The organism is Dyella jejuensis (genome assembly GCF_044904675.1).
Classification (GTDB): Bacteria; Pseudomonadota; Gammaproteobacteria; order Xanthomonadales; family Rhodanobacteraceae; genus Dyella_B; species Dyella_B jejuensis.
In genome coordinates this window covers 57672-100408 of the sequence record NZ_JADIKJ010000014.1, presented here as the reverse complement: position 1 = coordinate 100408, position 42737 = coordinate 57672, and the positions used below count along the sequence as shown (strand labels likewise).

Sequence of the window (42737 nt, the reverse complement as noted above, 5' to 3'; positions counted from 1 at the left end):
GGCGCGCCGGCCGCGTTGGGACCTAAGCCCACGCCCACGACAGGCTGGCCATCCGCACCGACCACGGTGTTGCGGATGGCTTGGGCGCTGATGTCGAGGGCGTGGCCGGCACTCATGCGGGCGCTGAGGCGGGCGCCGGGATCCAGGGTGAGGAAGGGCACGCTGCCGGCGGCAAGGGTGGCGTCGGTGACCGCCTGCTCGAACACACGGTCCGGATCGCCGTGCCAGCTGCCGCCAAAATCGCCGGATTTGTGTTTCATCGACACCGCTTTGGTCACCGTGGTCTGCACGGTGGCGGTGGGGGTGAAGGCGATGTTTTGCACGGTGTCGGTGCCGACGCTGCCCCCGCCCGCGTTGCCATCCTGGCCGTTGATGACCAGGTCGTTGCCGGCGGCGATCGTCGAGGTGTCGTTGAGCACCGAACCGTGGAGCGTGATGCTGCCACCGGCCAGCAGGCGGCTTTCGGCGCTGGCGGCGGTCAGGCGGGTGATGGCGGTGATGACGTCGGTGGTGGTGCGGTAGCCATCTGCTTGCAGCGGGTCGTTGTTGTTGAGGTCGCCGTTGTTGCGGCAGGCGCGTTGATGGGGAACATAGAGGCTGACGCAGTCGTTATAGAGGTCGGTGTCGGTGGCGCCGGTGATGGCGACGGTGGTGGTCTGGGTGTTGTGGGCTTGTTCCTCGGCGGTGAGGACGTGGGTTTCCGTATTCAGCACCCGCCGCTGGTTGGTGAACTGGTTCGTGGCGATGACGATATCGCCGCCGGCTTCGATGTCGCCGGAGCGGTTGGTGACCGAATCGCTGCGCGTACCCGCGGCATCGGCGGCGAGGGTGAGGTCGCCCAGGCTGTAGAGCAGGGCGTCGCGGTTGAGCAGGTCGCCGCTGACGTAGAGGTTGAGCTGGGTGACGGCGGCGATCAAGCCGCTTTGATAGGGGGGGTTGTCGGTGGCCGTGCCGAGGTCGGCGCCGTTGGTGAGGGTCCTCGCATGTACCGTGATGGCGTTGCCGATCACGGTGCCGGTGTTGGTGAGGTCGCCGGCGTTGAGCGTGACGGTGTCGCCCTCGATGCGGCCTTCGTTGCTTTGGGTGGCGGCGGTGAGGGTGGTGGTGGCGCTGTTGATCGCGGCGCCCGCCTGGTTGTCGAGGCGGTGGGCGGTGAGGGTCAGCGCACCCGCGCTTTGCAGGGTGGCGCCCGCGGCATTGGTGAAGGCGCCGCCGAGGGTGACAGTGAAGTCGCCATTGGCGAACAGGGTGTTGCCGGCCGGGTTAGTGTAGTCGCCTGCCAGGGCGATCGAGAGGTCGTTGCCGGCGCGTAACCGTCCCACGCCATCGAAGTGACCCAACTGCGCCGTGACGTCATGGTTGGACGCGAGATCGCCGCCGTCGTTGTGCACGGTGTCCAGGGTGAGGGTGAGATCGCCGCCCGCGCCGATCGAGCCGTGGGTGTTGTCCAGCGTGGCGGTGGCGGTGGTCCAGGTCAGGTGGCCGGCGCTGTAGAGCGTGCCGCTGTTATTGCTGAGCGCGTCGCTTTGCAGCGCGAAGCTGCCGCCGCNTTGGCGAACAGGGTGTTGCCGGCCGGGTTAATGTAGTCGCCCGCCAGGGCGAGCGAGAGGTCGTTGCCGGCGCGCAAACGGCCCACGCCATCGAAGTGACCCAACTGCGCGGCGACGTCATGGTTGGACGCGAGATCGCCGCCGTCGTTGTGCACGGTGTCCAGGGTGAGGGTGAGATCGCCGCCCGCGCCGATCGAGCCGTGGGTGTTGTCCAGCGTGGCGGTGGCGGTGGTCCAGATCAGGTGGCCGGCGCTGTAGAGCGTGCCGCCGTTATTGCTGAGCGCGTCGCTTTGCAACGCGAAGGCACCGCCGGACACCAGGGTGCCGCGGTTATTGGTGATCTGCGAGGCATCGAGCGTGACGTCGCCCTGGCCGCCGAGTGTGCCGCCGGTGTTGTCGAGCGTGCGGCTGGAGACGGTGGTCGTGCCGTTATCGGTATTGGCGATACGGCCGCCCTGGTTGCTGAGCGATGCGGCGTTGAGCGTCAGCGTGGCGTTGCCCTGGCCGGTGCCGGCTTCGAGCGCGCCGTTGTCATTGGCCAGCGCGCCGCCGAGGTGGGCGTTGAGGCTTCCCTGCGCGTGCATGGCCCCCGTGTTGCTCGCATCGCCTTGCGTGGTGAGGGTCAGGTCGCTGCCGGCATAGACCTGTCCGGCGTTGCTGAGCGTGCCGGCATGGAGATGGACAGCGGCGTTGCTGCCGAGGAAGCCGCCGATACCGTTGGTGAGCGCTTGCGTGACAGCAAGATCGAGGTTGCCGTCCAGCGCCTTGATCTGGCCGTTGCCGTTATCGAGCGTGTTGGCGATCAGTTGCGCCTGATGGGCTTGCAGCACACCGTTTGGATTGATGAGCGATCCGGTGAATTGCCCTTGCAGATGCTGGGCCACCACCGTGCCGCCGGTGTTGTCGAGATCACTGCCGGCAAGCGTCGCGTTGCCCGCCACGCTGAGCGTGCCGTCCTGGTTGCGGGCTGTTCGCGCGGTGAGGGCGAGGTCGCCCTGGCCGAGGATTTGCCCTTGATCGTTGGTGAGCGTGTCCGCATCGAGGCTGAGCATGCCCGCACCGGCCTGTTCGATCGCGCCCCCCGTGTTGTCGATGGCATGGGCGTTGATGGCGACGGTATCGGCATTCGCTATCCAGGTGCCGTGCGTGTTATCCAGCAGGCCGCCGATGCGCACGCTCATCGGGCCGCTGCCAGTTTGCATCACGCTGCCGTAGGCGTTGCGCCAATCGCCCACGGCTTGCGCATCGAGCTGGGCGGCTTGCAGCGTGCCGCCGCTGTTGTCGACGGTGCCGGCGCTGCGCACCGTGAGCGCACCGGCCGTGGCGAGGGTGGCCTTCGCGTGATCGATATCGCCCGCGGTGCTGACGAGGGCGACGTCACCGCCGGCGCGGGTTTGCGCGCCGGACAGGTCCAGCGCGCTGCCTTGCAGGGTGATCGCGCCGCTGGCGAGATGGCTGCCGGTGGACGACAGCGCACCGGTCGTGACGACGCTCAACGCCGCGTTGCCCTGCAGGGTGCCGTCGCGGGCGACACCGGCACCCAGCGTGCCGGTGGAGGCCAGTTGCTGCGCGCGCACGCTGGCGTCGTTGGCGGCGGCGATCACGCCGGCATGGCTCACCGCGCCGGCGCTTTGCATCGCAAGGTCGCCGCCGCTGTAGACGGTGCCGGTGTTGGATATATCACCCGTGCTTTGCACGGTCATGCTGCCGGCCGATTGCAGCGTACCGCTGTTGCTGAGCGAGGCTGCGTTGAGGGCGAGGTGGCCGGCCGAGGAGGTGGTGCCGGTCAATTGCAGCTGGCCGGCTTCATCGATGGTGAAGTCACCGCTTTGCGTGGCCAGTTCGCCGGCATTGCGCACGCCCAGGCCCGCTTCGGTGCCGATCAGGTGGATGGTGTTGGCGTACATGCCGCCCAGCGCGGCCACGTCGATGCTTACCGTTGGCGCCTCGCCGGTGCCCGCTATCGCCTGCGTGGACAGATCGCTATAGCCGACCTGGTTGGCGCCGGTGATGACGTTGAGGTGATGGGCCCACACCTTGCCGCTGACGCTGAGGCTGCGCGTGATCAGGTCAAGGCGATCGATGTGGGAGGCATTCAAGCCCTCGCCGTCGATGCGGATGTGGCCGCCACCGGTGCGCAGCCCGCTGAGCGATCCATCGGCGCCGAAGCTGGGCGTACCGGTGGTCAGCGTGGCGCGGTTCGTGTTGATGAAACCGCCGCCGTTGACCGAAATCCCGTTGGGATTGGCGATGATGACATCGGCCGACTGGCCGGCCACTTCCGTATAGCCGCGCAGGAAGGTGGGCTGGAGCGAGGTGACTTCGTTGACGATCACCTTTGCCGCCTGGCCGGCCCGGTAGTTGGGGTTGCCGACGATATAGCCGCCCAACTGCGTGGCCGAGACGCCGGCGGCGTTGTTGAGGATCAGGCCCTGTTTGTCGACGTTGAACTGCTGGTAGGGGTTATGCGACACGCCCGCCGCCGAGGGCGCCACGAGGTTCACCACCGGCACGCCGTTGCCGGCCGCGCCGATGCCGGGGCGGTGCGCGCCGGCGTTGGGATCGGCGACGACCTGCGCGCCAGCGAAGGCCGGCGCCCCGAGTAATGCGGACCACACCGCTGCGCTCAAGGCGCGACGCGATAATGACGGCAAGGAAGTCAGCGAACGACGGTGAGAAGCCATGATCAATCCTTGATGCGGGAAGTGAACGACGGATCGCCGGCGCTTCCATTTAAGGCATCAGGCATCAGGCATCTGGCTCGATGGTTCAGGGCCGCTCTCCATCGCCAACGATAGCGGCGGGTTCCCGCGCTTTTGCATGGACTACATAAAAAAGGAGATGGCCCACATGGGCTGCGTGGGTCGTGTCATCCTGATCGGCAGGCGTGTAGGTGATGCATCGGCGCTATTCAAAAGCGCGGAAGCATCGGACAGACCTTAACGCCAAAATGTTTTCGTAAGTTGAGCACCAGATTTTGACGAATTAACTTCCTGTGGTTCCAGAGAGTCGAGGGGTGGTGACAGAGTGGAACGAACAGAATGGCTCTCCAGCGGTTGGAAAGTGGCGGCGCTGGATTCGAAAGCATGCAGGGAGGAACTGTTTTCGATGCGCCCGGAGCGGGCATGATGCGCAACTAAGCACGCTATTGTGTCGCTGGAAGTCACATTGGCCAACGATTGGCTCGGAGGAAAGCGCTGAGCCATGGGCGGCCAGCTCGCCCGGCGCACGGCCGGCGCATCCATCCCGGACCCGGCAACAACGTCCGGACGCGCCGCGCTTCAAGGCTTTGCGCAATCAGCCGATATCCGTCCCTATGATCCCGGTGTCGCGCACAACTTTTCCACCCCATCTTCTCGGCGCGCTAGTCGCTTCCGTGACCCATGCCCACACGCTGGAGGCGCTGGCCCGGCCGCTGCTGGAACTCCTTCAGACCGCTACGGGAATGGAGTCGACGTACCTGACCAGGCTGGACGAGGAAGCGAACTTTTTATATGTGCTATATGCCCGCAATAGCCATCGGTTGACGGTTCCGGAGGGCCTGTCGACGCCCTGGGCGGGCAGCCTCAGCAAACGCGCGTTGGAAGAAGGCCGGTTCTATACGGACGACGTCGCCGGCTGCTGGGGAGACAGTGAGGTGGCCCGTTCGTTGGGGCTGGTCACTTATCTGGCCGCCCCGATCCGCGCAAGAAACGGCGAGCTTTTTGGAACGCTTTGCGCCGCGAGCGACGCACGCAGGCCCATCTCCGAAACGGTGACCCATCTCATGGGTCTTTTCGCCCATTTGATCAGCCAGCAAGTGGAGCGCGAGCAATTGCTCGCGCAGTTGCAGCAAGCCAATGCATCCGTGGCGACGGCGGCCTTGACCGATGCCGTCACGCAACTGCCCAACCGGCGTGCCTTGCTGGAAGAAATGCAGCGACGTCTCGCATCGTGCCAAGAACGTCAGGCGTTGATCGTTGCCCTGGTCGATATGGATAACTTCAAATCGATCAATGATCGGTTTGGACATGAAGTGGGTGACCAGCTCCTTCAGGCTGTCGCAAAACGACTCCGCCGCATGCTGCGTGACAACGATATGGCGGCGCGCATCGGCAGCGATGAATTCGTGGTGCTGGCGATAGAGCAACGGGAACGAGCGGATGAAGCCGCGGCTGCATTGTCCCGGCGATTGGAAAGTGCAACGCGGGGACGTTTCAAGTTCGATTCGGTGCTGATCGATTATGACGGCGCAAGCGTCGGTGCGATCGTGGCCGAAACAGGTTGCTTCAGTGCCCAACGACTTTTAAATCGAGCCGATACCGCGATGAACGCGGTCAAGCAATCGCGCAAGCACAATGCCGCATTCCCACTGCCAACCGTCTTGAGCATCGCTCGCTATGCGTGGCCGGTCATCGAATAAGGTGCGGAGCTTTCTCCGGCGGAGCCGCCGGCCGACGTGGGGCAAGAGGCCGGGGACACGCAATGTCGCCAAGCGATCTTCCTGCGATGCGTGGGGCGTGCGACGGGCCTTCGCATGATCGAAACCATCATGAATGCGCGCCGGGGGCTAATGGAGATTCTTCACGATTGGATTAAAGACGACCGCAATAACCCGCCGAGGTTGATAAGCAAGTATGCGTCTGCCATGAAGGGTGACGACGATGTTTGATCATTGTTGTCCGAGCATTTGCGGCAACATGAACGTTGGTGGTCCAGTTACCGCGCCGCGATCGACCTGCCATAGCCTTCGTGGTGTCGTGGAGTCTGATACATGGCATCCAACACGCAGCATCATGGCGAACATTCTGCATGAAGCCCGTATAAGAGCGGCTGCTTGCTTGCGCAATGCGACGACGAAGGAAACAACTGCAAGCCCGAGTCACCAGTTAGTACGCGGCGGCAAAAAAAATTCATTCGCTTTGATTTTCAAGATGCTGCGCCATTCGGCCTCGCGCTGTCCCGTCGTGCAAGCCGCTTCCCGGAGGCACGATGGGTTCCGGAAAGGAATGGATGGGAAAAACGGTTCCAGGGTGGGTTTTCGCAGGCATCACGAAACGACTGATGGGATCGATGGCGCGCAGTGCATGCTGACTTCATGGAAATTTTCCAGGCGTTAGTCCGAAGACGGCCAAATGTATTGGGCTCTATCCAAACGCCAGTCCTTTCCCGGTGAAAAAAAGTACTTACTTTTGATGCTTACCTATCAGGAGAGGTTCCATGAATCGTCTAACCGCCTTAACCACCCTCACCACTCTGAGCGTCAGTCTGCTTAGTATGTCCGTCTCCCCACGTGCCCAAGCACAGAACGTCATTGGTCCTGCATCTGCGGACGTCTATGCCTGTATTACCCTTGGCGGGGTCGTAACCTGGCAGACCACCGCCTGTCCCAACGATGGCCTCACCGTGCCAGCCCAAGCGGCTGGTTCAACCTGGACGGCAACCATTGCCGCAGACGGCACAATAACCAGTGGCAAGGACTGGATTAGCAGCGTGACCTACAATGGCGGCGTCTACACTGCTGCTTTTACTTCCAGCTTCCCCCAGACCCCTAACTGTGCCCTGACATACATAGGTACAGACTCCGCCAACACTGTTCCTTATCCATACGTCGATACACCGATTACCGCAACGGGGATTGAATACGGAAATATTTCCCAGAGATCTTTAGGCACCCCAGCGTTTATACAAGGCCCCGTTTTGATCTCCTGTTCGGAGGCCCAGTGAATACTCTCTCTTAGATGTGACATCAGACGCACCTATGAGGGACGAAGGTAGATTCAGAATCGGCGGCATATGCGTTTGAAAGCATGCCGCCGATTACCAAGGTGATTAAGCCGGACACGTCGTTTTAAAAAGTCGATAAGCCATATCGTGTCTGATGCCGCTGAATGTTCCAGCTATTGGTCGCATGATCACGCCGTAATATTGTGACGAATCGTGGTCGCAGCTTGTGTCCCGGGTAAAAAATCACTTTTAGATTGGCGATGCCGGACGATTCCGGGGAGCGATATGTCACAGTGACGACGCGGAGCAGGTCTGCTCTCATGCATTGCGGTTTCCGGACCCGGATGGATCGCTGTCTGAGGGCGGGGATGGCCAAACCTTTTGCCTTGCCGATGGCTTCGGCGGCTGAAGCATGTACGCAAGCGATAAACCTGTCTTCGGCGGCAGCGAGGGCGGCGCCGACACTGCGTCTTAAAGGTGCTATGTCCTATTGGTCGCCAGCACTGGATGACTGCTGGCGTGCCGGCCTGACGCAAGGCCGGCGGGTAATACCCCAGGCCACCGATCGGGCGATGGGGCAGTGCCTCGGTTTGACGTGCGCGTAGTGCTGGTAGCGCTTGCGTTGGTTGTGCGAGCAAACGGGCCATGCGCGTTGCAGCGTATGGCCCGTGGCGCTGCTCGAACAATTGCGTGAAGGTTATGCCAAGGGTGTCGCGGTGAAGCGCCCGCATTTCGGGCAGTGCGCGCGCATTATCCGGATCTGCCAGGACACACGTGATTGTGCGCATGGGCTTCTTCGGAGCGTGCACAATAAAAGGCCACCTTTGCAGGTGGCCCAGATCTTCGAATAAGTGGTGGGCGGTACAAGGATCGAACTTGTGACACCTGCCGTGTGAAGGCAGTGCTCTACCGCTGAGCTAACCGCCCGCCGGGAACGGGCAACTATACGGATTCGATCGGATGGGGTCAACCGTCGGCGGCTTGTGGCGTTGACCGGGATGGCCCCCGTGCAGGGTGGCTAAAATACGCTGTTCCCCTCGCCGAGTAGCCCTCCCCATGCAAGCCGTTTTCCCGCATATCCTGCAGTCGCTGGAGCATTTCCATGTCACGCCGTGGAAGCTCGTCGGTTACCTCGGCACCCTGATGTTTACCGGCCGCTGGTTCGTGCAGTTGTACTACACGCGCAAGTACAAGCGGGTGGTAATGCCGCTTTCGTTCTGGTGGATGTCGGTAACGGGCAGCGCCCTGTTGCTGGCGTATTTCGTGTTCGGCAAGAACGATTCGGTGGGCATCCTTTCGAATTTCTTCCCGGTATTCGTATCGGTGTACAACCTGGTGGTGCACTTGCGACACCACAAGAACGACGTAACCGGCGACCGGGTGGCGTAAGCGGCGCTGTTCGCAAGCTCGCCGAATCTGCTCAGGCGACGCTGACCCCGTCTCTTGAGCCGAGCGGGGCGCGCCTTATTCCGGATCGTAATCGAGGTTGGGCGCGAGCCAGCGTTCCGCTTGTTCGCGGGTCCAGCCTTTGCGCCTGGCGTAGTCTTCGACTTGTTCGCGCGTGATGCGGCCGACCACGAAGTACTGGCTGTCCGGGTGCGAGAAATACCAGCCGGAAACGGCGGCGGTGGGATACATCGCGAAGCTGTCGGTCAGCTCGATGCCGGTGTTGGCGGTGGCGTCCAGCAACTCGAATAGCGTGGCTTTTTCGGTGTGGTCGGGGCAGGCGGGATAGCCAGGGGCAGGGCGGATGCCGCGGTATTTCTCGTCGATCAGCGACTGGTTGTCCAGGGTTTCTTCCGGCTGGTAACCCCAGAACTCGCGCCGCACGCGCTCGTGCATGCGTTCGGCGAACGCTTCGGCCAGCCGGTCGGCCAGGGCCTTGAGCAGGATGGCGGAATAATCGTCGTGTGCGGCTTCGAAGCGCGCCACGTGCTGGTCGATGCCGATGCCTGCGGTCACCGCGAAGCCACCCAGCCAGTCCTGTTTGTTTGCTTCTTTCGGCGCGATGAAATCGGAGAGGCAGAAGTCGGGGCGTTCGGCGGGCTTTTCGGCCTGCTGGCGAAGGTGGTGGAGAATGTGGCCGGGCTGCTGCTTCGTTCCAGCCTTCTCCCCGGTGGGGAGAGGGAGCAATGCGATGTCGTCGCCGCTGCTATGCGCGGGCCAAAAACCAATCACCGCACGCGCCGTAAGCCAGCGCTCGGCGATGATCCTGTCGAGCATGGCCTGGGCATCGGCGAACAATTCGCTGGCCTGCGTGCCGACGATCTCGTCTTTCAGGATCGCCGGATAGCGTCCGGCCAGTTCCCACGCCTGGAAGAACGGCGTCCAGTCGATATAGGGACGCAGCTCGGCGAGATCGTAATGGTCGAAGACGGTGAGGCCGGGCTGCTTTGGCTGCGGCGGAGTGTAGCGGCTCCAGTCGCCGCTGAAGCGCTGGTTGCGTGCGTGTTCCAGCGGCACCAGGGGCTTGGCGGAGCCGCGGTTTTTGTGCCGTTCGCGGATATCCGCGTATTCGGCACGGATTTTCGCCATGAAGTTGTCGATCAGATCCTTGCTGACCAGCGACTGCGCCACGCCGACCGCGCGCGAGGCGTCTTTCACCCATACGGTAGGCGACTTGTAGTGTGGCTCGATCTTCAACGCCGTATGCGCGCGCGAGGTGGTGGCGCCGCCGATCAATAGCGGAATATGGAAATCCTGCCGCTGCATTTCGCGCGCCACCTGGCTCATTTCTTCCAGCGACGGAGTGATCAGGCCGGACAGGCCGATGATGTCGGCGTTGTGTTCGCGCGCGGTCTCCAGGATCTTCTGGGTCGGCACCATCACGCCGAGGTCGATCACTTCGAAGTTGTTGCAGCGGAGCACCACGCCGACGATGTTTTTGCCGATATCGTGCACATCGCCTTTCACCGTGGCCATCACGATGATGCCGTTGTTCCTGGCGGCGTCGCCGGTACGCAGCTTTTCCGCTTCGATATAAGGCAGCAGGTAAGCCACGGCTTTTTTCATGACGCGCGCCGACTTCACCACTTGCGGCAGGAACATCTTGCCGGCGCCGAACAGATCGCCGACTACGTTCATGCCGGCCATCAACGGTCCTTCGATCACATCGAGCGGACGGGTGGATTGCTGGCGGGCTTCCTCGGTGTCCTGGTCGACGAACTGGTCGATGCCGTGCACCAGCGCATGGGCCAGGCGCTCTCGCACCGGCTTCTCGCGCCAGGCGAGGTTTTCGACCACCGCCTCGCCTTTTTTCGCCTTGTAGCGTTCGGCAATCTCCAGCAGGCGTTCGGTGGCGTCGGGGCGGCGGTTGAGCACCACGTCCTCGACCCGTTCGCGCAGCTCTTCGGGCACGTCATCGTAGATGGTCAACGCGCCGGCGTTGACGATGCCCATGTCCATGCCCGCCTTGATCGCGTGGTACAGGAACACCGAATGGATCGCCTCGCGCACGGTGTTGTTGCCGCGGAACGAGAACGAGACGTTGGAAACGCCGCCGGACACGTGGCTGAGCGGGAAGCGTTGCTTGAGCTCGCGCGTGGCCTCGATGAAATCCACGGCGTAGTTGTTGTGTTCCTCGATGCCGGTGGCGATGGCGAAGATGTTGGGATCGAAGATGATGTCTTCCGGCGGGAAGTCCAGTGTTTCGGTAAGCAGCTTGTAGGCGCGCGAGCAGATTTCCACCTTGCGTTCGCAGGTGTCCGCCTGGCCTTGTTCGTCAAACGCCATCACCACCACGGCCGCGCCGTACTCAAGCACCTTGCGCGCATGCTCGAGGAACATGTCCTCGCCTTCCTTCATGGAAATGGAGTTGACCACGCCCTTGCCCTGCAGGCAGCGCAGGCCGGCTTCGATCACGCTCCACTTGGAGGAATCGACCATCACCGGCACGCGGGCAATATCGGGCTCGGCGGCGATCAGGTTGAGGAAGCGGGTCATGGCCGCTTCCGAATCGATCAAGCCCTCATCCATGTTCACGTCGATGATCTGCGCGCCGCTGGCCACCTGCTGGCGCGCGACCTCCACGGCTTCGTCGTAGCGATCTTCCTTGATCAGCTTCTTGAACTGCGCCGAGCCGGTGACATTGGTGCGCTCGCCGACATTGACGAACAGCAGGTCGGGCGTGATGACCAGCGGTTCGAGACCGGAAAGGCGGGTATGGCGGACGGTGTTATTCATCAACAGCGAAGACCTTGGTTCCCTGGTTGCAGTGACCATGCGCGGGGAAAAGAGTGGACGGGGAATGCGGCAGCGGTGAGTTTTTTGGCCAGCGAGGCCTCGCCGCGGTCCTTCTCCCGGAGAGGAGAGAAAACATTCGGTGTTATGCGGGATGGGTTCACGCGGCTTCCCTGCCGGCGTCGCTCACGATTCGCGGGGGATACTGGCCGACGGCCTCGGCGATCGCCTTGATATGCGCCGGTGTCGTACCGCAGCAGCCGCCGACCATGTTGAGCAAGCCATCGCGCGCGAAGCCGCCGATCACGGAGGCCATTTGCGCCGGTGTTTCGTCGTATTCGCCGAAGGCATTGGGCAAGCCGGCGTTCGGATGCGTGCTGATGAAGCATTCCGCGATGCTGGACAGTGTCTGTACGTGCGGCCGCAGGTCGGCGGCGCCCAGGGCGCAGTTCAAGCCGACCGACAGCGGACGGATGTGCTTGACCGAGTAATAGAACGCCTCGGCGGTCTGGCCCGAAAGCGTGCGGCCGGAGCGATCCGTGATGGTGCCGGAGATCATCACCGGCACGCGGCTGCCGCGCGCGCGGAACAGTTCGCTGAGGGCGAACAGTGCGGCCTTGGCGTTGAGGGTGTCGAAAATCGTCTCGACCATGACGATGTCGGCGCCGCCATCGATCAATCCGCTGGCCGATTCGGTGTAATTGATTACCAGTTCTTCAAACGTAACGTTGCGGAAACCTGGATCATTGACGTCCGGCGAGAGCGACGCCGTGCGGCTGGTCGGGCCGAGCACGCCGATCACGAAGCGCGGCTTGGCCGGATTCTTCGCGGTAAACGCATCGCAAGCCGCCCGCGCCAGTTTGGCGCCTTCGCGGTTCAGTTCGTAGGCGAGGTGTTCGAGGTGGTAATCGGCCTGGCTGATGCGCGTGGCGTTGAAGGTATTGGTTTCGATCAGGTCGGCGCCGGCCTCGAGGTAGGCTTCGTGCACGCCGCGGATGATCTGCGGCTTGGTCAGCGTAAGCAGGTCGTTGTTGCCTTTCAGGTCGCAGCCACCGGGATGATCGTGCGCATGCGTGTGCTCGTTGTCGTGGCCATGCACGAAGCGTTCGCCGCGGAAGCCGGCTTCGTCCAGCTGGTGGCCTTGCAGCATGGTGCCCATGCCGCCGTCGAGGATCAGGATGCGCTCGCGCAACGCCGCTTCGAGCGAGGCAACACCATCAGGGTGCAGCCACTTCAGTGCGCTCATGGCTGGACTCCTGGCGTTTTGCATGGCTCGACGCCATGCCGGCGCCGGCCGAGGCGCTTCGCCGCAGCGAAGCGAGCCGATGACCTGCAAGGCGCGACGGAACACGGAGGGTTTTGCATGGCAGTGCTCATGGTTTGCGCGCCAGCAGGCACATCACTTCGAAGTGCGGCGCCTTGCGTTCGCGGCTGAGACGGTTGCAGCTGATGACCGAAAGGCCGGCTTGGGTGGCCAATCCGGTAAGGTCGCTTTGATTGAAGCCGAGGTTGCGGTGGTCGAACGGTTCGACCACGGCGCGGTGATCGTGCTTGCCCAGCGTGACGGCCAACAATCGGCCGCCGGATCGCAGCACGCGCGCGGCTTCGGTAAGCGCCTTGCCCGGATGCTCGGAGTAGGTCAGGGCATGCAGCATCAGCACCAGGTCGACGCGCGCGTCATCCAGGGGCAGGGCATGCATGTCGCCCTGCCGCACCTGCACGTTGTCGAAGCCAGCCAGGCGCTTGGCGGCGGCTTCCACCACCCGTTCGCCGGCATCCACGCACGTGATCGAGCGTGCATGCGGCGCGAGCAGCTCGGCGGTAACGCCGTCGCCGGATGCGATATCCAGCACATCGCCGGTTTCCAGCAATTGCAGCAGCGAACGGGTCAGCGTTTCCCAGGTGCGGCCGGGCGAGTAGTGGCGTTCCATGTCGCCCGCCACGCTGTCGGCCCAGCCTGCTTCGCGCGCGCGCTGGGCCAGTACGCTGGGCAGGCGCGCGGCATCCTCGCGCAGCAATGCATCGTCGATGCTTTCGCGCAGCGAGCGGATCAATGCCTGGCGGTGTTCGTCGCCTTCGCCATTGGCGCGGTAGTAGGCCGATACACCGGCGCGGCGGTCGCGCACCAGTTCGGCTTCCTTGAGCTTGGCCAGGTGCGTGGACACGCGCGGTTGCGCCAGATGCAGTACCGCCGCCAGTTCGGCCACGGTCAATTCCTCGCGCTCGAGCAGGGCCAGCAGCCGCACGCGAGTGGGATCGGCCAGCAGGCGCAACACGCTGGAGGCCGTTGCCAGATCCATCGTGCATCCTTATATCGCGATAAAGAGATGGCTAGGGTAGGGCGGGGTGGGAAAAGCGTCAAGGGTGAAATGCCGGCACCAATGGAAATGCGGCCCGATGTATTCGCCGGCGAAGGCAGTGGAATGGGCGGCCATCCAGTTGCGACAGCCATTCCGGTGGTTCCTTGCTGCGGCCGCACAAAGCCCGGGCGCCGGCCCGGCTAAAATGGTCGGCTTCCCTACACGTTTTGCCCGGAGCCTTTCCCATGGATTTCCGTTTTACCGAAGACCAGCTTGCGATCCAGGACGTCGCTCGTGATTTCGCGCAGAAGCGCATCGCGCCGGTGGCGGCCGAATTCGATGCCAAGGGCGAGTTTCCGCTGGACAACATCCGCGAGATGGGCCAGCTGGGCCTGATGGGCATCGAGGTGCCGCATGAATATGGCGGCGCGGGGCTGGATCCGATCGGCTACGTGCTGGCGATGATCGAGATCGCGGCGGCGGACGCGGCCACCTCCACCATCATGTCGGTGAATAATTCGCTGTTCTGCAATGGCATCTTGAAGCACGGCACGGAAGAACAGAAACAGAAATATGTGCGCGCGATTGCGCAGGGCGAGGCAATCGGCGCCTATGCGCTGACCGAGCCGCAATCCGGCTCCGATGCCTCGGCCATGCATACCCGCGCCTCCAGGAACGCCAGCGGCGAATGGGTGATCAACGGCAAGAAGAGCTGGATTACTTCCGGGCCGGTAGCACGCTACATCGTGTTGTTCGCGATCACCACGCCGGGCATCGGCGCCAAGGGCGTGTCCGCCTTCATCGTCGATACGCAAAAGCCGGGCTTCCACGCCGGCAAGACCGAACCCAAGCTTGGCATCCGTGCTTCGGCTACCTGCGAGATCGAATTCAACGATTACGTATGCACGAAAGACGAACTGCTGGGCGAGGAAGGCAAGGGCTTCTCGATCGCGATGGGCGTGCTCGATGCCGGCCGCATCGGCATCGCTTCGCAGGCGGTGGGCATTGCGCGCGCCGCTTACGAGGCGACATTGCAATGGTCGCGCGACCGCAAGGCCTTTGGCCATCCGATCGGTACCTTCCAGATGACGCAGGCCAAGATCGCCGACATGAAATGCAAGCTCGATGCCGCCACGCTGTTGACGCTGCGCGCGGCGTGGACGAAAGGCGAGGCGGAAAAGAACGGCGGCCGTTTCGGTACCGAAGCCTCGGTGGCGAAGCTGGTGGCATCCGAAGCCGCCATGTGGATTACCCACCAGGCCGTGCAGATCCATGGCGGCATGGGTTATTCCAAGGAAATGCCGCTGGAGCGTTACTTCCGCGATGCGAAGATCACCGAGATCTACGAAGGCACCAGCGAGATCCAGCGGATGGTGATTGCGCGCGCGGAGACCGGCTTGCGCTGAGCTGTTTGCCGGCTCGTGCCATAAAAAAAGCCCCGGCATGTGTGCCGGGGCTTTTGTCTGGATCGAACCGCGTTTAGTGCGGAGCGTCGTGACGGGCCAGCTTGTGCGTGGGCTCGTCCAGCTTGTCGCCCAGTGCGCGTCGCACGGCGACGTAGAACACCGGGATCATCAGCAGGCCAAGGAAGGTGGCGAACAGCATGCCGCCGATCACGCCGGTACCGATCGAGTGACGGGAGTTGGCGCCCGCGCCGGTGGAGATGGCCAATGGGAACACGCCCAGGATAAAGGCCAGCGAAGTCATCAGGATCGGACGCAAGCGCAGGCGGGCGGCGGTCGTTACCGCTTCGAACAGCGTCTTGCCGGCGGCCTGTTGCTCCACCGCGAATTCCACGATCAGGATCGCGTTCTTGGCGGCCAGGCCGATCACCGTGATCATGCCGATCTTGAAGTACATGTCGTTGGGCATGCCGCGCAGCATGCAGAACAGCACGACGCCCAGCAGGCCGAGCGGGACCACCAGCAGTACCGAGATCGGGATCGACCAGCTTTCGTAGAGTGCGGACAGGCACAGGAACACGAACACGATCGACAGGATCATCAGCAGCGTGGCCGAGTTGCCCGCCAGCAATTCCTGGTAGGACTGGCCGGTCCAGTCGGCGCCGAAACCTTGCGGCAGATCGGAATCGACGATGTTCTGCAAGGTCGACATGGCCTGGCCGGTGGAATAGCCCTTGGCGGCGTCGCCCACGATTTCCACGGCGGCATAGCCGTTATAGCGGGTGAGCGAGGGCGAGCCCATGCCCCACGCCGAATGCACTACGCTCGACAGGGGAATCATGTTGTAGGGGCCGTTGGCCGGATTGGCCGGGGTGCTGCTGCCGTTCGTGGTCGTGCTGGTCAGCGTGCTCGGCGAATAGATGTGCTCGAGCGAACTGGTGTCCATGCGGAACGGCGCATCGGCCTGCACCATGACGCGCTTGACGCGGCCACCGTAGACAAAGTCGTTGATGTATACCGGCGCCAGCATCAGCTGGATGGCGGTGTACACATCGCTGACCGACAGGCCAAGTGCTTGCGCCTGCACGCGATCGACGCTGAGGTTGTACTGCGGGGCATCCGGCAGGATGTTTGGGCGGATGCCGAACAGCGTCGGGTTCTTGCTTGCCTTGCCCAGCAGCATGCCCATCGCCTGCGCCAGCTGGGCGCGCGACTGGCCGGCACGCGCCTGCAGGTACATGTCGATGCCACCGAACTGGCTCAGGCCGCGAATGGTGGGCAGGTTCACGACGAAGATCTGCGCATCGCGAACGCCGTGCAGCACGCCGTTGGCCTTGAGGATGAAGTCGTCCGCGGTGATCGACCGTTTGCTCCAGTCGGTCAGGCGGATGAACGCCATGCCGGTGCTTTCGCTCTGGCCGATGAAGCTGAAGCCACTGATCTGGAAAATGCCCTCGTAATCGTTCTTCAGCGGGCTCTTGGCCAGGGTATCGCGGATTTCCGCCATGACCTGCTGCGAACGCTGCAAGGTGGCGCCCGGCGGCAGGCCGACGATCGCCAGTGCGAAGCCCTGATCCTCGCTGGGCACGAAGCTGGTCGGAAGCCGCGTGTAAAGGAAGCCCGCCAGGATCGCGATCAGCGCGAACACGATCATCCAGCGCGGTGCGTGCCGCGTGGCGCTGCTGATATGCCCATGGTAGGTATGGGTGACTTTGTCGAAGGCGGTGTTGAACCAGCGGTAGAGGAAATTCTTCTTCTCTTCGTGGGTCGGCTTGAGGATCGTCGCGCACAGCGCCGGGGTGAAGGACAGGGCGAGGAACGCGGAGAAGCCCATCGATACGGCGATGGTCAGCGCGAACTGCTTGTAGATCACGCCGGTGGCGCCGGGCTGCAGCGCGGACGGCACGAACACGGCCGCCAGCACCACGGTGATCGCCACGATGGCGCCGGTGATCTGGCCCATCGCCTTGCGCGTGGCTTCCTTCGGCGACAGGTTTTCTTCCGTCATGATGCGCTCGACGTTCTCGATCACCACGATCGCGTCGTCCACCACGATACCGATCGCCAGCACCATGCCGAACAGGGTGAGCTGGTTAATGGTGAAACCCAGCGCCAGCAGGCCGATGAAGGTACCCAGCAAGGCCACCGGGATCACCAGCGTCGGGATGATGGTGGCGCGGAAGTTCTGCAGGAAGATCAGCATCACCAGGAACACGAGGATCATCGCCTCGACCAGGGTGTGCACCACTTCCTCGATCGAGATGGTGACGAACGGCGTGCTGTCATACGGTGCCAGCCAGGTGACTCCCGGCGGGAAGTCGGCGGCCAGCTCCTTCATCTTGGCGCGCACTGCCTCGGCTACGTTCAGCGCATTGGCGCCAGGCAGCAACTGCACGCCGAAGGCGCCGGCCGGCTGGCCGTTCCAGGTCGAGGTGAAGCCGTAGGTTTGCGGCCCGAACACGACGCGCGCCACATCGCCCAGCCTCACCACCGTGCCGTCGGTATTGGCGCGCAGGATGATGTTGCGGAACTCCTCCAGCGAAGAGAAACGTCCTTCCGCCGATACGGTGGCGGTGAAACTCTGGCCGTTGGTAGCCGGATCAGCGCCCAGCGAACCGGCCGCGAACTGCACGTTCTGCACCGAGATGGCGTTCTCGATGTCGGTCGCCGACAAGCCATAGCCCTGCATCTTGTCCGGATCGAGCCAGATGCGCACGGCGTATTCCGCGCCGATCTGCCGGGTATTGCCGACACCCGGGATACGGCCGATCTGGTCCAGCACCTGCGAGGAGACGATATCGTTCAACCGGTCGCCGTTGATCGCGGGATTGTTGGAGATCAGCGAGATGAACATCAGGAAGTCGGGGTTGCTCTTGGCGACCACGACGCCCTGCTGGGTAACCTCGGTGGGCAGGCGTGGCTGCGCGAGCGCCACCTTGTTCTGCACCTGCACCTGCGCAATGTCCGGGTTGGTGCCGGTGGCGAAGGTCAGCGTGATGGTGGAAGTGCCGTTCGAGTTGGACGTCGAGCTGAAGTACAACAGGTTGTCGACGCCGGTGAGCTGCTGCTCGATCACCTGCGTGACGGTGGTTTCCATGGTGTCGGCGCTGGCGCCGGGATAGGTTGCCGACACCGTCACCTGCGGCGGCGCGATGTTGGGATAGGACTCCACGCCCATGTTCAGCATCGCGATGACGCCGACCAGCGTGATGAGGATGGCTACCACCCAGGCGAAAATGGGGCGGTCAATGAAGAAACTCGGCATCTAGCGGTCTCCTTACTGCTTGCCGGCGGGCGGTTGGCCGCCCGCGGCAGCCTGATTCGGCTGGTAGGGCGTGGCCTTGGCCGGCGCGCCAGCTTTCACTTGCTGCAGGCCCGAGACGATCACCTGGTCGCCGGCGCTCAAGCCAGAGGTCACGATCCAGTCGTTGCCGGTCGAGGTGGTTGCCTCGACATCCTTGCGCACGACCTTTCCATCTGCGCCGACCACCATGGCATAGGCGCCGGTCGTATCGCGCAGGATGGCCGGCTGCGGGACCAGGAAGACGTTGTTGCGATCACCCATGTTGGCGGTCAGCGTGACATACATTCCCGGCAGCAGGCGCCGTTGCGGGTTGGGCACGACCGCGCGCAGGTTGATCGCGCCGGTGGTCGGGTTGACCGTGGTATCGGAGAAATCGAGCGTTCCCACATGGTCGTACTTGCCGCCGCCCGGCATGATGATCTGTACCGTGGTCTTGTCCTGGGCGGCGAGCTGCACGCTGCCGCTGGCGGCGGCGTGGCGCAGGGTATCGAGGTCGGCGGCGCCCAGGGTGAAGTTCACATACAGGGGATCGAGCTGGTCCACGGTGGTGAGCAAGGTCGAGCTGCTGCCGCTGTCGGCCGTGCTGGCGCCGACCACCGCTCCTTCCGTCACCTGCTGTTCGCCGGCGTGTCCATCGATGGGCGAGGTGATATTGGTGTAGCTCAGGTTGACCCTCGCCGTCTGCACATTGGCTTCGGCCTGCTTCACCGCGGCGGCGGAGCTGCGCTCGGTGGCCTCGTCGCTGTCGAGCTGGGCGCGCGAGATATAGCCCTTCGGCACCAGGGTGCGATCGCGCTCGGCAACCACATGCGCGTTGGCATAAGTGGCCTTGGCGGATGCCAGGTTCGCCAGGGCCGCGTCCAGCGCAGCCTTGTACGGCGCCGGATCGATCTGGAACATCAACTGGCCCTGCTTCACCTCGGACCCTTCGGTGTAGACGCGCTTGAGCAGCAGGCCGGACACGCGGGCCCGGACGTCGGCGCTGCGGTAGGCGGACAGGCGGCCGACCAGGTCCTTGGTCAGCGGCGTGCTTTGCGGCCTGACCTGAATGACCCCCACGGTCGGCGGTGGCATTTGGGGCGGTCCTTGTTCCTTGCCATTCCCGCAGGCGGCGAGCGCCAACAGGCTCAGGCACAGCACCGGTGTGCGCATTAACGTCGACTTCATGAGAACTCCATGACTTGCGTGATCGGGGTAGGGGCGGGCAAAGGCATTCCTGTACCCGGCATGCATCTGCATGATGCCGGAAAAACTTGCGGTTACTGGATGGGAAGCCGTTTTGTCCCGTGTGTTTCATCCCCGGACGACGGGGTGCCGGTTAAGGCTATACCGACCAGTTTACAATTTAATCGCACAACGAATCCAGCCCCCCGTCGTCATGACTGAAGGCAGGGGCGCTCGATGGATGGGTCTGGTTGGCGATCAGCTCCCCCAGCGAAAAGAGCGTGCGCGCTGGTAGCGGATCGGCGCGCACGCACGCACGGCGCAGCTTGCATGGCGGCGTCTGCGCGCTCACGAGGCAGCCGTTGTTGCGCCGCCGATGGATTCAACGCAAGGCCAAGCGTATCCTTTCAAAGCTTTCCGCCCCACTTCCACCCGTCTCCACTTCCTCAAGTTGAAGCTATGAATGCGATCCGTGCGGCCAACGACATTCCCCTCGCGTCTGTCGTGCTCGAAGAGTTGAAAAAAAGCGGTTTCCCGACCAAGCGCCTTGATGAGGCGCAATTTTTTATCAGCGCCTTTTTTGCGCGCGTTGCCAGTACCGATGCCGATCTGCACACACCCGCCGAATGGGCGGCGATCATCGCCGGCCTGATCGATTTCATGCAGCAACGCCAGCCCGGGCGCGCCTCGGTGCGCGTGGTCGGCGCCGGCCACGCCGCGCGCAGCGCGGTCGACATCGTCACCGACGACATGCCGTTCCTGGTCGACACGGTGAGCATGGTGCTGTCCGCCCATTCGCCGATCCACGCCGTGATCCATCCGGTGGTAAAGGCCAGCCGCGACGCCAACGGCCAACTGCAGCGCCTGGGCGAGGACCGCGGCAAGCCCGAGTCGGTCATGCATTTCGAGCTGGACAACGTGGCCCGTGAGGCTGACCAGGCGCAGCTCAAGCTGCAGGTCGAGGCTGCGCTGGAAGACGTGCGTGCCGCCGTGCGCGACTGGGACGCGATGCGCGAAAAGCTGCTGTCCATCGCTGCCGACCTGCCGAATCGCAAGCTGCCGCTGGAAGCGGCGTCGGTCAAGGAAGCCAGCGAATTCCTGCGCTGGCTGGCCGACGACAACTTCACCTTCCTCGGCTATCGCGAATACGAGGTCGCCCAGGCCGACGGCGACGAAGTATTGCGTTCGATCGAAGGTTCGGGCCTGGGTATCCTGCACAAGAGCGAGCGCTCGGTAGCGCCGCGTTCGCTGCGCACGCTGGTGGCGCACGATCTGCCGCAGTCCGGCGCCTACGACGCGATCATCCTGACCAAGACCAATGCACGTTCGCACGTGCACCGTGCCGGCAACATGGATTACGTGGGCGTGCTGAAGTTCGATGCCCATGGCAAGCCGGTCTCCGAGCAGCGCTTCCTGGGCCTGTTCACGTCCAACGCCTATATGACGCGCCCGCAGGATGTACCGCTGGTGCGCCAGCGCGTGGAAGCGGTGCTGGCCCGCTCTGGGCTGAAGCGCGATTCGTATTCCGGCAAGTCGCTGCGCCATATCCTGGCGACGTTGCCGCAGGAAGAATTGTTCCAGGCCAGCGAAGACGAATTGTTCAACACCGCCATCGGCGTGCTCGAATTGCAGCAGCGCGCGCGTGCGCGCCTGTTCGTGCGCCGCGACCGCTACGGCCGCTTCTTCACCTGCCTGGTATTCGTGCCACGCGATCGTTTCAGCACCACGGTGCGCGAGCGCATCGAGAACATGCTGCGCGAAGTGTTCCATGGCGAAAGCGTGGATTCCAACGTGCTGATGGGCGAGTCCGCGCTGGCGCGCCTGCACGTTACCGTGCGCCCGCATCCGGGCGATCATCCGAGCTTCGATGCGCAGGAGCTGGAAACGCGCCTGCTGCACATCGTGCGCAACTGGCAGGACAGCCTGCGCGACAACCTGATCGGCCATGCCGGCGAGGCGCAGGGCGTGGCCTTGCTCAATCGCTTCGGCAAGCTGCTGCCGGCCGGCTACGTGGAAGACGTGACGCCGGAAGTGGCGGCGCACGATGTCATGGCGCTGGCCGCGCTCAAGAACGACGAGTCGATCCACCTCAACCTGTACCAGGACCCGCGCGACCAGGGCCTGCGTTTCAAGGTGATCCACGTCGGTGCGCCGATCTCGCTGTCCGAAGCCCTGCCGATGCTCGAAAACATGGGCGTGCGGATGCTGGCCGAGCACGTCTACACGCTGGAAAGCGAAGGTCGCGCGCTGACCATCCACGACTTCGAACTGAAGACGAAAGCGCCACTGGCGTTCGAGTTGCCGCATCTGCGCGAGCGTTTCGAGCGCGGCTTCGAAGCGCTGTGGCGCGGCCAGGCCGAGAGCGATGGTTTCAACAACCTGGTCTTGTCGGCGCAGGCCGATTGGCGCCAGGTGGCGGTGCTGCGCGGCTACTGCAAATATCTGCAACAGGTCGGCATCGCGTTCTCGCAGAGCTACATGGAAGAAACGCTCAACCGCTATCCGGCCATCGCCGGGCTACTGATCGAGCTGTTCAACGCCAAGTTCGATCCGCGCCGCGAACAACTGGCTGTCGCCGAGCTGGAAAAGGCCCAGGCCGACCTGCGCCGTGAAATGCAGGCGCTGATTCCGGCCGATACGCAGAAAGCCAAGCCGGAATTGATCGACGGCATGGTCGCGGTGTTGCCGCAGTCGCGCGAGCAGCAGGTGCACGTGCTGTGGCAGGCGTTGAAGAGCTTGCTTGATGACGTAGCCAGCCTGGACGACGAGCGCATCCTGCTGAGCTTCATGAACACCATCCGCGCCACCTTGCGCACCAGCTTCTTCCAGCAATGGGACGGCGCGCACCGGCACTACATCAGCTTCAAGTTCGACTCCAGGCAAGTGCCGGACGCGCCCAAGCCGGTGCCGTACCGCGAGATCTTCGTGTATTCGCCGCGCGTGGAAGGCATCCACCTGCGCTTTGGCCCGGTCGCGCGCGGTGGCTTGCGCTGGTCGGACCGGCGCGAGGATTTCCGCACCGAAGTGCTGGGCCTGGTAAAGGCGCAGATGGTGAAGAACACCGTGATCGTGCCGGTCGGTTCGAAGGGCGGTTTCTTCGTCAAGCATCCGCCGGTGGGCGGCGATCGCGATGCGCAGCTGGCCGAGGGCATTGCCTGCTATCGGCTGTTCATCAACGGGCTGCTGGATATCACTGACAACCTGGTCGAAGGCAAGGTGGTACCGCCGCACGACGTGGTGCGTCACGACCAGGACGATCCGTACCTGGTGGTGGCCGCCGACAAGGGCACGGCGACGTTCTCCGATATCGCCAATGCGATCTCGATCGAACACGGTTTCTGGCTGGGCGACGCATTCGCTTCCGGCGGCTCCAATGGCTATGACCACAAGGGCATGGGCATCACTGCCAAGGGCGCGTGGGAGTCGGTGAAGCGTCACTTCCGTGCCATGGGCCGCGATTCGCAGAGCGAGGATTTCACCTGCGCCGGCATCGGCGACATGTCCGGCGACGTGTTCGGCAACGGCATGTTGCTGTCCCGGCACATTCGTCTGTTGGCGGCGTTCGATCATCGCCACGTGTTCCTCGATCCGAATCCGGATACGGCCAGATCCTTCGCCGAGCGCGAACGCATGTTCAAGCTGCCGCGTTCCTCGTGGGAGGACTACGACAAGTCGCTGATCTCGGCCGGTGGCGGCGTGTGGCCGCGCAGCGTGAAGTCGATTCCGATCTCGCCGGAAGTGCGTGCCGCGCTGGGCCTGAAGGGTGACGTGCAGCACCTGTCGCCGACCGATCTGCTCAATGCCATTCTCAAGGCGCCCGTGGACCTGCTCTGGAACGGCGGTATCGGCACCTACGTGAAAGCGAGCAGCGAAACGCACGCCGATGTGGGTGACCGTGCCAACAACGCGCTGCGCATCAACGGTGCGGAACTGCGCTGCAAAGTAGTAGGCGAGGGCGGCAACCTCGGCTTCACCCAGAAGGGCCGCATCGAAGCCGCGCAGCATGGCGTGCTGCTCAACACCGACTTCATCGATAACTCGGCCGGCGTGGATACCTCCGACCACGAGGTGAACATCAAGATCCTGCTGGACGACGCCGTGCAGCGCGGCGAAATCACGGTCGACGAACGTAACCGGCAGCTGGCGGCGATGACCGACGAGGTCGGCCAGCTGGTGCTGTGGGACAACTACCGCCAGAACGAAGCCATCACGCTGATGGAGCACCAATCGGTCAAACGGATTGGCTCGATGGCGCATTTCATCCGCACGCTGGAGGCCGAAGGCCTGCTCGATCGCCAGGTGGAAAACCTGCCGAGCGAAACCGAACTGACCGAGCGCAAGACCCGCGGCCAGGGCCTGACCCGTCCGGAACTCTCGGTGCTGCTGTCTTACGACAAGATCCGGTTGTACCAGCAACTGCTGGAGTCGGACGTACCGGAAGATCCGTATTTGTCCAAGGAGCTGGTGCGTTATTTCCCCGCGCCGTTGCACGACAAATATGCCGCGCACATGCAGCGCCATCGCCTCAAGCGCGAGATCATCGCCACCGCGGTCACCAATTCCACCATCAACCGCATGGGCGCCACGTTCATGATGCGCATGCAGGAAGACACGGGACAGGGGCCGGCGGCGATCGCCAAGGCTTATTCGGCCGCACGCGAAATCCTCGGCGCACGCGAGATGTGGGCGCAGATCGAGGCGCAGGACAGCAAGGTTGCCGAAAACACCCAGTTCGACGCGATCATGCAGATCTGGTCGCTGCTGCGCCACATCACGCGCTGGCTGCTCAACCGGCCGGGCGGCACGCTGGATATCGCCGCCAACGTCGAACGCTACCAGGCCGCCGTTTCCGAACTCAGCGCTACCGTGCCGGATGCCTTGACGCCGGCCGGCAAAGCCGACTTCAGCACCAGCCAGGAAAAGTGGGAAGGCCTGGGCCTGCCCACCGATCTGGCCTTGCGCCTGGCCAAGCTGCCGGAACTGCGCGCCATGCTCGACATGGTGGAAGTGGCGCAGCAAACCGGCAAGCCGATCGACAAGGTCGCCAATGTGTTCTTCGAACTGGGCCAGGCGCTGGACCTGGAATGGCTTCGCGGCCAGATCGAAGCCTTGCCGGTGGACGGTCACTGGCATGCGCAGGCGCGCGGCTCGCTGCTGGATGAGCTCAATCACCAGCACCGCGCACTGGCGACGCAGGTGCTCGCGCTCGATACCGGCGGCAAGGGTGGCGTCTCGCCGGTGCAGGCGTGGCTAGACCGCGACGATCCCACGCTGAAATACACCCGCAGCATGCTGTCGGAAATCCTCACGCAGAATGCGGATTATCCGATCGCTTCGGTGGCGGTGCGCCGTCTGGCGCAACTGGCACAGGTGCCAGTGAGCTGACCGCGGTAGCGAATCGCCCTGTCCCTGTGGGGAGAGGGCGAGCTGGTGTTGCAGTGGAATCGGCGCAGGCTTCGATTGGAGAGCAGGGCAAGTCCAGCCGTTCGCCCCGATCCTCTCCTTGAAAAGAGAGGGAATGAAGGGAAAGCGCCACACATCAGAGGGGCAAGGTCGTCATGGTCTTGCCCCTCCCTGTGTCGTAAGCTCAAAGGCACCACCTCAACCCAAGACGGATCTTATGCGCCTCGCGTTCGTCGCCAGCGAAACCAACGTTGCCCAGCAGGCACGTCGCAAACTCGTGGAGCGTTACGGCGACGTGCCCGCCACCGATGCGCAAGTGATCGTGGCGCTGGGCGGCGACGGTTTCATGCTGCGCACGCTGCATGCGCACCGCGCCGTCAACGTGCCGGTCTACGGCATGAAGCTGGGCCGCGTCGGTTTCCTGATGAACAAGCATCGCCTGGACGAGCTGCCCGAGCGTATCGAGCGCGCGCACGTTGCCGAGCTGTTCCCGTTGGAAATGCTGGCGACCGATGCGGACGGCCAGACGCATCATGCCCTGGCCTTCAACGAGGTGTCATTGCTGCGGCAGACCAATCAGGCGGCGCACCTGGAAGTGAAGCTCAACGACATCGTGAAGCTGGCGACCCTGGTCTGCGACGGCATCCTGGTATCCACGCCGGCCGGCTCCACCGCCTACAACCTGTCCGCACACGGCCCGATCCTGCCGCTGGATGCCAACGTGCTGGCGCTCACGCCGATCAGCCCGTTCCGTCCGCGGCGCTGGCGCGGGGCGATCCTGCCGCACCGCACCCTGGTGAGCCTGCGCGTGCTGGACCAGGGCAAGCGTCCGGTGAGCGCAACGGCTGATTTCCTGGAAGTGCGCAACGTAAGCACGGTGGAAATCCGCCAGGCGCAGGAACAAGGCGTGCGCCTGTTGTTCGATCCGGAGCACAACCTGGAACAGCGCATCTTGGACGAGCAGTTCGCGGCGGACTGAGCGTCAATCAGGAGCAGGCAGCTTGAAGGTCGGCGCGATCGCTACGGATGCAATATCTTTTGCTAGATTCAGCCTTCCACCTGGCCTTGATCCATGACCCGCCCAAGCAAAACCGTCCACGATCCCAGCGCCGCCACCGATAACCGGCTGGTGGTCGCCATCTCGTCGCGGGCGCTGTTCGACCTGGGCGACAGCCACGCTTTATTCGAACGGGATGGACTGGACGCCTACCGCGCTTTCCAGATCGAGCACGAGAATGAACTGCTGCCGCCCGGCGTGGCGTTTCCGCTGGTGCAGAAACTGCTGGGGCTCAACCGCCTTGCCGGCGACGTGCCGCCGGTAGAAGTTATCTTGCTGTCGCGCAACTCCGGCGATACCGGCCTGCGCATCTTCAATGCCATCCAGCACTACGGCCTGGAAATCAGCCGTGCGGCTTTCACCAGCGGCGCGCCCACTTCGGATTACATCGCGCCGTTCAAGGCGGACCTGTTCCTGTCGGCCAATGCCGAGGACGTCGGCCGTGCGTTGAAAGCAGGCGTTGCCGCCGCCACGATCCTGCCGTCAGTGGCGCCGCCACGCGCCAGCGAGCAGTTGCGCATTGCGTTCGATGGCGATGCGGTGATCTTCGGCGACGAAGGCGAGCGCGTCTCGCGCGAAGAAGGCCTGGAAGCGTTCCATCGCAACGAGACCGAACGCGCCGACGAGCCCTTGTCGGTGGGGCCTTTCCGCGGCTTCCTTACCGCCGTGCATCGTTTGCAGGCGGCTTTCCCGGCGGAAAATTCGCCGATTCGCACCGCGCTGGTCACGGCGCGCTCGGCGCCCGCGCACAAGCGCGTGATCCTCACCTTGCGTCGCTGGGGCGTGCGCATCGACGAAGCGCTGTTCCTCGGCGGTCGCGACAAGGGACCGTTCCTCGATGCCTTCGGTGCGGATATCTTCTTCGACGATTCCCCGGCCAATGTGGAATCGGCACGCAGGCACGTGGCGACGGGGCATGTGCCACACGGCGTCAGTAACGGTTGATCGATGCCGAAAATTTTGCGGCACCGATCTCATTACGCGGGCATCCAGAAGATCCTGCAATCGATCGACGGAAAAAATTTGCAGCAATACCATGCACTGCAATCCACAATGCCGCATCGGGATTTTCAAGGCTGAACAAGCATGCCCGACGCTACGTTGTCGGAACTCATGCGCCATGCGATCGTCGGACCACAAACCGAATTACGCGATGGAGGTCGCACTGAACCTGCCGATGCAAATCGCGAGGCGATCTTTTTAACGTTGAAAGCGATGCCTGGGTGCGATCTTCAATAGATGGGCAACTGGCCTCGGCATGCTGGGGGCATGGACAGCGTGTTGCCAAGCAATGCTTTACGGTACGCCGTGCCCTTTGCTCGCCGCCCAGATCCCGTACCAATCTTCCGCGTCAAGCTTTACCTCCAGCGCCGCGACGGCATCGCGCAAGCCGTCGATGCGGCCGGTGCCGGTAATCGGATGGGGGCGTGAGGGATGGCGCAGGATCCAGGCGAAGGCGAGGGTGGTGAGGCCGATGTTGCAGCGTGTGGCAATGGCGGACATTTCAGCCCGCACGCGCTGGGCTTGTTCGTCCTCACCGGTAAACAGGCGGCCGCCGGCCAGCGGCGACCAGATCATGGGGCGCAGGCCCAGTTGCTGGGCCTGGTCGAGGGTGCCGTCGTCCAGCGCGTCCAGCTGCAAGGGCGAAAGTTCGAGTTGGTTGGTCAGCAATGGATGTTGCTGATGCAGCAGTTCGAACTGGCTGCGGCTATGGTTGGAAACGCCCCAGTGCGCCACCTTGCCTTCATGCGTGAGCGTGGCGAACGTTTCGGCCAGCGCGTTAGCGTTCATCAGGTAATCGGGGCGATGGATCAGCACCAGGTCAAGCTGTTCCACGTGCAGATTGCGCAGCGACTGTTCGACCTGCGCGCGGATATAGCCGGCGTCGGTGTCGTAGTAGTTGATGCGATAGGGACGCTGCGCCGAGCGCAGGCGGATGCCGCACTTCGTTATCAATTGCATGCGATCGCGCAGCGCCGGAGCGGCTTGCAGCGCTTCGCCGAATAGCGACTCGGCGCGATAGTCGCCGTAGATATCCGCATGGTCGAACGAGTTGATGCCCAGTTCCAGTGCCTGCTCGATCCAGCGCACGCGCTCCTGTACGTCGAGCTTCCAATCGACGATGCGCCAGAGTCCGGCAACGATGGGAGACAGTTCGAGACGTTGCTCGCCTTTTTGCGGCGACATCAGCGTTTCGAGTCCGCATCGGAAGCGGTGGCCTGCGTGGTGAGTTCGTCAGCCGACCAACCGCCGCCCAGGTCGCCGATCAGCGAAACCGTATCGAGCAGTCGCTGCTGCTTCACATTCAAGGCGTTCTGCTCGGCGCTCAACTGAGTGGCCTGGGCGGTGGCGGCCGTGGTGTAGTCGACGGTGCCGGCCTGGTATTCGTTGAAGGCGATCCGCGAGCCCTGGGTGGCGTCGCTTACCAGGGTGTCCTCGACCTCCGCCTGCTGGGCGAGGATGCGCAGTCCGGAAAGGTCGTCTTCGACATTCTGCAACGCGGTCAGCACCGTGCCGCGATAGTTGGCGACGGCGCCCTCGTAAGCGGCCCTGGCGGCGGCCACTTCACCATGACGCGCGCCGAAATCGAACACCGTTTCGTCCACATCGGCACCCACCGACCAGATGTGGTTGGCGATATGCAGCAAGCCGGCCAGCGGGGCTTGTGAGAACCCGTCCGCACCCGACAAGGTGAGGTCGGGATAATAGGCGGCCACGGCCACGCCGATGGCCGCGTTTTGCGCGGCCATCTCGCGTTCGGCCACGGCAATATCGGGCCGGCGTTGCAGCAAGGTGGACGGCACGCCGACCGGAATCGTCGGCAGTGCCGGCAACGCCGTGCTGTGCGGAATGTCCAGTTCCTCCGGCGTCTTGCCGACCAGCACGGCGATGGCGTGGGCGTATTGCGCGCGCGCCACGCCAAGCTCGATCAGGTTCGCCTTCGCATTGCCCAGCTGTGTCCGGGCGGTGATCACATCCGAAGGCGTTATTGTGCCAGCGGTGCCCTGGTTGCTGACCACGCGCAGGTATTCGGTGTAGGCGTCGACCGTCTTCTGTAACAGGTCGATATTCGCATCGCTGATCCGCAGGTCGATCACGGCGGTAGCCAGCGCGACCTGTTCGGACAGGGTGGCATTGGCCAGGGTCGCCTGGCTGGCTTGTGCGGTCGCCTTGTTCTCCTCGATCGTGCGGCGGACCTTGCCCCATAGATCGGGTGCCCAGCTGACACTGCCTTCCAGCGAACCGGAGGTGCTGATGGTTGGCCGCAAACCGGTGGCGTTGCTGCTGAGGCCGTTATCTGCACCGCGTTGCTTGGTGCCTGAGCCGGTAATGCCGATAGTAGGGAATAGCGATGCGCGCGCTACCTGCACTTCGGCCATGGCCTGCTGATAGCTCGCGTAATCTTGCCGCACGGTCTGGTTGGAAACCGATACCATCGGCTCGAGCTGATCGAGCAGCGGATCGTTGAACGCGCTCCACCAGTTGCCCTTGGGCGCTGCGCCGGCAGCAGGCGTGGCCGCCGTCCAGCCTGGAAGCTCCTTGAATTGGGTGGGCATGGGCGTTTGCGGGCGATGGTAGTCGGGGCCGACCATGCAGCCGCCGAGCAGCAACGCCAACGAGGCGGCCAGGGCAGTGTGGAAAATCTTCATGTTCATGCGCTCGCGTCCGATCTGTTCCACGGCAGGGTGGCGGACCACCTGGCGAGCCTAGCGCGCAGGCGGTCGAGGAAGAGGTAGATCACCGGTGTCGTGTACAAGGTGAAGACCTGGCTGAGGATCAGGCCGCCCATCACGGTAATGCCCAGCGGCTGGCGCAGCGATGCGCCCTGGCCGATGCCGATCGCCAGCGGCACCGCGCCGAGCACGGCCGCGGCGGTGGTCATCATGATCGGGCGCAATCGCACCACGGCGGCATCGTGGATGGCCCGGGTGGATTCGTAGCCTTCGTCGCGCTGCAGGTGGATCGCGACGTCGATCATCATGATCGCGTTTTTCTTGACGATGCCGATCAGCAGGATGATGCCGATCATCGCGATGATCGAGAACGGTGTGCCGAACAGCAGCAGCGCCAGTGTCGCGCCGATGCCGGCCGAAGGCAGGGTGGACAGGATGGTGATCGGATGCACGGTGTTCTCATAGAGAATGCCGAGCACGATATAGACGGCCGCCAGTGCCGCCAGGATCAGCAGCGGCATGCTCGACATCGACTGTGCGTACACCTGCGCGGCGCCGGCCGAACTGCCGTGGATGGAGGCCGGCATGCCCAGTTCCTGCATGGCCTGGCTGATCGCCGCCAGCGCTGTGCTCAACGAGCCGCCGGGCGGCAGGTTGAACGAGATGGTGGCCGCCACCAGGCCGCCCTGGTGGCTCACCTCCGTCGCGGTGTGATTGTTGACGTAGCTGAGCATGGCCGGGAACGGCACCAGTGTTTCGGCCGACGTGCTGTCCGCGCTGCCGCTGGAACTGCCGCCCTTGGCATTGGAAATGGCATTGGTGAGCTGGTTGGCCTGCGCGTTGGCGTTGAGCGAGTTGGTGTTGCTCTCCGCGCTGCTGGCGGCGCTGACGGCGGTAAAGCCCTGCACGCCCTGGACCGTTCCGCCCGGCATCTGCGTCTGCGCGGTGCCGGAAGGATTGCCCGCTGCCGTGCTGAAACGCATGCGTTCGAGCATCTGCGGGTATTGCCAGTATTTCGGTGCGACTTCCATCACTACGTAATACTGATTGAGCTGGTTGTAGACGGTCGACACGGTGCGCTGGCCGAACGCATCGTAGAGCACGCTGTCGATCTGGTTCGGCGCGAAGGTGTAGCGCGCCATGGTGGAGCGGTCGAAATTGACGTAGGTCTGCAGGCCGTTCTGTTGCAGGTCCGAGTTCACGTCCTGCATCTGGCTGCGGTATTTGCCCAGGGCCGTCACGAGTTTGGGCACCCAGGTGAACAGCGCGTCGGGGTCGTCGCTGGTCAGGGTGTACTGGTATTCGGCCGCCGAGGAGCGGCCACCGATGTGCAGGTCCTGCGCGGCCTGCATGAACAGCCGCGCGCCGGACACGGCATTGAGCTTGGGACGCAGGCGATCGACCACTTGCGCCGCCGAGATTTTGCGCTCGGCCAGCGGCTTGAGCTCGACGAACACGTTGGCGGTATTGAGCGCGCGGCCACCCGTGAAGCCGGCGACCGAAGCGACCGCGGGATCCTTCTGCACGATCGACTGCAGTTGCGCGAGCTTCTTCTCCATGGCCTGGAAGGAGATGCTCTGGTCGGCCATGATCTGGCCGATCAGGATGCCGTTGTCCTGCTCGGGGAAGAAGGTCGACGGCACCAGCTTGATCAGGAACACGTTCAGCACGATCAGCCCGATCAACATCAGACCAACCAGCAAGGCGTGATCGAGCACCGCGCTAAGCGAGCGCGAGTAGGCATTCTTGAAACGCTCGAACTGCCGCTCGTACCACAGCGCCCAACGCGCCTTCGAATGCATCGCCGCGCCGGACCGCAGCACGTAGGCGGCCATGGTGGGCGTGACGGTCAGCGAGATCAGCAGCGAGAACAGGATGGCGATCGAGAGCGTGACCGCGAACTCGTGGAACAGCAGGCCGATGATGCCCGGCATCAGCAGGATCGGCAGGAACACCGCGATCAGCGACAGGCTCATGGAGATCACGGTGAAGCTGACTTCGCCGCTGCCCTTGAGTGCCGCCTCGCGCACGTCCATGCCTGCTTCGACATGTCGCACGATGTTTTCCAGCACGACCACCGCATCGTCGACCACGAAGCCGGTGCCGATGGTCAACGCCATCAGCGACAGGTTGTCCAGGCTGTAGCCCAACAGGTACATCGGGCCGAACGTGCCGATGATCGATAGCGGCAGGGCGACCGCGGGAATCAGGATCGCGCGCGGCGATTGCAGGAACACGAACACCACGCCGATCACCAGCAATACCGCGATGAACAGCGAGCGTTCCGTATCGCCCACGGCCGCATTCACCGATTGCGAACGGTCGACCGCGATGCCCAGGTGAATGCTGCTGGGCAAGGTTGCCTCGATCGATGGCAACACTTTGCGGATCTGCTGCACGGTCTTGACGATATTGCCGCCCGGCAGCGGATACACGATCACCAGCACCGCCGGCTTGCCGTTGTACAGGCCCATGTTGCGGATGTTCTCCGCCGAATCCTCGACATCGGCGACATTGCGCAGAAACACCGGCGCATTGTTGCGGTAGGCGATTACCAGGTCGCGATACGGCGCGGCCTTGTTGATCTGGTCGTTCGAGGTGACTTCGTAGCGCTGGCCATCCTGGTCGATATGGCCCTTGGCGCTGTCCGCGTTGGCGGCACTGATCGCCGCGCGCACGTCTTCCAGGCCGATGCCATAGCTGTTGAGCTGGTCCGGCTGCAGTTCGACGCGCACCGATGGCAGCGCGCTGCCGCCAAGCGTGATCTGGCCTACGCCATCGACCTGCGAGAGCTGCTGCTGGATGACCGAATCGGCCGAGTCGTAGAGCTGCGCGCGCGTCAAGGTGCTGGACGTCAGCGCCAGCACCATGATCGGCGAATCGGCGGGATTGTATTCGCGATAGGTCGGGTTGTTGCGCAAGGTCGTGGGCAGGTCCGCGCGTGCTGCCTGGATGGCGGCCTGCACGTCGCGCGCCGCGCCGTTGATGTCGCGGCTCAATCCGAACTGCACGACGATCCGCGCCGAGCCGACGTCGCTGGTCGAGGTCAGCTCGCTGACATCGGCGATCGTGCCCAGACGTTTTTCCAGCGGTTCGGCCACCGTCGAGGCCATGATGCTCGGGCTGGCGCCGGCCATGCTCGCCTGCACCACGATCACCGGGTAAGTCACGTTCGGCAGCGGCGCGACCGGCAGGCGGAAGTACGCCAGCGCGCCCGAAAGCAGAATCGCAATCGCCAGCAGGGTGGTCGCGACCGGCCGCCGGATGAAGAGCGCGGAAATATTCACGGCTGCACCTGCTCAAACGTACCCGGCAGCATCGCGGCTATCGTTCCGGCGCAAGCAGGGCATGACGGCAGCGCGGCACGCTCTCCGTGCGACACGGAGGTGGCAGCGCCGGAATAGCGACGATCCACGCGCATCACGGCGCACTGTCTCCCGCGGCCAGCGAAGGCTTGCGCTGGAAGCGCTGTGCCAGCCGGTCGAAGAACAGGTAGATCACCGGCGTGGTGAACAAGGTCAGCAACTGGCTGAGCATCAGGCCGCCGATGATCGCCAGGCCCAGCGGCCGGCGCAATTCCGAGCCGGTACCGGTGCCCAGCAGCATCGGCAATGCGCCGAGCATCGCCGCGAGGGTGGTCATCAGGATCGGCCGGAATCGCAACAGCGACGCCTCGAAAATCGCTTCCGCCGGCGGCTTGCCGTGTTCGCGTTCGGCTTCCAGGGCGAAGTCCACGATCATGATCGCGTTCTTCTTCACGATGCCGATCAGCAACACGATGCCGATGATGCCGATCACGTCCAGGTCGGCGCCGGCGACCATCAGCGCCAGCAGCGCGCCGATGCCCGCCGAGGGCAGCGTGGAGAGGATCGTCACCGGATGGATGAAGCTCTCGTACAGCACGCCAAGCACGATGTAGACAGCCACCAGGGCGGCGATCAGCAAATACACCTCGCTGGACAGCGAATCCTGGAAGGCCTGCGCGGCGCCCTGGAACGAGGAGGTGATCGACGGCGGCAGATGCACCGCCTGTTCGGCCTGGTTGACCTCGTCTACCGCCTTGCTCAGCGATGCGTCCTTGGCCAGGTTGAAGGAAATCGTCACCGAGGGGAACTGGGCCAGGTGGCTGATTACCAGCGGCGACTTGGTCACCTCGATCTTGGCGATGGCCTTGAGCGGTACCTGGCCGCTGCTGGCGGTCTGGCTGGGCAGGTACAGGTCGCCCAGCGATTCGAGCGTCGGCAGCTTTTCCGGCTTGGCTACCAGGATCACGCGGTACTGGCTGGACTGGTCGAAGATGGTCGAGACAATGCGCTGGCCCAGCGCATCGTAGAGCGCGTTGTCGATCGTCGCAGGCGTGATGCCGAAGCGCGCCGCCAACTGGCGGTTGACCTCGACGTTGACGCTGAGGCCGTCATTGTTCAGGTCGCTGGTGACATCGGTGATCGAGCTTATCCGTTTCATGCGCGTGATCAGCGCCGGTACGTACTTCTGGAACTCCTGCTGGCTGGGCCCGCGCAGCACGAACTGGTACTGGTTCGGCGATATGGTGGTATCGAGGGTCAGGTCCTGCTCGGGTTGCAGGTAGAGCTTGATGCCGGAAATATTCGCCACTTCGTCCTGGATGCGCCGGGCGATTTCAGCCGCGGTGTCGGAGCGATCGCCGCGCGCCTTCAAGTTGATCAGGAAACGGCCGTTGTTGAGCGTGGTGTTGGTGCCGTCGATGCCGACATAGGAAGTGAGATTAATGACGTCCTTATCCTTGAGGATCGCCTCGGCCAGTTGGGCCTGGCGATCGACCATGGTGGAGTAGGACACCGAGTTGTCGGCAATGCTGATGCCCTGGATCACGCCGACGTCCTGCACCGGGAACAAGCCTTTGGGAATCGCCACGTACAGCACCACCGTGATCACCAGCGTGGCGATGAACACCAGCAGCGTTGCCACCTGATGGCTCATCACGAAGCGCAGCCCGCGCTCGTAGGCGTGCAGGGTCTTGTCGAACAGTCCTTCGCTGATGCGCTCGAAACGGCTGGGATGGCGTTCTTTCTCCGCCCGCAGGATGCGCGCGCACAGCATCGGCACCAGGGTGAGCGATACGATGCCCGAAAGCACGATGGTAACGGCCAGCGTGACGGCGAATTCGCTGAACAGCCGTCCGATCACGCCGCCCATGAACAGCAGCGGGATCAATACCGCGATCAGCGAGACGGTCAGCGACAGGATGGTGAAGCCGATCTGGCCGGCGCCGATCAGCGCCGCGTTCAACGGCGTTTCGCCTTCCTCCAGATAGCGCACGATGTTCTCGATCATCACGATCGAATCGTCCACCACGAAGCCGGTGGCGATGATCAACGCCATCAGCGAGAGGTTGTCGATCGAATAGTTGAACTCGTACATCAGTGCCATCGTGCCGATCAGCGACACCGGTACCGAAATGCTGGGAATGATGGTGGCGGGCAGGTTGCGCAGGAACACGAAGATCACCAGCACCACCAGCGCCACCGCCAGCACCAGCTCGAAGGCGGCATCGGATACCGACGAGCGGATCACGCCGGTGCTGTCGGACACGATCTGCACTTTCATGCCTGCCGGCAGGGTGGATTCCAGCTCCGGCAGCTCCTTCTTGATCTGGTCGACCGTGGCGATCACGTTCGCGCCGGGCTGGCGCTGCACGTTGAGCACGATCGCCGGCGTGCCGTTGTACCAGGCGCCCTGCTCGGTGTTCTGCGCGGACTGGGTCACGCGCGCGACGTCGCGCAGATGCACCGGCGCGCCATTCTGGTAGGAGACCACCGTGTCCAGGTAATCCTTCGGATCCTGGATCTGGTCGTTACCGTTGATGGTGTAGTCCAGTTCGGGCCCGTCGAAATTGCCCTTGGGCTGGCTGACGTTGACGTTGGCGATCAGCGAGCGCAGATCGTCGATATTGAGGCCATAGGCGGCCAGCTTCTGCGGATCGGCTTCCACCCGGACTGCCGGGACGTTGCCGCCCGATGGCGTGACCAGGCCGACCCCGGACACTTCGGAAATCTTCGTGCCGAGCCGATTGTTCGCTACGTCCTGCAATTGCGGCAGCGACATGGATTTGGAAGTCACCGCCAGCGTCAGGATGGGCTGGTCGGCGGGATTCACCTTGGCGTAGGTCGGCGGCGCCGGCAAGCCGGTAGGCAGCAAGCTGTTGGCGGCGTTGATCGCCTCCTGCACGTTCTGTTCGGCGACGTCGAGATTGAGCGAGAGATCGAACTGCAGGGTGATGACCGAGGCCCCCGCGGAACTGTTCGAGGTCATCTGCTGCAGGCCGGGGATTTCCCCCAGCTGCACTTCCAGCGGCGCCGTTACCGTGGTGGCCATGACGTCGGGGCTGGCGCCGGGATAGAACGTCTGCACCTGGATGGTCGGGTAGTCGACATCGGGCAGCGATGACACCGGCAGGAAACGCATCGCCACCAGGCCCACCAGCACGAGGGCGATCATCAGCAGTGATGTGGCCACCGGCCTGAGTACGAACAGGCGGGAAATATTCATCAGATCGCGCGCCTGCCGATTACGAAGCTTGAGAAGTGGAGTCGGAGCCTTGCTTGCGCTTTCCGCTCCGTTGCGGCGTAGCTGCCGAGGACGACGAAGCCGGTGCCGCCGTGCTGCTCGCGGCGGCCGGCCGGGGCTGGGCGATCTTGATCTTGGCGCCGTCGCTCAGGCGGTCCATGCCGTCGGTGACCACCGTCTGGCCGACCGAGAGGCCCGCTACGATCACCGTATTTTTGCCGTCGCTCGGTCCCGGCGTGACTTTGCGCACCGAAACCGTATTGTCGGCATTGACCAGGTAGACGTAATTGCCGGGCGCGCCGGTCTGCACCGCCGGCGTCGGCACCAGCACCGCCTGCTGCAGCGTATCGACCAGCAACTGGACGTTGACGAATTCGTTCGGATACAGCACTTCGTTGTCGTTGGCAAAAGTGGCGCGCAGGGTGACCGTGCCGGTGCCGGTGGCCATCTGGTTGCTGATGGCGTACAGCGTGCCGGTAGCGAGCTGCTTGCTGTTGTCGCTGTTGTAGACCGTGACCGGCAACTTCGCACCCGAGCCGAAACGCTCCAGCACCTTGCCCAGCGAATTCTGCGGCACGGTGAATTGCACGGTCGTCGGCTTCATGGTGGTGATGACCACGATGCCCGGCGAGCTGGATTGCGTCACGTAATTGCCCGGGTCGACCAGGCGCAGGCCGACGCGCCCGGCGACCGGCGCGGTGATACGGCAATAGGCGAGGTCCAGATCGTATTGCGCAATACTGGCCTGGTCCGACTTCACCGCGGCTTCATCCTGCGCCACGGTGAAGGTCTGGTCGATATAGGTCTGCTCGGCGATCGATTTCTGCTGATGCAATTGCGTATAGCGCGCCAGGTCGGCACGTGCCTGGTTCAGGCTGGCCTGGTCCTTGGCGAGCTGCGCCTGGGCTTGCTGCTTGCTGATCTCGTACTGGCGCGGATCGATCTGTGCGAGGAACTGGCCCTTCTTCACATCCTGGCCTTCCTGGTAACCCACTTCCGTCAGGTAGCCGCTCAACTGCGGCAGCACGGTGACGGTGGCGATGGGCGTGACAGTGCCAAGTTCGTTCAATACTTCGGGCATCGTGCCCTGGCTGGCCTTGCTCGCGGTCACTACTTGCGCAGGCGTGCCGGTTCGAGCGGGCTTGGCATGGAACAGGTGGAACGCGACGAGGATGACGGCCGCAATGAAAATCGCCACGGCGATCCACAGGCCGCGCCTCTTGCGAAAGTGTCCGGCTGCTTGCGGGGTGTCGGCACTCATAACCATCTCCAAATGCTCGCCCTTGGGTCTACAAGGCGCTTTCAGTTGTCTACGCTCGCCATCAGGGGGAAAGATGGCATGAAGGCCGTCAACGCGACGGTCAAAAGCGTCCAAACGGCCTATCTTTCATGCGGTTGACACAGATCGGCCAGTATTTGAGCAGGCATGACCGGTTAACACGCATGGTTCGCCACGCTGGACGCGGCGATGCAACTCATGATTGTGACGAACGCCGGAGCATACAGGCACTGCGAATAGGCATATTGCAAAGACCGTGGCGCTGTGGCTGCCAGCGCAGCTGTCACGATGGAACCGTCATCCCTGGACGATCTTCTGCCGTCGCCACCAGCGCGTGACTTTCTCCTCGCGCACCAGCGTGAACAGGCCGGCGCCGAGAATCATCACGATGCCGATCAGCATCGGCCAGTCGAGCTTGTCGCCGAACAGCCAGTAACCGAAGGCGATGGCCCAGAGCATCTGGCTGTATTGCGTGGGGGCGACGCGGTTGGCCGCGGTGATCAGCGTGGCGTACATCAGCAGCACGCCGGCCAGCGCCGCCAGCAGGCCGTAGCCGGCGAGCAGTCCCCATTCGTGCAGGTTGGGCCAGGCGAAATGGGGAAGCATCAGCAATCCGCCGATGATCAGCGGACCGACCACGCCGGCGCCATACAGGCTCAGGCGCTTTTCGTGCGGGCCGGCCATGCGCAGCGCCACCACCGAGACGGCGGCGAGCAGGCCGCAGACCAATCCGGCGATATCGCCCCCGCCCAACGCACGAAAACCAGGGCGCAGCACCACCAGCACGCCGGCAAAGCCCACCACCACCGCCGACCAGCGGCGCCAGCCGACATGTTCCTTGAGAAAAATCACCGACAAGATCGTCACGAAGATCGGCATCAGGAAGATCATCGTGAATACCTCCGCCATCGGCAGCAGTGTGAACGCGGTGACCGAAGCGATGTTGCCGAAGGCGCCGGCTGCCGCGCGCAGCCACCACAGCGAAGGACGCTGCGCGGTGACCGCATCGCGCAAGCGGTCGCCCTTGCCCATGATGAAAGGCAGGGCGGCCAGCCCGAACAACGCGCCGAAGAACACCGATTCGAAAGGCGGTACGGAACCGTGAAGCGATTTCACGAAGGCATCGCTGATGGCATAGGCCGCGAAAGAGGCGAAGCCGAGAAGCACACCTTTGATCATGTGGAATCCAGCGGTTCGTACATTTATGAAAGTGAGTGACAAAGATGACCATACGCCGCCCCCCCCAAAGCCGGATCACCGACGGCCCCAGCAGGGCGACAAGCATGGAGGCGCGGCTATGCTCCCACAGCTGCGTCTGCCTGTGCACCTGCACAGCGATGCAACCATGCCTTTTAGTTGGGAGGCCTGCGCCTTTTTGTTGTTTGTGTTGGCGCGGAGCGCTGGCTAGTTTCAGTGCGTAACGGCGTCGATCGCGCTTGGTTCCGGTCGCCCCCGTTTGGTTCCTGGATACGCACGCAAGGGATGCACGCGCCGTGACCCATCGACGTTTGCCGGCCTATGGCGCCGGCCTGCTTTTTTCAATCCTTTTTGGAACCAGCGCTCCAGTGCTGGCGGTCAAGGTCAGCGATCACCTCGACCTTGGCGGCGCCGTGCGCGTGCGCGTGGACGAAGACGCGAGCCGCGGCATCCATAAATGGGGCCTCGACACCATCATGTTGAGCGCCAGATACGATTCGGACAGCTGGATCGGCGCCGCGCGCTACCGCTTCTATGGCAAGGATTATCCCTTCCAGTACGTGCGCCGCTTCGGGGAAATCTCGTTCGCGGAGTACGCATGGATTGGCTACCGCTTCGATAGCAGCCGGCAACTGCAGCTCGGCCTGAACCAGGTGCCATTCGGATTGCAGCCTTATTACAGCGGCACCTTCTATGAAACCCTGGGCAATGTGATCGGGCTGGAGGATGTCTGGGAACTCGGCGCCAAGTACATCCAGGACGTTGGTGACTGGAACCTCCAGGCCGGCTACTACGCACGCACGGCGTGGCCGGGGCAGGGTACCAGCAACGGTTCTACCTATTCGATCGTGGTGACGCCCGCCGACGCCAGTGTCGCCGGCGGCAGCCGCAACGACGAGCGCGGCCTGTTCGTCGCGCGGGCGGTGCGCAAGCTGGAGCTTGGCAACTGGGACGGCGAGGCGGGCGTATCGGCCATGTCGTCCGCCTTGTACAACCGCGATACCCGCCGCTACGGCCGACGCTATGCGTATGCCGTCCACTATGCCGGCAGCAACGGACCGTGGGGCGTCAAGCTGCAGTACGCGCGCCAGCAGATGGCGCCGAGGAACGCGGGCGACAGCCGCTCCGTGAGCTTCGGCGGCTATGACGGAACCTTCAACGTGGCCAGCCGCGGCAACTTCTATACCGGCGATCTGAGTTACTCGATTCCTGGAAAGTTTGTAGGCGGATGGATAACTGGTGTGAAGGTGTATGGGAACTACAGCCTCTATGACAAATCTCAAAAGGATTTTCGCAACTCCCAGCGGTTCATTTTGGGCACGTCGTTTTCGTTGAAGGCGCTGTGGATCGCGGTGGAATGGCTGAACGGACGCAACGATCCTTACCTGGGCGGCAGCAACTATGCGCAAAGCGCCGCGGCCGGTGGCAGCAATGTGTGGAGGGGACAGTTCTATATGAACATTGGCTACTATTTCTGATTGCGCACGGCCATTTGCGTCGTGCACGCGGCCTTTCGCGCCGCTTCCGCACGACCTCATGGCCCAGGAGGGCATGCATGAAACGCAGGATGCCCACGCTCAACGCGCTCAAGGTTTTCGAAGTGGCCGCCGGCCTTGGCAATTTCACCCGCGCGGCAGAAGTGCTCAGCGTGACGCAGAGCGCCGTCAGCCGCCAGGTTCGGCAACTGGAAGACCAACTGGGCGAGGCATTGCTCGAACGGCGTCACCATCATCTGCAATTGACCGGAGCCGGCAAGCTGCTGTTGAAGGCCTTGCGGCAATCGTTCGACGGCATCGAATTCACCGTGCGCGCCATCCAGCAGAAGCAGCATCTGAACCGCTTGCGCATCAACGCGCCGCCTACCTTCGCCATGCGCTGGCTGCTGCCGCGGCTTGGGCGCCTGCGCGAGCGCCATCCGGAACTCGAAGTAACGCTTACCAGTGCGCAGCACGACACGCTCGCCGAATCCGCGCAACTCGATTGCGCGATCCGCTTCGGCAACGGCGAATGGGGCAACCTGGACAGTTCGCTGCTGCTGCACGAGCAACACGTGGCCGTTTGCGCGCCATCGCTGCTGGACGGGTCGGCAGCGGCCAAGGTCGAGCTTGCCCAGCTGCCGTTCCTGCATGTGCTGGCCACGCAGGACAAACGCTACATGACCTGGCAACACTGGCTCGATGCCGCCGGACTGAGCGGCATCGATACGCGCAACGGCTATGAATTCGATTTGCTGGACATGGCGATCCGAGCCGCCGTGGCAGGCCTGGGCATCACCATCGCGGACCGGCACATGGTCAGCCAGGAACTGGCCGATGGACGACTGGTCATGTTCCGCGAGGTGCAAGTGGAGGGACACCAATCGTATTGGTTCGTGACGCGGCCGGAGCAGTCGTTGACACCGGCGGTCGAATCATTCCGCGCGTGGCTGCAACAAGAGATTGCATCCTGCGAGCGCGACAGCGGTCGTCTGCCCGAACAGGCCTATCGGATCCGCGATTGGCCTGGCCACCAAGCCACCGGCATGCACCATTCTTTTTTTGAATGATCAGTCAGCAAATTAATCGTTTGTAAGCCGCCTTGGCCCTCGCTCAATCTTTCTTTGAGATTTGAGGCGCGGGCGAATTTTGTCACGCATCCTCCAAGTGCGGTCATCCACAGCCGCCATGCAACCGAATGCGGAGTACCTGATGCGCAGCGAGCGGAATTTCATCGACGGCATGTTTGTCGACGCGGGTGGCGAAACGCCCATCGCCGTCCACAATCCGGCAACTGGCGAACTCATTGCAAAGGTCGATGCGGCCAGCGCTGCCCAGGTGCAGGCAGCCGTGACCGTGGCGGCGCGCGCGCAGCGTGCGTGGGGCCGCTTGCCGGCGATCGAACGTGCGCAGTACCTGCGCAAGCTTGCCGATGCGCTAGTAGCCAATGCCGCCGCGATCGGCGCAGCGCTCGCCAGCGAATCGGGCAAGAGTGTGGCCGATGCCAGCAACGAAGCGATCTACGCCGCGGAAATTACCCGTTATCACGCCGAATGGGCCCGCCGCATCGAAGGCGAGGTGATCCCCAGCGACAGCGTCGACGAAACGATCCTGCTGCAACGCGAACCGATCGGCGTGGTGGCCTGCCTGATTCCCTTCAACTATCCGGTGTACACGTTGCTGCGCAAGATCGCTCCCGCGCTGATTGCCGGCAATGCCGTAGTGGTTCGCCCCAGCAACAGTACGCCACTGTGCGCATTCGAAATCGCCCGCGCCGTCGAGCAGGCCGGCTTGCCACCGGGCGTCATCAACATCCTCGCCATGCAGCACGCGCACGCCGAGATACTTTGCACGCAACCGGCGGTCGGCATGATCACGCTTACCGGCAGTGTCGGCGTGGGCCGTGCCGTGCTGGACTACTGCAAGGCCCATATCGCCAAGCCATCGCTTGAACTCGGCGGCAAGACGCCGGCAATCATCGAACCCGACGCGGACCTGGAACAAGCTGCCCAGGCCATCGTTGCATCCAAGACCACCCATTGCGGGCAGTTGTGCACGGCGATCGAGCGCGTGTACGTGCATGGCAGCGTGCATGATCGCCTGCTTGCGTTGCTGCGCGAGAAGTTCGCGGCAATCCGTATCGGCGATCGCACCGAGGACGCCAGCAGGATGGGGCCGCTGGTGAGTGACCGTGCGCGCCAGGAAATCCACGCAAAAGTGCAGCGTGCGATAGCCGAAGGTGCCGTGCTCGAGGCGGGCGGCGTGCTGCCAGAAGGCAAGGGCTTCTTCTATCCGGCCACCCTGCTGAGCCACTGCCGCCAGCGCATGGAGATCGTGCAGGAGGAAATCTTCGGGCCGGTCCTGCCGGTGCTGCGTTACGACACGCTCGATGAGGCGCTGGCGATGGCGAACGATCATCAATTCGGCCTCTCCTCGGTGCTTTATACGGAGCATTACCGCACGGCGCTCAAGGTCGCCAATGGCATCGAAGCGGGCGAAC

Annotated in this window: 23 protein-coding genes, 1 tRNA gene and 1 pseudogene (1 of these 25 only partly in view); 10 read left to right on the top strand and 15 right to left on the bottom strand. The window is 63.4% G+C overall.

Annotated features, from left to right (window positions below; genetic code table 11):
• Positions 1 to 1391: pseudogene (locus tag ISP15_RS13115) on the bottom strand (hypothetical protein); the annotation flags it as partial.
• 83 nt (positions 1392 to 1474) lie between these two features.
• Entirely contained in the window at positions 1475 to 4234 is a 2760-nt protein-coding gene (locus ISP15_RS13110; protein WP_404547979.1) for a two-partner secretion domain-containing protein, read from the bottom strand.
• 605 nt (positions 4235 to 4839) lie between these two features.
• On the opposite strand from ISP15_RS13110, the gene ISP15_RS13105 reads away from it, so the two are divergent.
• Both ISP15_RS13105 and ISP15_RS13100 read left to right on the top strand, forming a co-directional pair.
• Positions 4840 to 5952, top strand: a complete 1113-nt coding sequence (locus ISP15_RS13105; protein WP_404547977.1) for a GGDEF domain-containing protein — start codon at positions 4840 to 4842, stop codon at positions 5950 to 5952.
• A gap of 797 nt (positions 5953 to 6749) precedes the next feature.
• Positions 6750 to 7256 carry a hypothetical protein gene (locus ISP15_RS13100; RefSeq protein WP_404547976.1) on the top strand — a complete coding sequence of 169 codons (507 nt, stop codon included), beginning with the start codon at positions 6750 to 6752 and terminating at the stop codon, positions 7254 to 7256.
• A gap of 852 nt (positions 7257 to 8108) precedes the next feature.
• Here ISP15_RS13100 and ISP15_RS13095 read toward each other — a convergent pair.
• A tRNA-Val gene (locus ISP15_RS13095) sits at positions 8109 to 8183 on the bottom strand.
• A 129-nt stretch (positions 8184 to 8312) separates the two neighbouring features.
• Here ISP15_RS13095 and ISP15_RS13090 point away from each other — a divergent pair.
• Complete coding sequence (locus tag ISP15_RS13090) at positions 8313 to 8645, top strand: lipid-A-disaccharide synthase N-terminal domain-containing protein (protein ID WP_404547975.1); 333 nt, start codon at positions 8313 to 8315, stop codon at positions 8643 to 8645.
• Between the two features lie 75 nt (positions 8646 to 8720).
• Here the strand turns inward: ISP15_RS13090 and metH are convergent, their stop codons facing one another.
• From metH to ISP15_RS13075, 3 genes are all read right to left on the bottom strand, one after another.
• Positions 8721 to 11438, bottom strand: a complete 2718-nt coding sequence (metH, locus tag ISP15_RS13085; protein WP_404547974.1) for a methionine synthase — start codon at positions 11436 to 11438, stop codon at positions 8721 to 8723.
• Positions 11439 to 11595: 157 nt separating this feature from the next.
• Positions 11596 to 12681, bottom strand: a complete 1086-nt coding sequence (locus tag ISP15_RS13080; protein ID WP_404547972.1) for a homocysteine S-methyltransferase family protein — start codon at positions 12679 to 12681, stop codon at positions 11596 to 11598.
• Positions 12682 to 12808: 127 nt separating this feature from the next.
• Positions 12809 to 13735, bottom strand: a complete 927-nt coding sequence (locus tag ISP15_RS13075; RefSeq protein WP_404547971.1) for an ArsR/SmtB family transcription factor — start codon at positions 13733 to 13735, stop codon at positions 12809 to 12811.
• 245 nt (positions 13736 to 13980) lie between these two features.
• Between ISP15_RS13075 and ISP15_RS13070 the strand changes: the two genes are divergently transcribed.
• Positions 13981 to 15141 (top strand): acyl-CoA dehydrogenase family protein, encoded by a 1161-nt coding sequence (locus tag ISP15_RS13070; protein ID WP_404547970.1) that lies wholly within the window; start codon positions 13981 to 13983, stop codon positions 15139 to 15141.
• Between the two features lie 73 nt (positions 15142 to 15214).
• Here ISP15_RS13070 and ISP15_RS13065 read toward each other — a convergent pair whose 3' ends face one another.
• The 3 genes from ISP15_RS13065 to ISP15_RS13055 form a co-directional block, all read right to left on the bottom strand.
• The gene (locus ISP15_RS13065; RefSeq protein ID WP_404547969.1) at positions 15215 to 18403 is read right to left on the bottom strand and encodes a multidrug efflux RND transporter permease subunit; all 3189 of its coding nucleotides are present in this window, start codon (positions 18401 to 18403) and stop codon (positions 15215 to 15217) included.
• 12 nt (positions 18404 to 18415) lie between these two features.
• Positions 18416 to 19609: an efflux RND transporter periplasmic adaptor subunit gene (locus tag ISP15_RS13060; protein WP_404547968.1), complete on the bottom strand. Its 1194-nt coding sequence runs from the start codon at positions 19607 to 19609 to the stop codon at positions 18416 to 18418.
• Positions 19610 to 19787: 178 nt separating this feature from the next.
• Complete coding sequence (locus tag ISP15_RS13055) at positions 19788 to 19958, bottom strand: hypothetical protein (RefSeq protein ID WP_404547967.1); 171 nt, start codon at positions 19956 to 19958, stop codon at positions 19788 to 19790.
• Between the two features lie 107 nt (positions 19959 to 20065).
• On the opposite strand from ISP15_RS13055, the gene ISP15_RS13050 reads away from it, so the two are divergent.
• The 3 genes from ISP15_RS13050 (at position 20066) to ISP15_RS13040 (ending at position 27011) form a co-directional block, all read left to right on the top strand.
• Positions 20066 to 24991: an NAD-glutamate dehydrogenase gene (locus ISP15_RS13050; RefSeq protein ID WP_404547966.1), complete on the top strand. Its 4926-nt coding sequence runs from the start codon at positions 20066 to 20068 to the stop codon at positions 24989 to 24991.
• Between the two features lie 235 nt (positions 24992 to 25226).
• The gene (locus ISP15_RS13045) at positions 25227 to 25988 is read left to right on the top strand and encodes an NAD kinase (RefSeq protein ID WP_404547965.1); all 762 of its coding nucleotides are present in this window, start codon (positions 25227 to 25229) and stop codon (positions 25986 to 25988) included.
• Between the two features lie 93 nt (positions 25989 to 26081).
• Positions 26082 to 27011, top strand: coding sequence for a 5'-nucleotidase (locus ISP15_RS13040; RefSeq protein ID WP_404547964.1), 930 nt, complete (start codon positions 26082 to 26084; stop codon positions 27009 to 27011).
• Between the two features lie 351 nt (positions 27012 to 27362).
• Here the strand turns inward: ISP15_RS13040 and ISP15_RS13035 are convergent, their stop codons facing one another.
• The 6 genes from ISP15_RS13035 to ISP15_RS13010 form a co-directional block, all read right to left on the bottom strand.
• Positions 27363 to 28253: an aldo/keto reductase gene (locus tag ISP15_RS13035; RefSeq protein ID WP_404547963.1), complete on the bottom strand. Its 891-nt coding sequence runs from the start codon at positions 28251 to 28253 to the stop codon at positions 27363 to 27365.
• Complete coding sequence (locus tag ISP15_RS13030) at positions 28253 to 29722, bottom strand: efflux transporter outer membrane subunit (protein ID WP_404547962.1); 1470 nt, start codon at positions 29720 to 29722, stop codon at positions 28253 to 28255. The genes ISP15_RS13035 and ISP15_RS13030 overlap by 1 nt, the downstream gene beginning before the upstream one ends.
• On the bottom strand, positions 29719 to 33027 hold the full coding sequence (locus ISP15_RS13025; RefSeq protein ID WP_404547961.1) for an efflux RND transporter permease subunit: 3309 nt from the start codon (positions 33025 to 33027) through the stop codon (positions 29719 to 29721). The genes ISP15_RS13030 and ISP15_RS13025 overlap by 4 nt, the downstream gene beginning before the upstream one ends.
• 133 nt (positions 33028 to 33160) lie before the next feature.
• Complete coding sequence (locus tag ISP15_RS13020; RefSeq protein ID WP_404547960.1) at positions 33161 to 36268, bottom strand: efflux RND transporter permease subunit; 3108 nt, start codon at positions 36266 to 36268, stop codon at positions 33161 to 33163.
• Between the two features lie 19 nt (positions 36269 to 36287).
• Positions 36288 to 37547 (bottom strand): efflux RND transporter periplasmic adaptor subunit, encoded by a 1260-nt coding sequence (locus tag ISP15_RS13015; protein ID WP_404547959.1) that lies wholly within the window; start codon positions 37545 to 37547, stop codon positions 36288 to 36290.
• Positions 37548 to 37862: 315 nt separating this feature from the next.
• The gene (locus ISP15_RS13010; RefSeq protein ID WP_404547958.1) at positions 37863 to 38744 is read right to left on the bottom strand and encodes a DMT family transporter; all 882 of its coding nucleotides are present in this window, start codon (positions 38742 to 38744) and stop codon (positions 37863 to 37865) included.
• 314 nt (positions 38745 to 39058) lie between these two features.
• On the opposite strand from ISP15_RS13010, the gene ISP15_RS13005 reads away from it, so the two are divergent.
• The 3 genes from ISP15_RS13005 to aldA form a co-directional block, all read left to right on the top strand.
• Positions 39059 to 40240 carry a hypothetical protein gene (locus tag ISP15_RS13005; protein ID WP_404547957.1) on the top strand — a complete coding sequence of 394 codons (1182 nt, stop codon included), beginning with the start codon at positions 39059 to 39061 and terminating at the stop codon, positions 40238 to 40240.
• A 77-nt stretch (positions 40241 to 40317) separates the two neighbouring features.
• Entirely contained in the window at positions 40318 to 41307 is a 990-nt protein-coding gene (locus ISP15_RS13000) for a LysR substrate-binding domain-containing protein (protein WP_404547956.1), read from the top strand.
• Between the two features lie 142 nt (positions 41308 to 41449).
• Positions 41450 to 42737: the 5' portion of an aldehyde dehydrogenase gene (gene aldA / locus ISP15_RS12995; protein ID WP_404547955.1), read on the top strand. It continues 137 nt past the right edge of the window; 1288 of the gene's 1425 nt are visible here — the first part of the coding sequence; its start codon is at positions 41450 to 41452; the stop codon falls past the right edge of the window.

Coding starts and splice junctions, on each gene's coding strand:
- ISP15_RS13100 (WP_404547976.1), top strand. CDS start 6,750: ATGAATCGTCTAACCGCCTTAACCACCCTCACCACTCTGAGCGTCAGT.
- ISP15_RS13090 (WP_404547975.1), top strand. CDS start 8,313: ATGCAAGCCGTTTTCCCGCATATCCTGCAGTCGCTGGAGCATTTCCAT.
- metH (WP_404547974.1), bottom strand. CDS start 11,438: ATGAATAACACCGTCCGCCATACCCGCCTTTCCGGTCTCGAACCGCTG.
- ISP15_RS13080 (WP_404547972.1), bottom strand. CDS start 12,681: ATGAGCGCACTGAAGTGGCTGCACCCTGATGGTGTTGCCTCGCTCGAA.
- ISP15_RS13075 (WP_404547971.1), bottom strand. CDS start 13,735: ATGGATCTGGCAACGGCCTCCAGCGTGTTGCGCCTGCTGGCCGATCCC.
- ISP15_RS13070 (WP_404547970.1), top strand. CDS start 13,981: ATGGATTTCCGTTTTACCGAAGACCAGCTTGCGATCCAGGACGTCGCT.
- ISP15_RS13065 (WP_404547969.1), bottom strand. CDS start 18,403: ATGCCGAGTTTCTTCATTGACCGCCCCATTTTCGCCTGGGTGGTAGCC.
- ISP15_RS13060 (WP_404547968.1), bottom strand. CDS start 19,609: ATGAAGTCGACGTTAATGCGCACACCGGTGCTGTGCCTGAGCCTGTTG.
- ISP15_RS13050 (WP_404547966.1), top strand. CDS start 20,066: ATGAATGCGATCCGTGCGGCCAACGACATTCCCCTCGCGTCTGTCGTG.
- ISP15_RS13045 (WP_404547965.1), top strand. CDS start 25,227: ATGCGCCTCGCGTTCGTCGCCAGCGAAACCAACGTTGCCCAGCAGGCA.
- ISP15_RS13040 (WP_404547964.1), top strand. CDS start 26,082: ATGACCCGCCCAAGCAAAACCGTCCACGATCCCAGCGCCGCCACCGAT.
- ISP15_RS13035 (WP_404547963.1), bottom strand. CDS start 28,253: ATGTCGCCGCAAAAAGGCGAGCAACGTCTCGAACTGTCTCCCATCGTT.
- ISP15_RS13030 (WP_404547962.1), bottom strand. CDS start 29,722: ATGAACATGAAGATTTTCCACACTGCCCTGGCCGCCTCGTTGGCGTTG.
- ISP15_RS13020 (WP_404547960.1), bottom strand. CDS start 36,268: ATGAATATTTCCCGCCTGTTCGTACTCAGGCCGGTGGCCACATCACTG.
- ISP15_RS13015 (WP_404547959.1), bottom strand. CDS start 37,547: ATGAGTGCCGACACCCCGCAAGCAGCCGGACACTTTCGCAAGAGGCGC.
- ISP15_RS13010 (WP_404547958.1), bottom strand. CDS start 38,744: ATGATCAAAGGTGTGCTTCTCGGCTTCGCCTCTTTCGCGGCCTATGCC.
- ISP15_RS13000 (WP_404547956.1), top strand. CDS start 40,318: ATGAAACGCAGGATGCCCACGCTCAACGCGCTCAAGGTTTTCGAAGTG.